Genomic DNA, 57,671 nt, shown 5'->3' with positions numbered 1-57,671 from the left:
GATGTGGGGCATCAAGATTAAGCCCTGTTCGTACATGGGCTTTTCTGGGATAAAGTGAGCGACTTCAAACAAAGTCATTGCTCCGGCCCAGAAAACGATCAAACCAGAGTGAGCGACGTGTGCGCCCAGCAGTTTGCCAGAGAGATTGATTAAACGAGCGTTGCCAGACCACCAAGCGAACCCGGAGGATTCTTGGTCGCGACCGCTTGCGTAGGAATTAGAGAGCGTTACCACGCGGTAGAACCTCCAACGATTTTAGATTTTGGATTTTGGGTTTTTTTGTTTCCCTAGTAGGGCACGGGAGTACCGCACCTGCCCCAGGGAATAGGGATGTGGATTTCATATTAGTTTAAAAAACTTAAATTAATCTGAAATCCAAATCCTGATTTTTTTAAAGTGCGTTACCGCGAGGCAGAACTTCTTCAGGGAAGATGTAGTTTTCATGAGGTTGGTCCGTAGGAGCCATCCAAGCACGAATGCCTTCGTTAAGCAGAATGTTCTTAGTGTAGAACGTTTCAAACTCAGGATCTTCAGCAGCGCGCAATTCTTGTGATACGAAGTCATAGGCGCGCAGGTTTAATGCCAAACCGACGATGCCAATGGAGCTCATCCACAAGCCTGTGACAGGTACGAACAACATGAAGAAGTGCAACCAGCGCTTGTTGGAGAAGGCAATTCCGAAGATTTGCGACCAAAAGCGGTTAGCTGTAACCATCGAGTACGTTTCTTCTGACTGAGTTGGGTTGAAGGCGCGGAAGGTGTTTGCGCCTTCGCCGTCTTCAAACAAGGTGTTTTCTACGGTTGCACCGTGGATAGCGCACAACAGCGCGCCGCCCAAGATGCCTGCAACGCCCATCATGTGGAACGGGTTGAGCGTCCAGTTGTGGAAGCCTTGCAGGAATAACAAAAAGCGGAAAATTGCTGCGACGCCGAAACTGGGGGCGAAGAACCAGCCTGATTGACCCAAGGGGTAAAGCAGGAACACCGAAACAAACACGGCGATGGGGCCGGTGAATGCTAGGGCGTTGTAGGGACGGATGCCTACCAAACGGGCGATTTCAATCTGACGCAGGCAAAAGCCTATAAGTGCGAAAGCGCCGTGGAGGGCTACGAATGTCCACAGCCCGCCGAGTTGGAACCAGCGGGTAAAGTCCCACTGTGCTTCCGGGCCCCACAGGAACAGCAGGGAGTGTCCGAGGCTGTTGGCTGGGGTGGAGACTGCTACGGTGAGGAAGTTGGCTCCTTCGAGGTAGGAACTTGCCAAACCGTGGGTGTACCAGGATGTGACGAAGGTGGTGCCTGTTAACCAGCCACCGATGGCTAGGTAGGCGCAGGGGAATAGCAGGATGCCAGACCAGCCTACGAAGACGAAGCGATCGCGTTTGAGCCAGTCGTCGAGTACATCAAAGATGCCTCTTTCGGTCTGGGCGCGTCCGACTGCGATTGTCATAAAAAAAACTGGGTAAGTGGGAAACGAGCGTGTCTTCCGACCTGAGAGGAAAACAACGCGGCGATTTCAATCGCCTTGAATCTTTCCCCTTTCGGGGTTGGAGGGGTATGGTTGCCCCTCCGATGAGGTATGGTTGCCTCAGTCTCCCTTGCGGGGTAATGTTCGCCTCGACCTGGTTATAAAGGCTTGTTAGACCTGCGACACTGTTTCAGTGACTTTAAAACTGTTTAATCGCAGGTGACAGAGCCCAAAACTGGCGTCGCATTCGCCGGTGTCGTGACCTAAATAACGTCTCCTCTTGCGAGGGGTCTGGTCAGAACAGCTTGCAATTTCTTACAAGCTCAGTGGCCTTAGCCCTTAGTTCCTGACTGCGGTAAAATCCTTTTGCTTGTTAAAAAACTAAGGTTTCTAATTAAACTTAACATAAGTATATATTAGAAGTTCAGAATTTTTCAACATAATTAGCAGGTGTTGATACACAATCCCGATCGGTCGCTGACGCGATCGCGTCAGCGAAGTGTGACGCTCGGTGGGCTAATTGAATTAAGATTTGGCTTTAAGGCTGTTTAATTTTATGACTGCAAAAACAACGACCTCGATCGATTCTGTCCTGCGCTACCCGGTTTTGGGCTCCCGCCGCTTCAGCAATTACTGGTGGGCGACGGTGGTCAGCATTGGAGGGACTGGTTTCCTGCTGTCGGGCATTTCCAGCTACTTGCACGTTAACCTCCTGCCTTTTGCTGACCCGACTCACCTTGTTTTCATCCCCCAAGGCATTGCGATGGGTTTCTACGGTGTCTGTGGCGTGCTGTTGGCGCTCTACCTGTGGCTGACTATTCTCTGGGATGTCGGTGGCGGTTACAGCGAGTTCGATCGACAAACTGGCAACATTCGGATCTTTCGCTGGGGTTTTCCGGGCAAAAACCGCAAGCTTGATTTTACTTGCAAGATATCGGACGTGCAATCTGTGCGGGTAGACATTAAAGAAGGTCTCAGTCCCCGCCGCAGTATTTATCTTAAGCTCAAAGACCGCCGTCAGTTTCCCCTGACTAGAGTCGGACAGCCGATTGCTTTGTCGGAAGTGGAAAATCAAGCAGCCGAATTGGCTCGATTTTTGCAAGTTCCCCTAGAAGGACTTTAGGGATTTTCGATTTGCGATTTTAGATTTTAGATTGGTAATGTCTCGTAGGGTGCGCCGGGCCGCGCACCTTACCTACCTGGTAAGTGAAAAAGATCGATCTGCGAGTAAGCCCGTTACCAATTTTTGAATCTATCAATTAACAATACTTCGGATAGTTTTTGATTGCCAACCGTAGAATAAGGGTTTCAAGGCTCCAATGCCTGTTCGCTACCAAAGCAAAATCGCGGGTTTCAGACTAGGAACTAAAAACAGTTCGGACTATTGAATTAAAATCTTTAGTTGCAAAGTCCGTAATTGACTCAAAGTGAAAATACAAATGCAAATGCAAATCAAAATTCAGCGGTGGTTGTTCTCACTTTTAATAATTGGCGCGTTGTTTGTCGGAGGATGCGGTAGTTCCCCTGTGGCAGACTCGACTGCGACATCGAATCCGGCGTCGGGTGAAAATATTTCTTTGTCTCCGTCTCCTTCTCCTGCTGCTGTAGCGGCGAGTTCACAATTTAGCAATTTGCCACGATTGGAAGGAAAAGCAACGGTGGTGATGACGGTTAAAGGTGCTCCAATTACGATCGAACTCGACGGCACAAATGCGCCAATTACTGCGGGCAATTTTGTCGATTTGGTTCAGAAAGGAGTCTACGACGGGCTGGTATTTCACCGAGTCGTGCGGGAACCTCAGCCTTTTGTAGTTCAGGGCGGCGACCCTCAGGGTAAAGACCCTAAATTCCCTACAGCGCGACTGGGAACTGGGGGTTTTATTGACCCAAAAACTACTACCGAACGCAGGATTCCTCTGGAAATTAAAGCTAAAGGTGCTGCCAATCCGACTTACAGCCAAACGTTAGAAGAAGCTGGGGTTAAGGAGAAACCCGTGTTGGTGCACAGTCGCGGCGCTGTTGCTATGGCTCGATCGCAGAGTCCGGATTCGGCTTCTTCTCAGTTTTACTTTACTTTGACCGATGTACCGTTTTTGGACGGCAGCTATGCGGTTTTTGGGTACGTGAAACAAGGCATGGATGTGATTGATAAGATTGAAGCGGGCGATCGCATTGAGAAGGCTACTGTTACTCAAGGTTTGGAAAATTTTAAGCCTGTTCAGTAGTCAGTAGTCAGTCGTCACTCGTCATATCAATTCCGGTTGCACGATCGAGATGATTGTTGACTGTTGACGGTTGACTCGATTTTATTATTCCGATGCAACCGGAAACGATATCAGTCGTTGGTCGTTGGCTAGTAGTTAATAATTAGTTCCAATCATAAATAACTAATGACTAATGACTAATGACTAATGACTAAAAATTTGGGAATCTGAGGGCAGATGTGGATGTTGTTGTTACGGGAATTGGCCTGGTTTCTGCTTTAGGCACTCTGGATGGTAGCTGGAAAAGATTGTTGTCTGGGGAATCAGGAATTCGACAACATCAACCTTTTATAGAACTTGAACGGCGACCTTTGGCTTTAATTGGCACAAAACCTGTCGATTTAATAACTTTAATTCGGCAGGTTTTAACAGATGCTGTGCAAGATGCTAATTTGACTTTGCCTTTGCCCGATTGCGGGATTGTGATCGGTTCTAGCCGAGGCTTCCAGGCAAATTTGGAACTGTTGGCAAGCGAAGGAAGAGGGAAGAAGGAAGAGGGAAGAGGGAAGAGGGAAGAAGGAAGAGGGAAGAGGGAAGAGGGAAGAGGGAAGAAGGAAGAGGATAGAGAATTCTCAATTACCGATTCGCCATGCCCAATGCCCAATGCCCAATGCCCAATGCCCAATTCTCAATTTGTGAATTTTTTGCCTCACATGGGGGCGATCGCAGCGGCGAGGGCAATTGGTTCGACGGGGCCGGTACTGGCGCCGATGGCTGCTTGTGCGACGGGTATTTGGTCGATCGCCCGCGCTGTTGATTTAATCCGCACCGGTGAGTGTCAGCGGGCGATCGCAGGTGCTGTCGAAGCCCCTATAACACCGCTGACTCTGGCTGGATTTAGCCGGATGGGTGCTATGGCAAACAATGGATGCTATCCCTTTGATGAAAATCGGGAAGGCTTTGTGCTCGGTGAAGGCGGGGCTTTATTTGTATTAGAATCTGCCGAGTTGGCAAGGCGTCGTGGTGCTAAAATTTACGGTCAAATTTCCGGTTTTGGCTTGACAAATGATGCTTGCCATGCTAATGCGCCGGAGCTGGGGGGGAAAAGTGCGATCGCGGCGGTAAATCAATGTTTGAAACGCAGCAATTTAGCGGCGATTGATATAGATTTTATTCATGCTCACGGTACTGCAACTGAGTTAAATGACCGACACGAAGCACTGTTAATTGAGAAGTTATTTCACCGAGGAGTTGCTGTTAGTTCGACTAAGGGGGCTACGGGTCATACTTTGGGAGCTTCCGGAGCTTTGGGCGCGGCTTTTTGTTTGATGAGCATTAAAAATCAGATGTTGCCGCCTTGCGTTGGAATGAAAAAACCGGGGTTTGAATTAGATTTTGTTCGCTGTGCGCGATCGGCTATTGTCAGAAATGCGGTTTGTTTAAGTTTTGGCTTTGGCGGGCAGAATGCTGCGATCGTTTTATCGGGCGAGCGTTAATTTTTGTAAACTCGGTCGATCGACATTTAAATTACACGATCTCTCTACAGTTAAAATCTTCTGAGGTGGCCGGAGAACCCCCCGCACATCCAATTTAAATCTCAAAAATAGTACAATACTTATGTATTTTAGTCAATTAACTGAAAATTTTGGTGAGATTGCTGCTGCTATGCTAGTCTGGCTCTGCATGCCGACGCTGATGCTTGTGTCAAAGCCTAGGAGGCTCGAAAAGAGAGGCAGATTAAAGCAGTATTGTATTTTATTAACGCACCGATGGCGATCGGCGAAAATAGAAAAAAGAAACTGTTTAAATTAAGCCTTAGGTATTTTCACATGGATCTGGCCTCTCATCGATTTATGTCTTATTTTGAACCCGAGCAAGCTGCTCACCTTTACCAAATAGCTGTTTTGGAGAGTTTTGCTCAGGAAACGCTGGTTTTTGAAGAAGGAGAAACAGCGGATTTTTTATATCTAGTTTTAGAAGGTAAAGTCGAGTTTAGCAAGCGTCTTGAAAATCATAAATATCAAACTGTTGCTGTGGCTAAGCCAGACGATTATTTTGGCGAGCTCGGAGTTTTAGACGGAGAACCTCGCAGTGCTAGAGCTGTGGCAGTTGCAGGCTCGACTTTGGCCAAAATAGCCCGTGAAGAACTAATAGCAACTCTCCAGTTTGCTAAAGGCAGTTCGGTACTGCAAATGTTTAGTTTCATTACTAAAAATTTACGAGAAACCACGGATCACTATGTTAGCCAGTTGGTACACAAACAAAAAATGGTATTGGTAGGAGAAATGGTGAGTACAATTATTCACGATTTCAAAAGTCCTTTTACCGGAATTAAACTCTCCATTGAAATGCTCAAAGAAATGCACGAAGATGAGGAAACTCAGGAGTGGTGCGAACTTATTCAATTGCAGGTTCAGCGAATGTTGGGGATGGCTGAAGAAGTGTTAGAATTTTCGCGCGGTAATTCTGTATTAAATAAAAAACCAGTTAATCTAATTCAGACGTTGCAGCATTTTGAAAAGTTGAACAGAGTTTATTGTGAAGCAGCAAACGTAGATTTGATAGTACGGGTGACAGAAGTCATAGTGGAAGCTGACGAAAATAAGATTTTGCGTGTTTTACAAAATTTAGTTGGGAATGCTGTTGAGGCTTTTGGTGGAAGAGGGGGTCGGGTGGAGATTGCGGTCAAACAAAGTGAGGAGTGGGCCGAAATTAGCATTTACGATAACGGGCCAGGCATTCCACCGACAATTAAGGAAAAGTTATTTGAACCGTTTGTGACTTATGGCAAGCGGACTGGTACTGGGTTGGGAACGGCAATTGTTAAGTCGATCGTTGAGGCTCACAAAGGGAAAATTACTTATGAGTCAGAGGACGGAAAAGGCACAACTTTTTATATCCGCTTGCCGAAAAGCATGGCTTTAGCCGATTAAAATTAAGTAGGGAGGAAGATATATACTTAGGACTTTCTCACTAATCCTCAGAGACTTGGTTGATGAGTAGATATCTTGTTATTAAACAATATTTTTATGAGAAACCGAGTTTAAGAACCTAATTCCTAATACTGTGTAGCGATTTGCAGAATCAAGTAGAATTGAATTAACGAACCGCTAAAAATCTGATGCCAGTTACTATTCAAACCTTACCCACAGAAGTTATCAATTTAATTGCCGCAGGCGAAGTGATTGACTCGATCGCCGCAGCGGTACGAGAATTAGTTGAAAATTCTCTGGATGCTGGCGCAACTCGCATCGTTGTTTCTGTGTGGCCGGAACAGTGGCGGGTGCAAGTTGCAGATAATGGTACGGGAATGGATCTGGAAAATTTGCGGCAGGCGGCTTCGCCTCACAGTACGAGCAAAATTACCACTGAAGCAGACCTTTACAAAATTGATACTTTGGGATTTCGTGGGGAAGCTTTGCACAGTTTAGCTCAGTTGGGGTGTTTGGAGGTTTTGAGCCGATCGAATGATTTGGGATTGGGGGATTTTTCGGAAAATCGAGAGTCGGCGCAAACCCCCGCCAAATCTTCCTTTAACAAGGGGGGAGTTGAAAATGCTCGATCGGGCTGGCGGGTGGTTTACAATAACGCGGGCGTTGCTGTGGAGGTGGAAACAGCGGCGATCGCTCCGGGTACGGTGGTGACTGTTGATAATTTGTTTGGCAATTGGCCAGTGCGCCGCAGTTTTTTGTCGCCGGCACAGCAAATGCGATCGATCCAATTAACCCTTCAGCAAATTGCTATTTGTCACCCGCACGTTAATTGGCAGTTGCGTCAAGGAAATACGCCTTGTTTGCACGTAACTCCTGGTAGCACAGCGGAACAACTTTTACCTCAATTCGTGCGCGGTGTGCGAGCGAGCGATTTGCAGTATTTAAAGTTAGATTTGCCGGCAAGCCCTCAAAATCAGAAAGCAGCAAATTTATTGATAGAAACTCAACTTGTTGGAGCTACAGTTAAGCCTAATTACCAATTACCAGTTGCCAGTTCCCATTTCCAAATGCCCAATTCCCAGCGTTTGGAGTTAGTAATTGGTTTGCCCGATCGGTGTCACCGCAGGCGGCCGGATTGGGTGAAAGTTGGGGTAAATCGGCGAGTTGTGCGATCGCCCGAATTAGAGCAAACTATTCTCAGCGCCTTTGCCCGCACTTGTCCGCGCGATCGCTATCCCGTGTGTTTTGTCCACCTGCAAATCTCCCCTTCGGAAATCGACTGGAACCGCCACCCGGCTAAGGTGGAAATTTATCTGCACGATCCGAGTTTTTGGCAAGCGCAAGTTAGCGCAGCAATTGCTCGTGCTTTGCATTTGAACGATGAAGTTTTGCCGCCTGCCCCAATTCCCGATCGAGTGGGAAAATTGCTGAAGGCATCGGAACAAAAAAGTGCTTACAGTGTCGGGATTTCGGCTAGGCAGAATGATGCAGGTGGCGAACAGGAAAAAGCTAATAAAATAGGATTGATGGAATTGAGGGCGATCGCTCAAGTTCACAATACTTACATTGTTGCCGAACATTCCAGCGGAATGTGGTTGGTGGAACAACACATCGCTCACGAGCGCGTTTTATACGAGCAATTGTGCGCGGATTGGCAGTTAAAATGTCTAGAAAAACCAGTGATTCTCAGTCAATTATCTGCGCTGCAAATTGAGAATTTATCCCGCTTGGGTTTGGAAGTAGAAAGTTTTGGCGAACAGCTATGGGCTGCCCGCGAAGTTCCTGAATTGTTAGCCGATCGAGATGACTGTGCGGATGCGCTTTTTGAACTCAGTAAAGTCGCAGATTTACAAGCGGCTCAAGTTGCGACTGCTTGCCGTAGCGCTATGCGAAACGGTACTCCTTTGAGTCTTTCCCAAATGCAAAATTTGTTGGATGAATGGCAGCAAACTCGCAATCCGCGCACTTGTCCTCACGGCCGCCCTATCTATTTTGCTTTGGAAGAATCGACTTTGGCTCGGATTTTTCGCCGCAGTTGGGTGATTGGTAAAAGTCACGGGATTTGAAAGTTGATTTGACATCCAAGGGCGTTCACCTCAATCTGGCTCGATTTAAAAAAAATCGTGAAGCTTTATTAAAAATAGTGGCGGATTTAGATGAAAAAACTTAGAATATATTAAAATTTAAATAATGCACTGTTTTTAATATGTTTTGGGCAACAAACCAGATGGCTGCTTCACAATAAGAAGTACCTGTTTTACAATAACCAAGGTTAATTCTACTACAAAAAATGCCTGTTTCCCAGAATAATCTTTGTTGTGGAACAGGCATCTTGCCTGTTCATGATGTGAGTACAAAAAGTAAATTAAAAATAAATCAATAATAAATATGGATTTTCCGATCGCCCGACAACTCTTTTATCGAGAAATAAACCAGCCTGATGGCTCGATCGACTTGGCGAAAGCTGCTCTTTATATGGCTTTGGAAGAATACCCAAATTTAGAGCCAGAGGAGTATCTCAACGCTCTCGACACGATCGCAGATGAAGTGCGCTCACGCCTGCCGGCACAGAATTATCCGCTGCGGATTATCCAAACTATTAACGGCTATTTATACGGGGAATTGCAGTTTGCGGGCAATGATGTTGATTATTACGACCCCCGCAATAGCTTTTTGAATGAAGTGATAGATCGGCGTACTGGCATTCCGATATCTTTATCTTTGGTTTATTTGGAGGTTGCTCAGCGCATTGATTTTCCGATGGTGGGAATTGGGATGCCGGGACATTTTTTAATTAGACCGGATTTTGAAGATGCTGGTATTTTTGTTGATGCGTTTAACGGCGGCGAGATATTATTTCCTGAAGATTGTCAAGCCAGACTTTCTCAAATTTACGGTCAACCTATGGAGTTGCAGCCGACTTTTCTCGCTCCGGTAAGTCGCCGACATTTTTTGGGGCGAATGCTGGGAAATCTGAAGGCGATTTACTTGCAACAGGGAGATGCTGTGAGGCTACTCTTGGCGATAGAACGGATTTTGCTGCTGTTTCCCGATGCGCTGGGGGAACGGCGCGATCGCGGGATTCTCTATTATCAACTGGGACGCTTGGTCGAAGCGCGCCACGATTTGGAACTATACCTGAGAAATGCTCCGAATGCTCCTGATGCTGCTAGAATTCGCCAATTGGTCGATCGGCTCGATCGGGATATGTGAACTTAAATTTGGTATCGATCACAGACTATAAGACATATTCAAGTGACACTCAATACACTGCTGCCCGACCACCAAATTTCGCTTTTATCATTTTTGCAAAGGTATGTAAAATTATTAAAAAAATAATTATAACATATTAATTGTCAATTAACACCTATCTTTTGATAGGTTGAATTTGCTTGACTTGACTGTAAAATTATAGGTCATTTACGGAAATCCCGAGTCTACTTTCCCGACTGGTACCCGCACAGATACCTGTACTCATACCCGCACAGACGAGCGATCGAAAAAGTATTTTGAAGTAAAGAGGCACAAACTCATGAACTTTCAGTTTCAACAAGGTTATCTCAACGGAATGCAACCGCTCTCAGCCCATTTAACCAAAAGAATGTTAAAGTCTTTATCATTAGGTTTGGCTCTTTTACTGGGAACAAGTGCAATATTCCTAAGCAGCGACAAAGCCTTTGCATTAGACAATCTTACCGTAAAATACGGTGCTGTTGACGTAACATTACCCATGAGCGACTTGCAAAGCTTTGCACAAACTGGCAAAGCATCATCTCAACTGCAAAGCGTTCTGAGTCTTGCGAAACAAACTCCCGAGTCGGTGCGCGAAATATTAACGCGAGAAGTGCCTTTAGATTCCCAATTAGTAGCGCGGCTGGCAACTACTTATTTTGGGGAAATTGTTTTCAAACAATTGGGCGAGGTTGCTTATGCGCCGACTGCTCGGCTTCAAAGCGTGCCCGCACTGCGCGATGCTTTAGTCGCAGCTTCCAAAGATGGCAAAATATCGCTGATTGAAGTGATGCAAAATTACAGCCCTGCGGCTTTAGAAGTTGACGGCAATCAAGCTATTGCTATCTACGAGCGAGTGATTAAAGACGTGCAAGATTTGCAAGCTTTGTATCAGAATTCCCCGGCTTTGCAAAATACCGCCGGCCAAGCGGTGAATTCTGCCAGACAAATGATTTGTCAGCCCAGTCCATCAGGAAGTGTGAAGTAAATAACTGAAATTCCAGGGAATTGGAAATTGGGAATTGGGAATTGGGAATTGGAAATTGGTGCTTTTTTTCCTATTAGCTCTTAGTTTTCAGCTATTACCAATTACCAATACTTCGGCTACGCGAGCGAACAAGTTCCCAATTACCCCTTCTCCATTACCCTTTACCCATTTTTTGAGATAGTTGCTCCGCTACCCGCTTGAGTCGGCGGAGTTGGTCTTTCATATCTTTCTGCGTCCAAGGGGCTGCAAAGCGATTGAAACCAAATCTAATTAAACGATTGGGAATTTGAAATTCAAAGCGGTTAATCAAGAGAGTTCCTTGGATTTGGGGCTGGCATTCCCAGCGATCGCATCCTTTGAAAAATCCGTCAAACCCCCACACAATTAAACCGGGTTGTCGCTCCAACACAACACTCTCTAAAGTGGGTTGCAAAACGGGAATTTTTATGATAAATAAGCTGCGACTTCCTACAGCCGTATCCCATTCGCCCTCGGGTTCGCAGCGTAGCAGGGGATTAAGCCACTTGTGCATCAAAGTTCGATCGACTATACAGCGCTCCACCAGAGTAGCAGCAGCCTGAATTTCAATGGATTGCTCGAAAACTTGACGAATTGACATGAGAACCTGCAACAACGAGGGTATTACAAAACTTTGCTTACTTTATAGTCCTTTATTTACTTGTACCGTCAATTTTTCCAGAAATTAAAAGATTGACACACTCATAAATACAGTGTATCATCTTGAATTAAAGTATATATACCGATTATGCAGTTAGTCGAAAGGCACGTCATTAAACCCAATCATAGGTTTTATCGAGAAGCCGATCGACTGTCTTGGCTGTCCAAAAATCTTTACAATAGCGCTAACTACATCTACCGTCAAAACTTTTTCGCCAGCCAACAAACAAACGCTCTGGCTGTTTATCACACGCTCAAAACAAGTCCTGATTACAAAGCACTGCCGGCAAAGGTAGCACAAAGCACGCTCGGCTTAGTGCTCAAAGCATGGACTAGCTATTATCTGGCGGTGCGGAACTATCAGGAAGACCCAACTAAATTTAAAGCCGCCCCGAAAATCCCTCATTATAAAGGTTCAAGAGAGCGAAAAAGAGAGGACGGGCGCTATGTAGTTGTATTTAATTGTCAAGCTGTCAGCAAAAGAGCCTTAAAAAAAGGATATGCTCGTCCCTCTGGGACAAATATTTGGTTGCCCTCAAAAGTCACCTCGATTCTGGAAATCCGGATTGTTCCCAAGGTAGGTTGTTATGTTGTCGAGGTGCTCTATGAAAAGTTAGAACAGCCTTTACAAGTTAATCAGAGAGTAGCTGCCATAGATTTAGGATTAAACAATCTGGCAACATTAACCTACAATGTTCCTGGGTTAGTACCGACAATCTTCGACGGACGGGCTGTTAAGTCAACCAACCAATACTGCAATCAAGTTTCATCGGCCTTGAAATCCTTGCTGCCCGCAGCCCAAAAAACCAGTAAAAAACTCGCCAAATTGTGGCACAAGCGTAACTGTAAAGTGGATTACTACTTCCACACGACGAGCTCCGCAATTATTAAAGAACTCGTCAATCATCAAATTGGCTTGCTGGTTATAGGCTGGAACCAGGATTTCAAAGATGGGATTAAGACTGGCAAGGTTAATAATCAAAATTTTGCCTGTATTCCCCATCGCCGATTCGTGCAAATGTTGCAGTACAAAGGACAGATTGCGGGAATTAAAGTTGTGTTAGTAGAGGAGAATTACACATCCAAATGTTCAGCCTTGGATTGGGAACCAATTCAAAAACATTCCGACTACATTGGCAGTAGGGTAAAAAGAGGATTGTTCAGAACCCAAACTGGACGCTTCATAAATGCCGATGTAAACGGTTCTTTGAATATTGGCCGAAAAGCAGTCGGAGATGGGTTTATCCCTAATTCGATAGAGGGTTTTGTAGTTAACCCAGTACGATTAAAAGCGTACAAACATTAAATTTAGGCAATGTCTAGATTTTGTGGAACTATTATTAAAGTTTCGTCTTCTCCCTGTCAAATATGACGTTAACCTGAGAAAAAAATGAATGAAACTTGGCAAGAAATAACTCAACCGATCTCGGGCCCAATAGCGGCTTTGTCCGATCGCATTTTGGCACAGGCCCAATCCGGGAATCCCCTGACAGATGCGGAACGCGGAATTAACAATTTCATTCAGGGCTCAAACATTGAAAATCTCCTCTGGGCCGTCGGTATCCTGCTAATTGGCTTGATAGTATCAGCCCTCGTCTCATCTGTAGTCGGGGGATTGCTCAAGAAGACTACGCTCGACAATCGGCTGGCTGCTTGGATTACCGGCCGGCCGGAAGGAGCTGGAGCCCCCCAAGTGGAAAAATGGATTTCCACAGCGGTGTTCTGGATCATTTTTATCTTTTTCCTAATTGCCTTTTTCAACCGCCTGAATCTAACGGCTGTCTCCCAACCCCTCAATACTTTTCTCAATCAAATTACCGGTTTCTTGCCGAAGTTAGCCGGCGCGCTAATTTGGTTGGGGATTGCTTGGGTGTTGGCAACTGTAGCCAAAATGGCCGTATCGCGGGCGATGCGGACTTTTAGCGTGGACGAGCGCTTGAATCAGGAGGTGGGCACTGCGTCCACTGAGCGCCCTTTGCTGCTGAGCGATACTGTGGCGAATGCGCTGTACTGGTTCATTTTTCTGCTGTTTTTGCCGCTGATTCTTGACTCACTGGAAATGCAGCAGGCTCTGCTGCCAGTTAATAATTTACTCAACCAAATTCTGGCGGCAATTCCGAAAATTCTGGAAGCTGTGCTGATTGGGTTTGTGGGCTGGCTGCTGGCTATGGTGGTGCGGCGGATTGTCACGAATCTGTTGGCTGCTGCTGGGGCGGACAGTTTGGGCGCTCGGTTTGGAATTTCGCGGACTTCGGGCGGACAATCCCTGTCGTGGATTGTCGGGACGATAGTCTATGTTTTGATTTTGATTCCAACGGCGATCGCAGCTCTGAACGCTTTGGACATTCAGGCGATTTCGCAGCCGGCAATCGCGATGCTCAACGACATTTTGGGCGCGCTTCCCAACATTTTTACAGCAGCCCTAATTCTGGCGGTTGCTTACATTTTGGGCCGCTGGATCAGCGATTTGGTGACTAATATCCTGACGGGAATTGGCTTCAACAATGTCTTTTCTTGGTTGGGAGTGCAGCCACCGAAACAGTCGCTGAGGCTACCGCCAAGTTCGATCGATCCCGACGCAACGATTCTTCAGGAACCGGAACTTCCGGCTCGCACGCCTTCGGAATTTGTCGGCATTGTGGTACAGGTGGGCATCATCCTGTTTGCTGTGGTGGCGGCTACCGACGTGCTCGGGATTCCAGCGCTGACGGCGATTGTTAGCGGTATTGTCCTGGTTGCAGGTCGGGTGCTGGCCGGTTTGGTGGTATTTGCGATCGGCTTGTATTTGGCGAATCTGGCGTTTAGTTTGATTGCCAGTTCTGGAACTCGCCAAGCGCGGCTTTTGGGCCAAACGGCTCGGATCGCGATTATTGCCTTTGTTTCGGCCTTGGCGCTGCAACAGATGGGCATTGGCAGCGATATTGTGAATTTGGCTTTCGGGCTGCTGCTCGGGGCGATCGCAGTTGGTATTGCTCTAGCTTTTGGTTTGGGCGGGCGCGAGATTGCGGCCGACCAAATTCGCGAATGGTTAGCGTCGTTTAAACAAGATAAGACGCCGCGTTTGTAATTCTATAAAAAGGCGTTTGTCAAGTACAAACGCCTTTTTTTTATAATTATCGATCTTCAAAATTGATGGTGGGTCGATCCCGACGGGCTTCATCCATAGACAGCAACTGGGTTTGGATCATTTTAGGCTTATACTCGCATCACAGTGACACAAGAGCCCTAAGCCAAAACCTCAACACGCCCGCCATGCCCAAAATCTCGGAATGCAATGGCTGCACTTTGTACCCAAACAACCCTTCCATCAATGCACCGGCAAACTAACTGAGTATTTTGCGTTTCTCCATGTCAAGGTTGTGTTGAGCGATTGGTACGAGATGAAAGCCAAAGTGCGAGCGTGATTTTGAGTTGGATGCGATCGGCGATCGAGATGGAAGATGGGCTGAGTCAAAATCCAGATGTCAACCGATTAGATAGATGCGTCGGGAGGGGGCGTAGCCATCGCTCCCAAGTACAGCTATTGACTCTTACACAGTTTAGAGAAGCGCTTTGGGCTCTTACTACTTGTTGAACTAACGACACATAGCTTGTTGGGCGATCGCGTTTTTAAGAGTGGGATTATGCGAGATCCCTCATGAGCGCGATCGATGGCTATAGGAAAGCAGCGATAGCCGACAAATCACGTCCTTAGGGTGCTACACATCACCCGCACCCTGCTTTTGGTACGGTTGGCAACACCGACCATACTTCCCCCGACGATCGCGCCGTTCAGGGTTCACTCGGCAAGGTCATCATGGCGTTGCCACAGCATTTCGGTTTCTAGGAATAGCTTTGTACGGTTTTCTTCAATGCGAATTACTCTGATTGTTTCGCACTAATTCTGGCAACTACGACTAACAAAGTGGGGTTTTCCTGACTGTTGCTCCCACTTATAAAGCGGCATCATAATAACTGTAAGCAATGAGCTTCAACCCAAACTTTCCTTATAAAGCTTTACCAATCTTTGAGGTGACAGATTATGTTGATGCGCTATTGGCAACCCTTCACGGAAATTGAAACGATCCGCGAGCAACTCGATAAAGTTTTTGACCAACGGGCAGCAACGAGAGATAACTCAGAAGCCGCTTGGATGCCAGCTCTGGAATTGGTTGATGCTGGGGACAACTTCGTATTAAAAGCGCAACTGCCTGGAATTGACCCCAAAGACGTTGACGTTCAAGTCACTCCGGAAGCAATTTCTATCTCTGGCGAGCGCCGCTACGAAAACACAGAAGAAAAACCCCGCTACGTCCGCTCAGAATTCCGCTACGGCAAATTCCACCGGGTGCTTCCCTTGCCCGCACACATTCAAAACGACTCTGTGCAAGCTGAATGCAAAGATGGCATTCTAACGCTAACCCTGCCCAAAGTGACTGAAGCCCGCAATAAAGTCGTCAAGATTAATTTGGCCGAAATTGCTGGAACTCCAGCGACTCCCGCTTTGGAACAGGCTAACCAATAACGATCGGCTGTGCTTAATTGAGTGAGGCAAATTTTCCTTTCATTGAGCCTGATTGGATTTACTTAACAACAACGGAACTGGAAAAGCTGATACCGGGAGCGACCATTGCTCCCGGTATTCTTTATTTGGGGAAGCTGAGCGAAAAGCTACCTACAACTGTCCTGAGCCCGCAGTGAATTTAGTAACGCTTACAAGGCCCGCTTCCAGTAAATTCAGGAGAGCTGGACGAGCAGAATACCCAATCGTGATCCCAGGGGCATTGAAATCCCTTGCTCATGCGTTCCACCTCCTTCATTCTTCCCAAACTTCCCGAAGGCGAGCGCTGTACCTTTTACGCAAACAACCCTTCCATCATTGCATCGGCAAACTAACTGAGTATGGAGCATGGATCAACGTCAAGGCTCTGCTGCAAGATGTGTATGAGTTGACATCCACCCCGCACTCTCTGTGACGGGGATTCCTAAGCCTCACGACTTAGGTTTCTGCTTCATAACACCAGCCTTCGGAGAGTAAATCTCGGAAGGTCTTACAGTCGCTTCACAGACATTAACCGCAAGCCCTGCGGCAAGAATATTTTTAGCGGCATTTACATTTCTGTTGTGACGTGTAGTAGCGCACTTAGGGCAATCCCACTCTCTGATATTTAGAGGCAACTTATCAACGATATAGCCACAATCTCCACACCTTTTAGAGCTAGGAAACCATTGGTAAATTTTGACGAATGTAGAACCATACCAGTTACACTTATATTCAAGTTGCCTGACTATTTCACCCCAACTAGCATCACTAATCGAGAGAGCAAGCTTAGGATTTTTGACCCGATTTTTCACAAACAAAGCCTCGACTGCAATCACTGGGTTTTCACGAACCAGTCTAGTTGTCAACTTGTGAATAAAATCCTTGTGAGCATCGCTAATTTCGGCATGAACTTTAGCGAATTTCAGCTTTGCTTTATGGCGATTGTTAGATCCTCCTTTATTCTTGTGGCTAAGCGCTTTCTGAGCTTTAGGCAATTTACGGCGTTTTGCCTTGAATGTTTTAGGATTGACAATCTTTTCGCCATTATTCAAATCCATTAGGCTAGTAATACCTAGATCCAAACCAATTTGACTCTTGAGATTCAGGTAATGTTGCAATTTCAACATCTACCAGCAAGGACACTGTCCGCCGTCCAGATGGCGAGAGTTTCACCGTAATTGTTGATGGAGCAGCACCTTCTGGAAGTTGACGATTCCAACGGACATCTAAGGGTTGAGAACATTTCGCTAAAAATACTTGCCCATCTTTCCATCTGAAAGCAGCTTTAGTAAATTCCGCGCTACCACCATGATGCTTTTTATTGAAGTTAGGGTATTTTGCGATTCCTGCAAAGAAGTTAGTAAACGCGGATTGCAAATGCCTCAAGCCTTGCTGTAATGGCACACTGCTAACTTCATTGAGAAACTGCAAGTCTTCTTGCTTTTTCCAATTGGTCAGCACTGTTGAAGTTTCAGAGTATCCGACTCGCTCTTTTCGTTCATACCATGCCTCTGTCCTTGCGGCAAGCGCACGGTTATAGACTAATCGAGCGCAACCCCTCGTTTTCCTAAGCAATGTTTCTTGGTCAAGAGTTGAATAAAATCGGTACTTGAATGCTTTTTGTGTCATGCTTTATATCAGATATCCTGTAAGATGTTTAAAGTAATTAAATTCGTCCTAGAAGGACGGGGTTTTAAACCCATTTTTTCGAGAAAGCTTTCAGAGTTAACAGGAGTTCATGTAGGAATGCAAATTCAACCATACGACCCTCGCTACCTTAATGCAGTTATTCGTCTTTCGCTCGGCGCATGGACTCCGGTCTTTGATTGGATTCAGAAGGCGATGAACGCTGAAGTTTACGAGGCCTTCTATCCTAATCATTGGCGTGTGAGCCAGCAAAAAGCTGTGGAGGATGTCTGTGCTGCGGAAGACACGAATGTATGGGTTGCGATCGATGCAGGTTCTACTGTGGGCTTTGTAGCTGTGAAACTACACTCAGAGGACCGTATGGGTGAAATTTACATGGTTGCCGTCGATCCAGATTTTCAGGATCGCGGCATTGGCAGCTCTCTGATAGAATTTGCTCTAGCTTGGATGAAAGATGCTGGGATGTCTATTGCTATGGTTGAGACTGGGGGCGATCCCGGTCATGAAAGAGCCCGTCACACCTATGAAAAGTCTGGTTTCGAGCTATTCCCAGTTGCCAGATACTTTAAAAAGCTCTAAGTGGAGTTGTTAAATATCAAAGTTTACTTTGTTCTATAACTTTGGATATTCAGATTGCTTTGTCAGTTATAAATAGTTAGTATAGGCTAGCATTTAACATCATAATCATGTATGCGATTCAACGAATTGGAGAGAGAACGTCAACGGAATCAATGTCTCACTCAGGAAAAGTTTTCTGAACACTTATTCACACTAAAGGAATGTATGGATGCCCAGTACCACTATACTAAGTTGTTCTATGGTCTTTTAGGACAACGCCATCTCACTCAACATACTCATGCAGAAACGCCAATCGTATCAGCAGTAATTAAAAATGAAATTGCGCTTTACTCAACACTGGTTTTAACAATAGATGGTTTACCCGGTTCGGGTCGGGTATTATTACGTTCAGTTTATGAAGCATTAATGATCGCAAAATTTGCATCTATACGGCAGAGTGACAGTCTCATATCGAAATGGATAGCAGGAGAGACGATTTATTTCTCCAATGCAATCCTCAAGAAGATAATGACACCAGAACTTACTGAACTTAAGAATCTTTGGGCAGTTTTATGTCAAGTATCTCATGCAACTATTTATTCATATCAGGTAACAACAAAATTTGAGGAAATTGAGAATGAAATATCAGCAAATCTTGCTATTTTAGCCATGTTACTAGGTTGCAATTTTCATCTCATAAATAAACACTATGTAACAAAATCAATGGTTTATTTGGCAAAGGCTTACCATAGCGAAGAGGGGGAGTTTCAGCGCCGTCGAGATACAGCGAAGATTGCTACTCAAGCTGCAACTAAATTTCTTTCTAAACAAGGTCGCCAGGTCATTAAAGAGTACTCTAAAGTGTGGCAACTAGCTCCTCAAGTTAGTTCGTAGAATTTGCTCTAAACAGCAGACTAACATTCGGGTGCAGCAGATTGACCGAAACCGCTTAGGAGAGATGCTAAGGTATTAGCCCGCTGACCCGATCTGTTAGATCGCTATGTATGTGACATAAGCTACAGGTTGTAAACAAATAAAGGCTAATCATTGGAGGTTATAATTAGAACTTCTAGAGATTGCAGGTACTACCAATGCTTATAAGTAGGTAGGCGCTGTAAAACACAATTATGTAAAGGATTGTAAAGTATTCAAATGCCCTAAGCGTGGCTAAGTTAGCCCTGTTTACATACTGTTACATAGCTGTGTTTAATCCCGCTTACCTACTTAGAGTGAAGTGTAACTGCTAGATTCACAGTGTGAAATCTAAGTTCGCGATCGCATTCTATACTTCAACTTAATGCGATCGCCCGCTCTATTAGAAGAAACAGGTTTTAGGAGAGCTAAAGAGAGGCAAACAAGCTCCCAGCTATAAGTCTGCTCAAAAAGCTTTAAGACGATTAATCGAATTGGCTACAACAACAACGACAGCAACAACCCCTTCCGAGTAATACATAGATAACTTCCCTTTCCCGTATATTACTTGGATAAGGACTTTTTGTGAGTGAAGTCAATGATTGTTGCATTCCCGGAAACGGCTCATATCAATTCCGGTTGCACCGGAATGATATAGCTTTGGTTTTTGGCCACCAATGGAAACAAGTAATCCCTTTAATCAAAGAAGATTGTTTCAGCAGAACTTGGCAGCGCTGAAATAATACTTCTTCTAATTCATCAAGATTTTGAAATGACCGATTGGCAATTGGTTCATTTACTAAAGGCCACAGACGTTCTGAGACAGTTGTAATTCGGGAGAATGAGAGGGCATAAATTCCAAGTGTAGACCAAGAAGGAACTATAACTTGTGGGCGAGTATGCCAACCATCGTAGGTCTTTAGTTAAGATGATGTGTTTATTTTTACCAACTCCAAATTCTCTAGCAAAATCTTCTAAAACTAAGTTGAAAAGCTCAATGTTAACTTTTGGAAGAATCCAAAAGTAGGTTTCTCCCGTTGACGGGTGTACAAAACCATACAACCATAGCCATTGATATCGCCAATTGACGTTGGCTATGGGCTGCTCCCCATATCCTACCCACACTCGCCTAACTATAGGTTTTAGTCCGAGACGATGCTCATCCATTGCCCACACTTCTACTGCTGCTGATGGATACTGCTGTTGAATTCGTTTGGCTTGCGATCGCAGTTTTTTTTCCAAGCTTCTTGGACTTCCAGGTCAGTCAAGTCGTGTTCCGGTCGAGGTATCCGCAACCGAAACTCCAACGAACGTAGGTAGTCCCAACCCCTTTGTACGCGCTCCGGGACGGTCAAGTAAATTACTGATCCACTCAGCAACTTTACGACTGTTCCACAATCCTCCATCAGCAGTCGGAGTTCGTAAAGTTTCCAAAAGTTGTGCTTGTTCTATAACAGAGAGTAAAGGTGGAGTGCCCGGATGTTGATGACGTTTGTCTTTCAACCCATTAGCACCTAATTGATTGTAGCGACGAACTAAGCGATATATAGAGTTACGGCAGTAACCAGTGACATCCGCGACATCTTCTGTCACTCGTCCAGTTGCCAAAAGCCAAATTATTTGGTAGCACGTCCGTTCAATGGGGTCTGACGCTTGACGATAAAGTTTAGACAACGGGCGAGGAAGTTTGATGAGGCTCTAACTTGAGGCGTTTAGGCATGACTTGTCCTCGTTGCACTCTTGACGCTCTTTCAGTATATCATTCCGGTGCAACCGGAATTGATATGAAGCCCGACACTCCTCACTGCTTCTCCACCTCAACCCTGGGCGATCGCCCAATCGAGTCATGTTTGGTTTCACGTTACCTATTGATTTACAAGCAATGACGTGACAGGCTCAACCCAACCTACAGCGAGGGGCGATCGCACTCGTTCCTACTCTGCGAAGGCTCGGCCTCAAGCAAGCGGTAAAGCTGCATCGGAGCGGTAGATTGCGACATTAGGTTAATGCTGGATAAGACCGATAGAGAGGATATTATCAGCAAAAGTGACAAATAACACCCCTGATTTCCAGGATTAACTATCAGAAGCGATGGATAACACCCAAGAACCCGGACTTAACCTGCAAAGTTTCTGTTTAATTCCTTAAAACTAGGATGTTGTCCAACAGATATGATGGATAATCCTGGAAGGTAAAGGTATTATCCAGCATATCTGCGGTTGAATACATAGCTATATTTTTTTGGCATCAAATGTGCCAAGAGCAACAATTGGAGAAAACAGATGTGGGATGAAAGATACAGTGCCAAAGAGTACGCATATGGCACAAATCCGAACAACTTTTTGGAAGCAAACGTCAGCAGTATTCCAAAAGGTAAAGTTCTGAGCTTGGCCGAAGGAGAAGGGCGGAATGCCGTTTTCCTTGCGAAACAGGGTTATTCTGTAACCGCTGTAGATGCTTCTCTAGTGGGTTTGAATAAGGCTAGAAAATTGGCCGAAGAGAATGGGGTGGTTGTTGAGTTTATTCATACTGATTTAGCAGAGTATGATTTAGGCGAAAATAAATGGGACGGAATTGTATCTATATTTTGTCCATTGCCCTCTTTAATCAGAAAACAACTTCATAAAAAAGTTGAAGTCGCGTTAAACCAAAACGGTGTTTTTCTGCTTGAGGCTTATACACCTGAGCAGTTGAAGCATGGTACTGGCGGCGGAAATTCAGTAGATTCGATGCAATCTAAAGAATCTTTAAGCCTTGAGTTGGCTGGCTTAAAGTTTAAGCATCTAATTGAGCTTGAGCGTGATGTAGTAGAAGGTATTTATCACACTGGCATTGGCGCAGTAGTTCAGGCGATCGCATCAAAAGAAATATAACTTTCTGGTGCAGCGGATTGCCTGAAGCTGCTTAGGTGAGATGCAGAGATCCCAACAACCGCTGACCAGAACCGTTAGCTATCTTTGCACAAAGGTGTTGTACTCTCTCCGTACAGCCAAGAGTCTGCTTCTGGTGCCATCCCAAATGCAACTATTGGCAGCGTTAAACCATTCGCGATCGCCTAGCTGTTTTGCTAGCCATTGGTAATACTTAGCGATCTGTTCTTTCGGGTTCCCTTCCACCTCAACCAGCAGTGCGATCGCCCAATCGAGTCATGTTCGGTTTCACATTACCTACTGATTCACGAGCAAGGGCTTGACAGACTTAACCCAACTTACAGCGAGGGGCGATCGTACTCGTGCCAGTGTTCCGCCTTGGCATACTCCGCGAAGGCTCTGCCTCCAGCAAGTGGCAAAGCGTTTCTAAACGTTGGCTACAACTATATGTCAATCAGAAGTTCTACGAGACTCCAAAGGGGGGCGATTGGTTCGTAAAACCTTGTCGTTCTCGAAGAAATTGAGTAACCCTATTGGTGCAATTTGGTACTTTGTGCATCATTACAATGCCTCTCTTGGCTCTTGACCATTACTATTCACCACTACCATTTTTTTTACTATCCTGATGTAGCGGTGAGTGGCGATGAACGGGACAGAAATACTGCTGAAGATTTCATTCGCTACCCGCGCTTAATTGTAGAAGTTTTATCGCCGACAACAGCGGCTTTTGACAGAAGCGATAAATTTGCGGATTACCGCACTTCTGAAAGTTTGCAATAGTATGTATTAATCAATCAAGAAAAAGTTAGTGTAGAGTGTTTTAGCCGGAATTCAGAGGATTTGTGGGTGCTTTATTTTTACAGTCAAGGACAAGAATTTCAGTTTGCTAGCGTTAATTTTAGCTGTGCGATCGAGACATTGTATGAAGATGCGAGCGAGATTTGTTGATTTTAATTACTCCTGAATCACTGATATTGAGATGATTGAACCGCGAAGACGCAAAGAACACGAAGGAAGAGAAAAGAAGAAGAAGCTGGTAATTGCTATTTTTTCTTGGTGGCTTTCCAAGTGCCGCCGTAGAAGTAAAAAGGATTGTTTTTACTTACCGATTCCCAACATTTAAGACACAAAAAAAACCACTGCCCCGACTCGTCATACCGGGCGCGGTAGAGAGTCGGGGCAGATTGGGAACAACGATCGCAATATTTGATTCTGAGTGCCCTGGCCATTGTTACTCAGTTTCAAACAATAACGGACTCTTGAGGGCGGGCGAATATCATGCGGCCGGCGCTAGTTTGCAGGGCGCTGGTGACTACAACTCGGGCTTCGCCGCCGACATAGCTGCTTCCTGCTTCTACGACAACCATGGTGCCGTCATCCAAGTAACCGATTCCCTGAGAAGGTTCTTTGCCTTCTTTGCGGATTTTTAGTTCGATCGTATCTCCCGGCAAATAAGTGGGACGCACCGCATGAGTCAAATCGTTGATATTCAAAACCGGCAGTTTTTGGACGGTAGCTACTTTCGATAAGTTGTAATCGTTTGTGAGCAAAATACCGTCGATCTCCAAAGCGAAGCGGACTAATTTCGCATCGACTGTGGCAATATCTTCGTAGTCAGCCGAGTGAATTTGAATGCGTTCTGGGTATGTTTCTTTGATGCGGTTGAGAATATCTAAGCCGCGGCGCCCGCGCACTCGCTTTTGATCGTTCGCGGAATCAGCTATTAGTTGCAGTTCTTGGAGCACGAATTGCGGCACGATAATTTGACCTTCGAGGAAACCTGTTTCTAGCAAGTTTTCAATTCGGCCGTCAATAATGCAGCTAGTATCGACAACTTTGGCAGTTGCTGGTTTGAAAGTACCTTCGGCTACCAACACGGTGTCAAAGCTTTTGGGGTTGATCAGCCGCAAGAAAGCGCGGCCGTGGGTGTCGGTCAAACTGACGCCTGTGAAGCCGAACATGACGCTACCCAAGACTGCGACTAGAGGTTTGATGAAGCCGAACTCGCGGGGAATGGGCAGCAGGAACAGCGGAGCCAGCATTAAGTTTGCTACTAGCAGTCCGATGATTAAGCCGATCGCCCGCGTCAGCAGCATCTCCACTGGCATATCGCGGACTTGTTTTTCCAGGCGCCGGTAGGTTGTTTGAGCCACTAATCCCATCACGAAGCCGATTAATGCTCCAAACGAACCTAGTACAGAACTTAAACCTTGTATATTTGTAACTTGCTCCAGCAGCTCGGTCGGCAGGAGTTCGACTCCGTAATAGCCGATGCCTCCGCCTGCGATTATGAATGAGATTATTATGATTGCGTCTAGCATTAGTTCTAGGTTAATGAATTTATTCACATTATATCTTTGCAGTGCTGATACTTGTTTTCATGCTTTGGTCGGATATCGCTATATTTACTCAGGGATTTTCATAAACTTATATTTCGCGGTTGTACCCTTTGGGGGATGTGCCAGGGAGTCGCTCGGAATTTACCACGCCTTGCCGAAAGCAGGCACGAGGTTCCAATAGACCGCCCTGCGGGCTATGCGGGAATTGTAGCCGCTCGAAACTGATACGAGGTTACATTAAAACAGCCGATCGTTCGCAGCGCTTTTTTGGTAAGAAAATGTCATAATATACATAATTATTCATGATTGTTTAATTAAAACTTTAGATTTGAAGTTGCGCTTTCGGCTTGAGATGTAATGAACCCTCCTACAGATTATTTAACATTTGAATTAAAAAAAAGTGTGCAAGCGACAAATTCGGGGATTCCCAGTTCGGCTTACCTGCACATACCTTTTTGTCGCCGTCGCTGTTACTACTGCGATTTTCCGGTTTTTGTGGTGGGCGATCGCAAAAATGGCGAGAATTCCGGCACAATTGTGCAATACGTTGCTGTACTCTGTCAAGAAATTCAAGAAACAAAAAATTTAGGCGCATCTCTGAAAACAGTTTTTTTTGGTGGCGGCACGCCTTCGCTGCTTTCTGTGAGTCAGTTGAGTAATATTTTAGAGACTCTCGACGGCAAATTTGGGATTGCTGCTGAGGCGGAAATTTCTATAGAAATAGACCCGGGTACGTTTACTTTAGAACAGTTGCGGGGATATGCAGCGGCGGGAGTAAATCGAGTTAGTTTGGGAGTGCAAGCTTTTCAGGATGAATTGCTGCAAGCTTGCGGACGATCGCACTCGGTAGCCGAAATTTTTGACGCAGTGGAAATAGTGCGATCGGCTGGTATTGTCAATTTTAGTTTAGACCTGATTTCGGGACTGCCGCACCAAACTTTAGAACAATGGGAAGCTTCCCTGAAAGCGGCGGTGGAAATTAGCCCGACTCACCTGTCGAGTTACGACTTAATTGTTGAGCAGGGAACTGCTTTCGGGCGCTACTTTGAAGCAGGAGCCCAGCCACTGCCAGCAGATGACACCGCTGCTCTAATGTACCGTTTAGCAAGGGAAATTCTGACAGGGGCTGGCTACGAACATTACGAAATTTCTAATTACGCTCGATCTGGCTATCAGTGCCGCCACAACCGCGTTTATTGGGAAAATCGCCCTTATTACGGCTTGGGAATGGGGGCGGCGAGTTACGTGGAAGGCCGGAGGTTGACCAGGCCTCGCAAAACTCAAGAATATTATCAGTGGGTGCGATCGATCTCTGGCCTCAATTCCCCTGCTACTCCACAAATTGGGGGGGAAACCCAGCAGGAAATTTACCCAGCAGTTGAGCAAAATTTTCAAGTTTCAGAAAATGACGTTTTGTTAGAAACGCTGATGCTAGGTTTGCGTTTAGCAGAAGGAGTTAGCCTGTCGTCGCTGACTGAGAAGTTTACTCAACAAACGGTTGACAAAATTTGGCGTTGTTTGCAGCCCTACTGGCGACAAGGATGGGTGGAAATTATAACTGCGGATGGGGCGATTCCCTACGGGATAGCTCCGCTTCACGCAACTTTAGGCGAGGGGGCGAAACTGCCACTTTCGGGCAATTTGAGGTTGAGCGATCCCGAAGGTTTTTTATTTTCTAATACAATTTTAGCCGATTTGTTCAGCAAGTTAGGCGAGGATAATTAGCTCTGCCTGAGGAAGTATATCTCCAGCAAGCGCGATCGGCCCTAAAGCCGGGGCCGCCAATGCGACCGAAAGAAAATTCAATTGCTCCCTAGCTCGATCATCTCAAAAATCATCTATTTTCTATCGATCCCTAAACAAAACTTAAAGGCGAACTAAGCCTTGAGATAGACGCCAGGACTGCAATCCAGCCGTCATACTTAAGACTGAACATTTAAAAAGTAATTTAATGAACACTTTAACTATCGACCGCAACCAAACCCAAAACCAGCCCTGCCTTGTAATTACCGAGCGCGGGTGCAATCCGACTTCCAAGTGTAATTTTTGCGGTCACTACCAACAGGCAAGAGGTTCAGTTGGTCACTGTCAATTGTTGAACGCACCTGTTAGGGGAGGATGGAAATCTTGCGCTTTAGCAATGCCGGCTTTTGCACCTTCTTGGGAATACCTGGAAGGCGCTGATGTTTCTCCGGCGAAAATTATTAATTAACTCAAACAATGTAAAAAAAATGTATAAAAAAGTGTGTTTTAACTGGTAATATGCTATATTAAGTTTAGGTCCGTAGCCGATAGCTCGCACAATTGCAGAAACAAGTTAAAAAGATGAATTTGACACTAAATCAGGTAATTTCCGAAGGTCATACGCGCATTTTGTGTTGGTATCTTAATAATACTAGCAAAGTGCAAATCGCTCGCATTACAAATATTCCTAATTGGTATTTTGAGCGGACAGTGTTTCCGGGGGAACGTTTTTTGTTTGAAGCGCTGCCGGACGCTCAGTTAGAAGTTTGCAGGAGTGCGGATACGGGTGTTATAGTGTGCGAGCGAATTTTGTGCGATCGGCTGCGAGTTGAAGAATTAAGCACGGCTGATTGAAGATAATTATTTAGACTTACCAGCGAGAGGTAGAAACCCGGTTTTTTTTCAGAAACTGGGTTTCTCTGTATGATTATAAAAATTCCGTGATTCTCGCCAACCCATGCGTCAGCCCTGAAACTGTCGGAAATGTTGATCTAAGCTAAATTATAAAAAATCAACCACTGTTTAATACTAAAACCCGATGTCCCTCACTGAACAAATCCTCTCCCAAGTGCCAGGAGACGCCCTCGGAGGCCTGAGAAAAGTCGATCGACTCTGGGAAAACCTCAAACAAAACACCGCACCAGCACCCCAAGCAGTCAAACACAGCCAACAACCCCTGGAAACCCTCGACTTCGACATACTTATCGGCGGCGGAACCCTAGGAATATTGATCGGTACAGCCTTAGTCCTGCGGGGTTGGCGAGTAGCCCTGCTCGAACGCGGCACCCTGCGAGGTCGCGATCAAGAATGGAACATTTCTCGCAAAGAATTAGACGCATTCTTAGAACTAAATCTGCTATCTGTTGAAGAGATAGAAAAGGCCGTAGCCACCGAATACAACCCAGCCCGCATCAGCTTTGCCAACACCCCAGACATTTGGGTGCGCGACGTACTCAACATCGGAATCGACCCAGTTTACCTCCTAGAAACCCTCAAGCCGCGATTCCTCCAAGCTGGAGGAAAGCTATTTGAAAATACACCATTTAAAACAGCAACCATTCACCCGGATGGAGTCTTGGTAGAATCTGCAAATACCGATACACAACCTGATAGAAATTTATTTAAAACCAGATTATTATTAGACGCAATGGGACATTTTTCACCCATTGTGTGCCAAGCAAGACAAGGCAAAAAACCCGACGCCGTATGTTTAGTAGTCGGCAGTTGCGCTCAAGGATACCCCAAAAACGACACTGGCGATATATTTGCATCCTTCACCCCAATGCAAAATCAGTGCCAATATTTTTGGGAAGCATTTCCAGCCAGAGACGGCCGCACCACCTACTTATTTACCTACATAGACGCCGACACAGAAAGATTCAGTTTAGAAACATTATTTGAAGAGTATTTGCGCTTGCTTCCCCAATATCAAAACGTCGAACTCGAACAGTTAAAATTCCAAAGAGCACTCTACGGATTCTTCCCCTGCTATCGCCAAAGTCCTCTAAAAACGCCTTGGGATCGCCTACTCCCAGTCGGAGACAGCAGCGGTAGCCAATCTCCCCTCAGCTTCGGCGGTTTCGGCGCAATGGTGCGCCACCTCAAACGCTTAACTCTCGGAATTGACGAAGCTTTGACAAGCGAGAGTCTCGACAAAAATTCCCTCGCACTTTTGCAACCCTACCAGCCGAATCTATCAGTTACCTGGTTGTTTCAGCGTTCAATGAGTGCTGCGATGGATCAAAAAATAGATCCCAATCAAATCAATCAACTTTTGGTTGCCGTATTTCAGGTAATGGAAGAGTTGGGAGAACCGGTACTCAAACCGTTTCTTCAAGATATCGTGCTGTTTCCGGCTTTGTCACAAACTCTGTTTAAAACAGCAATTAGCCATCCCGGATTAGTTATGAAAATTATCCCGCAGGTAGGAATAGCTAACTTGCTAGATTGGATGGTACATTATTTAAATTTAGGGATTTATACGGGATTGCAGCCTTTGGGGAAAGCCGTAGAACCGCAGGTAAAAAAATTAGCGCCGCAGCAGAAATACTATTTTCACCGATTAGTTGAAGCATGGCAATATGGCGCGGGAGGCGATTATTAATTAATTGTGGCACGGGCATCTTGCCCGTGGCTAACAGATGAACAGGCAAGATGCCTGTTCCACAACACAATATAATTTATTAAGTGATTAATTGTGGCACGGGCATCTTGCCCGGGGCTAACAGATGAACAGGCAAGATGCCTGTTCCACAACACAATATAATTTATTAAGTGATTAATTGTGGCAGGGGCATCTTGCCCGTGGCTAACAGATGAACAGGCAAGATGCCTGTTCCACAACATAATTATATTAGTTGTGAGTTATGAAGGAGCTATAACTGCTAAAGCTTCGGGAATCACTCGGAATTGTGCAGGCGTGTGAGTTGTAATTTCACCGTCGGTATTAATCGAACGGCGTTTGCTAGTATTAACCTCAAATTCTTGAGCGTACAAGACGCGAACTTTAGGCGACTTGGTATAATTTCCTTGCCTCATAGCCGGGAGCAAAGCAATGATTTCCCACCAATTTATTGTTTCCAAACTGTACAAATCCAGTCGCCTGTCGTCGATGGTGGCATCCTCGGCAACTGTCATGCCACCTCCGTAATAGCGGCCGTTGCCAATGGCAATTTGAATAGTTTTAACCTTAAAAGATTGGTTGTTTATCTTAATTTCTGCTCGGAACGGTCGCGCTGAAAAAATTGTCTGCAAAGCAGTAAAAGCATAAGCTAAAACTCCCCAGCGCTGCTTCACCTTTTTCGTCAGCCGCTGGGTAATTTCCACGCTTAGTCCCAAACTTGCAACATTAAAAAAATGTTGGCCGTTAACCCAACCCAAGTCTATTAGCCGAATTTTACCGCTGGCAATTACTTGACAAGCTGCTGATAAATCTGTAGGAATTGCCAGAGTGCGGGCTAGGTCGTTAGCAGTTCCCATCGGCAAAATACCCAAGGGTAACTTGGTATCTATCAAACCTTCTATGGCAGCGTTGAGAGTGCCGTCGCCGCCGCCGATTATTACTAATTCGACTCGATTTTGGTAGCGGCGAATAATGTCGGAAAGTTCGTGGGCGTGGTCAGTAGATTCTATAATTAACTCAAAACCGAGTGCTTCTAATTCTACAGTGGCTTGAGATAATAGCTTTTGCCCTTTTCGGGAGTGCTGGTTTACTAAAAGTAGAGCTTTCTTCATTTGTTAATTTTTCATTAGGAATATTGCGTATTTTAAATTACAAAAAGTATAGCTTGATGCTTTAACTGGATGAAATTAATGCTTTACTTCTATTTTACCAGTTATGATGGATTGACAAAAATGTCAAAAAATGGATAATTGTAGCAAAAGATTCCTAAAAAGTACCTCCCGCTCTGACCTAGCAGCAAAAAACCTCGCTTCTCGATCGAACTTAATTTAAAATCATGGGTAATATTTTACAAAAAGCGCAAGTCGCTGCCGATCGCCAAAACTGGTCTGGGCTAGTCGAATGCTTGCAGGAAGTGACAGCCAAGGGCAGTAAGCCGCAGGAACAGCACATTTTAGAACAAGCTGTCAGTTTAGCAATACAAGCCTTGGAATGGGGCGATTTTCAAGACCGTTGGGAAATTGCTAAAGTATTGCCCAATCTAGGGAATTGCGCGATCGCACCTTTAATTGCCGTGCTCGAAGACGAAGACGCAGACACGGAACCCCGGTGGTTCGCCGCCCGCATCCTCGGAAAGTTCGATCGTCCAGAAGTGATTCAAGCTTTAGTAGAATTGGTCAAAAATTCCGACGAAGAATTGAGCCAAATCGCCGCCGAAACCCTAGGGAATTTGGGCCAAACAGCCATAGAATCCCTAGCAACTCTCTTGCAGCAAAAAGACTCGCGACAGTTTGCAACAGCAGCACTCGCCCAAATTCGGCGCACCGAAACCATCGCACCGCTGTTGAGCGTAGTCGCAGACTCTCAAGTTGCGGTGCGGGCAGCCGCAATCGAGGCCCTGAGCAGCTTTCACGACTCCCGCATCCCGTCGGTACTGGTAGCAGCGCTCAAAGATCCGGCGACAGCAGTCAGAAAAGAAGCCGTGCGAGCTCTTGGCGCGCGCGCCTATTTAGACGCAGAATTAGATTTAGTTAACTTGCTCAAACCTTTACTTTCCGACATCCGATTAGAAGTTTGTCAGCAAGCGGCGATCGCGATCGGGCGAGTGAAAACTGATGCTGCAGCGGCTGCTTTATTTGAATTGCTGCGATCGCCCACAACTCCGGTTGAATTGCAAATCGAAACTGTGCGCGCCCTAAGCTGGATGGAAACTGCAACCGCTTTAGCATATTTGCATCAGGCATTAATGGCGCAATTTACTAACATAAATTATGCTGTTTATGAAGAGATAGTCACTGTTTTAGGGCGAATAGAAAAGCCGGAATTAAAAGCTGTTGCTGCTGAATTTCTGATTGATTTGTTTTCAACAAATCATCCGGCCGTGCAGGAGGCAGTTAGCAAAAAATCTTTAGCTTTAGGTTTAGGAAAATTAGGAGATATGAGAGGGCTAGATCCTCTGATTTCAATGTTGGGCGACGCAGATAGCAGCGTCAGGCTGCACTGCATGGCAGCGCTCAAACAGCTAGGTGCTGCCGAGGCCAGGCAGAAATTAGAAAACTTAGTGAAACAAGAGAGTCTCGAACCCAGATTGAAACAAGGAATTGCGATCGCCCTGCAAGAATGGCAATAAAATCAAGAGCGAGCGGATTTGCGGAGAACCCTTAAATATAGGGTGCGCCCTCAACACCTTACGTAGAAATTAAATATTGAATTTTGAACTCGATAACTGAAAAATCAAAACTTTAGGTCTGCTCAATTGGCAGCCGCACTCCGAAAGTCGAGCCGAGTCCTTCCCCGGGACTTTGGGCCCAGACACTGCCGCCGTGGAGTTCCACGAGATGGCGGACGATCGCCAATCCCAGTCCCAGCCCGCCGTAATTGCGCGTAGAAGTGCTGTCAGCTTGGCGGAAGCGATCGAACACAAAGGGCAAAAACTCCTTGCTGATGCCAATTCCCGTATCGCTGACAACGATCGAAACAGAGTGAACCGGAGACGGCCCAGACAACATCGCGCCACCCCCTGCTCCCGGTTCCCCATCCTCTGAGAGCGTGATTTCCACGCGACCCGACGGCGGCGTAAACTTAATAGCATTCGAGAGCAAATTAGACACCACCTGCTGCAAACGAGTAGCATCGCCCCTCACCAAGCTCACCCCTTCTGCACAAAAACTCACCAATTCAATTCCCCTAGCTTCAGCATCAGGGGTCAGCGTCTTCACTGCCGTTTCTACAATCCGCACCAAATCCACCGGGAACAGCTTCAAACACACTTTGCCGCTCACAATCCGGGAAACGTCCAGCAAATCCTCAATCATCTGAGTCTGCAACCGCGCGTTTCGCTCAATAGTCTCCAAACCCACAGCCGTTTTTTCGGCACTCATCTGGCGCTGCCGCAGCATCTGGGCCCAGCCCAAAATCGCGTTCAGAGGCGTCCGCAACTCGTGAGAAAGCGTTCCCAAAAACTGGTCTTTAATCCGGTTGGCCTCCGCTGCTTCCCGGTAAAGCCGCGCATTGTCGATCGCCACCGCCGCATCCCGCGCCAAATCCTCCAGCAAAACCAAATCCTCCTGCCCGCAGCGGCGGCCCGACTCCCCGCACAGCAGCGAAATCGCTCCCAGCGTCCGCCCGCGAGCGATTAGCGGCACGCAGATGGCCGAGAGCACCTGGGATTGGGATCGCAGCACCAACTGCAGTTCCTTGTCCGGCACAACCGCCTCGATCACCCATTCCGGTATTTCTGGGTAGAGCTTCGACTCACCAGTCCGCAGCACCTTTGCTACTCCGTGCCGTCCTTGGGGGTCTAGTGGCATACGCCGATCGATTTGCCAAAGCAGAGCGACTTTGCTCGGATCTGAGTGAGCAACTGCTTGCAAGCGGATTGAGCCGTCTGCATCAAGCAAATGCACACAGCACCAGTCTCCCAGCCCCGGTACTGTTAAATCTGCCAAACCTTGCAGCGCCTTTTCGTAATCCAGGGAAGCCGACGACAGCAAAGCCAAAGCTTGAGCGCTAAAATAGGCTGTTTGGGCCAATCGCTGGCGATCGTCAATATCGGTACAAGTTCCGAACCATTTGAGAATTTTCCCGTCAGCGTCCCGCACGGGCAACGCCCGGCCCAGATGCCAGCGATAAGCTCCGTCAGATGCCCGTTTAAAACGGTATTCCACCTCGTAAGTCTTCCCTGTCTCCACCGAGGTCTTCCAGCTTTCTACGGAATTTTCCACGTCATCTGGATGCAGGGCTAGCTGCCACCCCCAGCCTTGAGTTTCCTCCAGCGTCAAGCCTGTATATTCAAACCAGCGCTGGTTGTAGTAGTCGAACCAGCCGTCGGCTCTGGCAGTCCAAACTATTTGCGGGATGGCTTCAGCGAGGACGCGGTAAAGCTGTTCGCTGGCTTCGGCTTGGCGACGGGCGGCCTGTTCCCGCGCCAATGCCGAATTCCGCTGTTCTTCGGCTTCTTTGCGAGCGGTGATGTCGCTAATCACGCCGATCCATTTGCAAGGTTTGCCTTGTTTGTCAAGCACTGCTTTGCCTCGATCGATCCAGTGGAGCAAGCGGCCCCGGTGGCACTGAACGCGGTATTCCTGAAAAAATGGGGCGGCAGAACTATCTGGCGCACTCAAATACCGCTCGACCGCGGCCAAAACTCGATCGCGGTCGAGCGGGTGCAAGATACTGTTCCAAGCTGCTTTTGTCCTCGGAAATCCGCCTTTTTCGTACTCCAAATGTTCGTCTACGTGACCGAACCACAGCACGATGTCGGTCTCGATATCCCATTCATAAATTAAATCACTGGCACTTTCTGCAGCAATCCGAAACCGCTCTTCAGACTGTCGCAGCACTTCCAGAAATTTAAAGCGTTCCGTCACGTCCAAAACCAGAGACAGCACCGATACCAACTGTCCCGACTCGCTGTAAAAAGCCGAATTGTACCACTCGCAATGCACCAACGAACCACCCTTATTATAATTGTTGTTGCGAACTACATTGCAGCGACTACCTGGTTTGTTTAAACTATAAATTGCCGATTCTACCTCTTCAAACTCACCCCGCTCGATAAATTTCCATTCGCTAAAATGCTTGCCTAAAACTTCTGTTTCCTCCCAGCCAAAAATCTTCTGGGCGGCCGGCGACCACCCGCTAACCCGGAAATTTTCATCCCACTCAATCACCGCTAGGGGAGTATTTTCAAAATGAGAAGTGAGTTTTTGCAGCGCCTCGCGCAGGGATGCTTCTACTTGCTTGCGCCCAGTAATATCGCCAAAAGAAATAGCAATGCCGTCGCCCAATTTAACGGTCATAATCCGAAACCAGCCGACAATTCCTTCCCTGTTGTAATAAATCTCGGTATCGAGGGGAATTCCTGTTTGTACAACTTGCACGTAATGGTCGAACAAACCGCTATCTTTATGACCGGGCAGGACTTGCAGCAATCGCTTGCCGATTAATTCTTCAGGTGTACGTTGTTGAATTTTTGCCGCTGCGGGATTGACGTATTCCCATTCAAAATCCACAATTGTGGATTCGTCACGAATGCTGCGGAACACGTTAAATCCGTCTAGAGATAATTCCTGAAAAACGCGGAAGCGTTCTTCGCTTTCTTGCAGCTTGCCTAAAGCGTCAAGCAGGAGTTCCTCGACTCGCTCGCGCTGCGTTATTTCTGCGAGCAATTGCTCGTTAATTTGCTGGAGTTCGGTTGTGGGGAATGGGACGGAATCTTTAATGGCAGAGTCGGCTTGCAGTCGATCGACCTTTTCAGTTCCCAGTACCGTATTTCCTGGAAAAGAGGCCGCCCCAGCCAAAGCCAACATTTGAGGAACCCAGGGTATCAGGGACGCTACAGCCCACAAAGAGATGATAGCGGTAATGGCGACGATCGAACTTGACAGCCAGTAACTGGGATGCACCAGCATCCAAACTTGCACCAAGTGAGTTGTCCCGCCGCAGAAAAACCAGGCTCCCAATAGGAGAAACCCCTTGCTCAAAGGCACCTCCCGCTGCTTCCCGGCATAGTATGTCAGAATTGCTGGAATTGAATAATAAGCCAAGGCAATTAACAAATCGCTGACGGCTTGCAGTCCCATCAACTGGGACTGCCACTGGCAACATCCACCCTGCGGAATAAAATTGTGGTTAAATGACATAATCTTAAGAAATTGCAGCATTTCGGCTTTCCTGTGCGATCGATCCTAGTTGCACTTGTGTTGCTGACCCGCTAATTCCTAGTTTATACACAAAAAAACATAAAACAAGAGTGACTTTAGTCCGGGGAGGAAAGTTTACAGCAGGCTTTAACCTGCCTGAAATATTCTTACATTTATTGAGAGGTTTAGGAATAGTGAGGTAATATAATTCCCAAGGAGGTACGAAATTCAATGCTATCTTTTGAAGTTACAACTTACGGAAAAACAGAGCTATTGAGCGCACTTGATGAAGGGATTACTAGAGTGCAGTTCATTGAAACGGTTTAGCTAGAAGCTTGCAATATTCGATAAATTCATCTTGATTGAATCTATTTTTTGATAAATTTGCAGATTCAGAAATCCCTTCAAAATAGGAGAATCGACCTCTACTTGGGCGCTCGTAAATCCTACCCGAGCAAATTGATTCATAGAGCCAAGCATCCCCGCGTCTCGCCCCGGAATCAAAACTAATCTCTACCTGTATCAAAGTCTACTAAATTCTTCTACTAAATCGGTTAATGTCACAGATTATCTTCCAGTAAAATTTCTGAAACCATCTCGAATTAAACATCCATGCGCTTAGAGCAGCTTCAAGCATTTCTTTCAGTTGCTGAAACTGGTAGCTTTCAGCAAGCGGCCCGGAAGTGTGGCGTTACCCAATCGACTATTAGCCGCCAAGTGCAGGGATTAGAAGCGGAAGTGGGTTTGTCGCTGTTTCACCGCACGGCCCACGCGAAATTGACTGTGGGAGGGGAATGCCTGCTGCCTCACGCTCGCAAAATCTGTCAGACTTGGCGAAATGCTGCTGAAGAATTGGGAGACTTACGGGCGGGAAAGCAGCCGGAACTGTGCGTGGCTGCGATTCATTCGGTTTGCGCTGCTTATTTGCCGCCTGTGCTGCAAAAGTTTTGCCGCGACTATCCAGACGTGCAGTTGCGGGTGACTTCCCTCGGAAGCGATCGAGCCCTGAAAGTCCTCAAAGACGGTTTGGTGGATATAGCGGTGGTGATGAACAACCGCCATTTTACTCAAGCCCCGGAAATGTTGGTTGAGGTGCTCTACAATGAGCCGATCGAGGTGTTGATGGCGGCGGGTCATCCCCTGGCCCAGTACGATCGAGTACCTTGGCCGGAATTGGTTTGTTACCCGCAAGTGGTGTTTAAGGACGGGTACGGAATGCAGCGGATGGTGCAAGAACAATTTGGACGCATCGGTGCTAAACTTCATGCTGTTTTGGAACTCAACACTCTTGATGCTTTTCGGGGTGTGGTGCGACAGGGAGAATTGATTGCTTTGCTGCCGCATTCAGCTTTGCTGGAGGCGAAAACCGATCGCACTTTAGCCGTTCGGTCGATCGCCCAAGAGCGGTCAACTTCCAAGGTTTCGACAATCGGTCAATTGGCGACCGATCCGACTTGGACTCGCGAAGTGGTGTTGGTGACAACTCACGATCGAATGCAAATTCCGCCGATCGCCCATTTCTGGAATCTGGTACGCGAATTTGTGCCGCCATTTGATGTAATCAAGCTAGAAAAATCAGGGAGTTAATTCGATAATTTTGAATTGAGAGTTCGGAATTTTAAATTTAAAACGATTCAAATCTTACCAATTACTAACTACCAATTACTAACTACCAACTACCAATTACCAATTACCAACTTCAAAAGTTATGAGTGACGCATTTAGAGAATTGCTGCGAAAAATTGGCAGCGGAGCACACACAGGAGAAAACTTAACTCGCTCCGAAGCAGCAGCAGCCACGCGGATGATGCTGCTCCAAGAAGCAACACCGGCTCAAATTGGAGCTTTTATGATTTCCCACCGCATTAAACGGCCCACCGGCGAAGAATTAGCCGGAATGCTCGATGCTTATGAAGAATTGGGGCCTATGCTTGCCCCCCCAAACCGAGAAAAAGGGTTTTCCGTCTCTACCGTCGCCGTGTTTGGCGTTGCTTACGACGGGCGATCGCGCACGGCTCCAATTAGCCCAATAACCGCCCTAATTTTAGCAGCCTCTGGCGTCCCAACCCTCATGCACGGGGGGGATACCATGCCAACCAAGGAAGGTATTCCCCTGATTGAAATTTGGCGCGGTTTGGGAGTTGACTGGAGAAAACTGACTTTAGAAAAAGCCCAGCAAGTTTTTGACAGTACCGGTTTAGGTTTTGTTTACCTTCCCAAGCATTTTCCTCAAGCCACCGCTTTAGTACCCTACCGCCGCGAAATCGGCAAACGGCCACCTTTTTCGACAATGGAGTTGATGTGGTGTCCCTGTGCCGGCGACGTTAACGTCATCTCCGGCTACGTCCACCCGCCCACAGAAGGTATGTTTCAAAAAGCCTTTGAGCTGCGGGGAATCAAAAATTATACCACAGTCAAAGGATTGGAGGGAAGCTGCGATTTGCCGCGCGATCGTACTGCGATTATCGGCATTGCTAAGCCGGACACTGAGTTCGAGCGAGTGCTTTTGGCGCACGGAGATTACGGTTTTAGCAGCACCAATCCTGCCTTTGAATCAGCCTCTGAGTTATTAAAACAAATGCAGGAAGTTTTGTTGGGAAAACCCTCGGAATTGATGCAGTCCGCTATCTGGAACGGCGGATTTTATCTGTGGCGCAGCGGAGTTTGTTTGGATATGAACTCGGGTTTGATTCAGGCAGAAACTTTATTGAGTAGCGGTCAAGTCGTGCAAAAACTTGAGGAAGTTAGCCAAGCCGTTAGTGTTTTTGGTTAAGAATAATTAATGAGGATTTGTGCGGTGGACACACTACATTGAGCAGGTTTTGTACACAGCACCCTAAATGGAGAAATTTTTCTTCCTTCTTGCCTCTTCCTTCTTCCTTCTTCCCTCTTGCCTCTTCCTTCTTCCTGACATCCGTTACATCCGTTACATCCGTTACATAATCCGTTGCCGAACTTCCCTCTTCCTTCTTCCCAATGACTAATCATAAAATTGCTGTAATTGTGCTTGCAGGCGGTCAAAGTTCGCGGATGGGTAGGGATAAAGCTCTGCTGGAAATTGAGGGCAAATCCCTATTGCAGCGGGCGTTGGAAGTTGCCGCAGTTGTAGGGCCAGAAGTTTATGTTCTGACTGCTTGGCCCGATCGCTATCGATCGACCTTAACCGAAACGTCCCAATTTCTGGTAGAGTACAATCCCGGTTCCGGGCCCTTGGTGGCATTGACTCAGGGATTGAAAGAAATAGCCGCCGAGTGGATTTTACTGTTAGCTTGCGATTTGCCTTTGTTGGATGCCCAGATTATCCAGAAGTGGGCGAGTCAGTTAACAGAGTTTCCCCCATCTACTTTAGCAGTTGTGCCTTATCAAAATTCGCGCTGGGAGCCTTTGTGCGGCTTCTACCGCCAACAATCTCTGCCCAGCTTGCAAAGTTTTATTGACAAAGGGGGACGTTCCTTTCAAGTTTGGTTAAATCAAATCCCCGCAATCCCTTTACCTGTAGGGGAACGAGAAGCAGTAATGTTATCGAATTGCAATACATTAGAAGAGTTTGAGAAATTAAAAGGTAAAATGGTTAACGGTTGACAGTTGACTGTTGACTGTTGACAGTTAACTGACTAATGACTAATGACTAATGACTAATGACTAATTACTAATTACTAATGATTAACGCATATTGGTTGCTCGATCGCAATATAACTTTCCTCAATCACGGCTCTTTTGGGGCTTGTCCGATTCCCGTACTAGAAGCGCAAACCATTTTTCGAGAACAACTGGAAAGAGAACCATTGCGCTTTTTACTGCGGGAATTTGAACCATTGTTGGATAATGCAAGAAATCAGTTAGCAGCATTTATTGGTGCGGCTGACGAGGACTTGGCGTTTGTGCCGAATGCGACGACGGGAGTAAATGCAGTTTTGCGATCGCTCTGTTTTGCTCCGGGCGACGAATTGCTAACTACAAATCAGGAATACAACGCTTGCCGCAACACACTTAATTTTGTAGCTGAACGTACAGGAGCTAAAGTAATAGTAGCAGAAGTCCCCTTTCCAATTGAGTCGCCAGAACAAATTATTGAAGCAATAGTTAAGTGCGTTTCACCGCAAACAAAGTTAGCCTTATTAGACCACGTTGTCAGCCAAACAGGTTTAATCTTTCCAATCAAACAGTTAGTCGGCGAGTTAGCTAACCGTGGCGTGGATGTATTAGTAGACGGAGCTCACGCGCCGGGAATGGTAGCGCTGAATTTAGATGAAATTGGCGCGGCGTACTATACGGGAAATTGCCACAAATGGCTGTGCGCGCCCAAAGGTGCGGGCTTTTTATACGTGCGGCGCGACAAGCAAGATGCCATTCGGCCAACTACAATCAGTCACGGTGCTAACTCGCCGCGCGCTGATAAATCGCGCTTTCAATTAGAGTTTGACTGGATGGGAACAGTCGATCCTAGCCCCTATTTGTGCGTGCCTGTAGCTATTGATTTTATGGGTTCTTTGTTGAGTGGCGGCTGGCCGGAATTGAGGGCAAAAAATCATGCTTTAGCGTTGGGGGGGAGAAAAATATTGGCTGACAAATTAGATTTGCGGCTGCCTTGTCCTGATGAAATGGTGGGTTCTATGGCTGTTGTGCCATTGGCAGACTCCCAGTCTGATGTGGTTGCAAAGGGAGGAATTCCACCTTTGCAAGAGGCGCTGTGGGAGATTTTTAAAATTGAAGTTCCGGTGATTCCTTGGCCGAATGCTAGTAAGCAGTTGGTGAGGATTTCGGCTCAGTTATACAATACTTTGCCACAGTATCAATATTTAGCTAAGGCGCTGGTTGAGCTGACGAGAAGTTGAGGGGGAGCTTCAAAAAAAACATAACACCCAGCTACAAACAGTTATAGGTTTGTAGTTAGGGTCTCGGTTATCATAGTTTGGGAGAATACAGACTATAGCCTTTCTCAGAAAGATGAGGTACTCTCCGGCATAGGGCATAGGGCATAGGGCATAGGGCATACCTCACTTTTTTGAGAACCGCTATAGCAATCCTAAATGATTTGTGTAATTCTTGTAGGGGCAAACCCCCCGTGGTTGCCCCATGAAGCCGGGGTAGGCACGGGGGCACTACCCCTACATCTTTTTACGATTCATTTAGGATTGCTATATATTCGTTTTTACTATAAAGGTAGTAAAGCTTATACAAATAGGCTCAGAAAGAGTAAAAATTCTTCAAGGAATCACCTTTATTCCTCTTTAATTTTGCTACTAATTACCTCAAATAAAAAATTACCAAAAAAACAGCTCTCAAACCCCACATCCCTAAACTTGGCTCATCCGCCCAAACCGAATAAAATTTGTAAATAACCCGCGAAAATTCCTAAGTTAAAACAGGGTTGTCAAAGCGGATAGCGCACAACTTCCGCGCAACAGAATATAATGTATCCACACTTGCATTTTTGCATACAAAACAAAGGAAATGAAAAGAGGCGAATACCATGTCCAATGCCATGATGGTAATTTACCCCTATCGCGAACAGTACACCTGGGTTTTTGACGACGAGCGAGTCGGACTTGTCCGAGAACCATTTGTTCAGGGCGTCCCCGAAATGATTAACGCGCTTGTCGCAGACATTCCCAATGCCGCCCAAGGTTTCCGACTTTTATTTTCAGCCAATCCATTTCCCGGATATCAAGCAGAAATGCTGTGGTTGAAAGCAGAATACGGGGGTAACTGGTATCGCTGGGAATCGAAAAATCTCGAAGGCTGGCTGTGTCCGGCTTTGCTCAAATACTTTCCAGAAGCACCGCCCAAGTTTTACTGCAAAGCTGAAAAACTGCAATAACCAACAGCAAGTCAATGAAAAACTTGTCAATTTTTAAAAGAAACTTTGTTGAACGAGTCGATCGAACATCTCGAAAAAAACCTAAGTTCTTCGTATATGTAGTGGGGGTATTTTTCCTAGTCTTCACCGCCGCCATCTCGGCCACACTGGGGGCAATTACTGCCCTCTTAGCTCCCGTGGAACCCCCAATTATCAATAGAGTATTAGAGGCGACTGGCTTTGACTATCTATCCTCCAACCGCTCTGGATACCGCCTGTCGCGGTCAGTTAATATCTTGATATTGGGAATTGACGGCGTGCCGGAACCTGCCGTCGGCCCTAAGATATTTAACGGTCGCAGCGATACAATACTCTTATTCCACCTCGATCCTAGAGATAAATCTATTAGTTTGCTTTCAGTTCCACGAGATACTAAAGTCGTAGTTCCGGGAATGAGCTTCAGCAAAATTAGCGAAGCCAATGCTACGGGAGGAGCAGCTTTGGCGACGCAATTAGTTAGCAGTATGCTGAACAATACGAAAATTGAACGATACGTGCGAGTCAGCAGCAGTGCGTTTCGGGAATTAGTCGATTTGTTGGGCGGAGTTGAGGTATTTGTACCTCGCGCGATGTCCTATACAGATACCGCCCAAAAGTTAAAAATAAACTTAGCTAAGGGATGGCAAACTCTCAACGGAGAACAAGCAGAACAATTTGTTAGATTTCGCAACGACGGTTTAGGAGATATCGGCCGCATTCAGCGGCAGCAATCTTTAATTCAAGCTATTCGGGACCGCCTCGCAAGTCCATCAGTATTGGTGCGCTTGCCACAAATTGTTCGATTGATGCAAAAATATGTGGATACAAACCTAAATTATGAGGAAATATTGACGCTGGCAAATTTTGGTTTGCAATTGGAGCGAGAGAATTTTAAAATGGTAATGTTGCCTGGAAGTTCTAGTCCAGAACAAGGGGATTTGAGGAGTTATTGGATTGTAGATGTGGTCGGGCTCGATCGCATTATGACACAATATTTAAACCCGGGCGTGCCGGATTTTGCACAAGGACGATTTCGCAACCCAACCGAGTCTGCTTTGCCCAAAAACCTCAAAATAGCTGTCCAAAACGCTTCTAGCAAACCGACAACCGCAAAAAACGTTGCTGAATTTCTCACAAAAAACGGCTTTTTTAATGTATCTGTAGTGCAGGATTCGCCCGAGAAGCAGCGTCACAGTCAAATTATTGTTCAGCAAGGCGATTTAGAGGCAGCCAATCTACTGCAAAAAGAGTTAGGCGGCGGTAAAATTGAAGCATCTTCTACCGGTGAAATCAATTCTGACTTGACACTTCGCGTTGGTGAAGATTGGGTAAAACGATTTTAATTAGTTATTAGTTATTAGTCAGTTGTTAGTTGTTAGTTGTCAACAGTCAACAGTCAACAGTCAACAATGCCCAATGCCCCATTCCCAATGCCCCATTCCCAATGCCCCATTCCCCATTCCCATCATCATGAAAAGTGTCTTCCAAATTTTCCTGAGCCTGTTTGTAAGTTTAGTGTTGGCTTTGGGGTGGGTGCTGCTGAGTGCTACTCCTGCATTTGCCTTGCCGAAAACAAATATTAATTACACAAATATTAATTTGTCCGATCGCGATTTTTCCAACTCGGATTTAGCGGGGGGAACATTTGTGGCTGCGGAAATGCGGGGAACAAATTTTCAAGGTGCGGATTTAACTAATGCGATTTTGACTAAGGGAGTTTTGCTGAATGCCAACTTGTCAGGTGCCAACCTCTCCGGTGCTTTGGTAGATAGAGTTACATTCGACGGCGCTAATTTGACAAATGCTAATTTTTCCGAGGCAATCATGACTCGAACTCGGTTTTTTGATGCTGCAATTTCCGGCGCTGATTTTACTGACGCGATTATCGACGCTTATCAAGTGAGTATCCTGTGCGAGAAAGCAGATGGTGTCAATCCCGTGACGGGAGTTTCTACCCGAGAAAGTTTGGGATGTCCGTAGAAATTCACACTTAAAGAAAATCCCTGGCTAATTATTTGATTAGATGCACCTGTAGCGAGGTAAAATACACAGATTAAAGCCCCTCTCCTGCAAGGCGAGGGGTTTGAGGAAATTTCCAAGTATCGGCTCTATCGAGCGCTACAAATGCCTGTGCTGGCACTACCAACTACCAAATCGGAATTCAAAAGCAAATCTAAATCGGTGTCGGGATTAACAGCATACAAATCGACTTTATCTCTACCCAAAAACACCCCGATCAAAGTCCCGATTCCCGCACCGCCGAGCACCTCTTCAGTCGCGATCGCCCGATCGCCCGTAACGCCTGCGATGGCCGCCGCTGCTGCTGCACCCAACGCCGTATTCTTAACCAGATTACCAACATTAACGCCCTTGGTAACAGTTTCTTTCCTAGTAACCACTTGCGAAGTGGCATTGAGAGGCACTCTACTGCCGTTGATTATACTTAATTCTTGAGCCACAAATTGAACGCCCGAAGCAGTCGATCGCAATTCGCCACTAATTTTCGAGCCTTCAGGTATCAGCACTTGGCCATTATCCCCTGTGATATCCGCAGCTACAGTCAGCGTAATCGGAGACTTGTCATTGGGGCCGAGCAAAATCTTGCCTTTTGTGTACTCAATGGGGATAGTCACCCCCCTGGGAATTTGCACAGCAACAGATTGGCTAACATCAATCTTAGCAATGTAAGGAGAATTAATTGCTCTTGCTTGATTGGTACTCACTAATGTTTGATAGATAAAAGCAGCTACTTCAGCTCGCGTTGCTGACTTGTTCGGTTTGAGAGATTTAGGACTGGGATAGCTGACAACCAACTGTTTTTCAGTAGCAGCAGCAACGCTTTTAACAGCATAACTTTGAATCTCACCCGCATCATTATAGTAGCTGAGAACATCTTGAAAATCGCACTTAGGCTCATAGCCCATGCCGTTATTTAAAGCGACTACAACTTGAACGCGAGGAATCTGCTGTGTCGGCCTGAAAACATTGCCGGGATAGCCAGACATCCATCCCATTTCGTAAGCTTCTGCGATCGCCCCGCTTGCCCAAAAATTAGACGGAACATCGGCAAACCTTACAGCAGCGCGGGTTTTTGCCTTTTTCACAGAACGCACCATTGCCGCAAATTCAGCCCGCGTTACCGGTGCATCCGGGCGAAAACTGCCATCGGGAAATCCTTTGATAATTCCTCTTTCTGACAAATCTTGAATAAAATCTTTTGCCCAGTAGTTATTATTAACATCCGAAAAAGCTGTCTGAGCAAAAGAAGGCGCGGGAGCTAGCATCGGCGCTGCGGTTCCGGCAACTGTTCCCAGTGTTAATAAAACAGATGTACCGGATTTAATGCGATGTAATACAGACATTTTTTAATTCTCCAATTTACAGTTAGCAAGTGAGTGAACTATTTGTTCTCCGTTATTTAATCATTATTCAACACTACGATTTGTGTTGTAAGGAAGATACGGCATTTAAAAAAAATATTTATTCTAATTAATCGATGTTAAAATACTTAAAACAGTTAAATTCCTTATCTTCCTTATCTCCCTTAAATAAGCCAAGATAAAAAAACAGAACACCCAGATCCCCGACTTCTTTAAGAAGTCGGGTAGGTAACAGCGATCGCGTTTTACCTTGTGGTCTACTTTTTCTGCTGGAGGCAAAGGCGGTGATTGTAAGGGACGCGACGGCGCTGGTAATATGGAAACAAAACTTAAAAAAATCTTAAGGTGTGGCGACTGCCTCTTTCCCTGTCTTTGATTGGGAATGCTGATTTAATAATATACTTATTAAGCTTCAATTCTAAGTTTGTTAAATATGGAAGATTACCAAGCAGCTTTTATAGAACGCCACTTTGATACCAAAACACTAGATCAATCGGGAAGGAAAGTGGCGGCTATGCACTTCGGTGGTGTAACCATCGAGTGTCAACTAAAAGCAATTATTTGTAACACTATACCCGGTGGTGCAAGTCAGACCTTGAGGACACATAGTTGCAAAGAACTTCTGAAAAAACACCCTAAACTAAACTCTAGAGCTACACCTAAAGTGCGAGAATGGCTGTGTGAAGTTGAAAATCCAAATAGCCAACTTTTCATAAATATGCGCTATTGTGGTATTGAGCCTAATGATGCAAGTTACAAACGCTGGTTATACGCATATAAGTGTCTCACAGGGTGGTTACAGACGGAAGCTACTAAACTTTAAGGAGGTTGGAAATGCAGGAAAACTGGCAATTTTTGCTAAAGCAGCATATTACAAACCAATATGTGAAGAATCCGCCAGAGTGGGTTGACGTTAATATTTCTACATCTGGCTTGTTGAATCTGACAATTATCAGCGATTGCTTTGTCGGTTTATCCATGCCCCAGCGCAAGGAGCAAATCTCAATTTTACTTAAATCTCAGGTGCCTCATTTATCTCCTGGCTTTCTCTCCCTATATACACTTCAAGAAGCCGAATCACTTAATCTTTCACAGCCACAGGTTTTTAATGCAGCCTCAGTAAACACTTGGCAAGATTTAGCTATACAAGCAGCCAACCCGCAAAATCCACCTCAACTACCCCAGCGCGAACTCCGTGTACCCAGAACAATAACATTTTATTCTTTTAAAGGAGGAGTAGGTCGAACTACTGCATTAACCCATGTTGCCTCAATTTTAGCAATGCGGGGTCTTAAAGTTGTAGCTGTTGATTTAGATTTAGAAGCACCTGGCTTAAGTACAGCATTTAACCTCAAACCACAACCAAAGTATGGAATTGTGGACTATTTTTATGAGCGTTCCTACTTACCAGAGGGAGTAGAACCAAGTATTTCAATTGCAGAAATATTGGGTGAAGTGAGAGTCCCTAATGCCACTGGAAGATTATTTGTTGTTCCTGCTGGTTGTCTCACCCTTGATTATATATCTAAAGTTGACGATCTCCATGCTACAACTGTTATTGATGGAAATCAAAGTCTTTGGTCTGTTTTTAAAACAGAAATTAACGAACAATTAAAGCCCGATATTCTCTTAGTTGATTCAAGAACTGGAATTAACCAATGGGGAGCTTTATCATTAATTCAAGCTGCTGATGAAGCAATTATTTTTCTTTTTCCTAATGAACAGAATAAGCAGGGAATAGAAGTTCTTTTACAATCACTTCAAAGTCTCACTGATCTCTCAATTAATTTTGTTTTTTCTCCGGTTCCTGATATTACGGAATTTGGCTTGTCAAAAGTAAATGAGATTTGGGAATCCTTGCGAAAAAAAATAAAAATAGCAACAAATGAAAATTATGAAGCAGATGAAGATGAGTCAGATTTAGACAACGCTCAAACTCTAATAGAAGAATTTTTAGTAGTTCCTTACATTGTACCTATTGCTTTAGCGGACAGCTATCCTGTGCAAGGATCACAAGATTACTACACAAAAATTGCTAACTTGATTGATGAAAAAACTGATGAACTGAAACGTAGCACTCTTTTAAATACCATAGAGCAGCGACGATGGAAGATTATTGAAAGTCTGAAATTTCCTGAAGTAAATGCTGCCAATCAGAGCCAAGATTTGAGCTTATTATTTCAGAAGACTACTGATTTTGAAAGATTTTTAGATGATACAACCTGCCTAATTAGAGGAAGAAAAGGAACAGGTAAAACTGCGCTCTATTGGCTTTTTCTAAAGCACAAAAATGTTGCTCAAAAATTAGCACGTGGGCGATTGGATAATACTGTATTTTTGTCAGCACATGGTACATTTCAGGAAAGTCGCCCATCCCGTGATGAATTTCAAATCATCCATCAAACTTTGCAGAAAAAGAGTGGCACATGGGAAGCTTTTTGGAGAGCTTATTTACTGCTTAGATGCTATCAGGAAAATTTAGTGAAATTTCCTAGACTTGCCAAATATAGAGAATTGAAAAAAACCCTTAATTTCTTACCTCAAGAAATATGGCAGTCTGAGAATACTCACGCTTTGTTAGAATTATCTACTAACCCTCAACTAAGGCTCATAGTCAAAGATGCCGTCAACATTCTTCTTAATGAACAATACAGAGAGAATTCTAAAAAAATATGGTTTCTTTACGATGATTTAGATGAAGATTTTCCGGACGCAGGAGAAGTAAGACAGCAAGCACTAACTGGATTATTTCAATTAGTTCAGTCTTGTGATGCTAACAGATTAACAGAAATTAGATTTAAAATTTTCTTGAGAGAAGATATCTGGAATCGTTTGATTTTTGATAACAAAAGTCATTTAACTGGACGGGATATTCTTTTGCAATGGAATAGAATTGACTTTTTACGGTTAGCACTTCGTCAAGCAATACAATCTAAAGATTTCAAGAATTTGGTTGATAAATTTTCTCCTGTGGCTGTTGAAAGTATCGATCAAGCTAGCGAAAATGCGATTGATAAAGCCTTAGAAATACTTTGGGGAAGTCGTCGCAGGAGAGGGGAAAAAGCTAAATATGTATCCAGATGGGTCTATGAAAGATTAACAGACTCAAGTAGTACTACTTTTCCTCGAAGTTTAAGCATATTACTAGAAGGAGCAAAAGAGCATGAATTAAGCTATGAAGAGAAATTATCAATTCAATCACCCACTGACCGTTTATTGCGAAGTAAATCTTTAGAAATCGGCTTGAAGAAAGCATCAGAAAAACGGTGTGAAGAAATTAAAGAAGAATATCCTGATTTGACTAAGTTTTTGGATAACCTTAAGGGAAAGTCAGCCTTTTTATCAAAAGAACAATTGCAAGAAATATGGCAGGAGTCAGGCTCTAATATTTTAGCAAATTTGGATTTTGAACAATTTGTCTCGTTTTTGGGCAAAATAGGCATTATTGAGTGGCGAGAAAAAGAACAACGCTATAAATTCGCTGATATATATGTGCATGGTTTTGAGATGGATCGCAGAGGCACATTATAGAAATGTATCAAATAATGCAGGAGTCAAAAATATAGAAATTATACTTGAACTTTATTAAGTCATGATTAAGTGCAACTTCATAGAGAACAATAGTCCGGACAGTTTTTAGTTCGTAGTCTGGAACCCTAGATTTTCCGTTGGTAGCTCGATTGCCTTGGAGCTTTGAAACCCTTATTCTACGGTTGGCTATCAAAAACTGTCCGAAGTATGGAGAGAAATGGTATGACTAATGACTGCTCACCAATGACTACTGACTACTGACTAATGACTAATACTTGCGATCGGCTCCCAACTGGTCACATCTTCAAATAAAGATTGATAGCCCGCTGCATTGGGATGAAGCCCGTCTGCAATCAGGCGCGATCGCCACCAATCACTGCCCCGATTTATCCATTTATCAAAAATATCTAAATAGGGAATTCCCCGCAACTCACAAGCTAATTTTGTTGCTTCCTTATACCGATATTGGTCAGCATGACTGTAATACAAACAATCTTGAAAAGGCATTTTACTTTCATCCACCGGCACCATCCCGACAAATATCACCGGACAAAGTTGTTGGGACAGGTTTAACAAATTATCCAAAACAGTTTTAAAATGTTCAAAATCAGTGTAGCTGCGCCCGGTAGGCGACTGCACTCTCGCCGAATCGTTGAGACCTACGGAAAGAATAATCGCATCCGGGACGCGGTTTCTGAGTTCGCCCCGCTGGCGAAACTCGTTTTCGAGTCGCTGGGCGACTTGATAGGTGCGATCGCCCCGAACACCCAAATTGTATAAAACGTGGCCTGCACTCTCCGGTAACATCCACTGGCGCCGCAATCTTTCCACCCAACCCCCGCCTACACCGTCGCCGAAACCGTAGATTAAGCTGTCGCCGAAAGCAACCAATTTGAGGGGATGAGAATTTCCCCGATGCAAGTGACCAAAGGAATAGGCTGTTGCTACCTGCATAAGCAATGATACTCAGTTAATAAATTATGAATCTTGACATACTAGACTAGAATGTAACATTACATAAAGTAGGGAGTCTCATGGTTAAGCGTCCAACTTTCGATTCAACTCAGCTAACCCGTCGGGCGGAAGAGTTGATTAACGGTGCATCCAACCGCTATCGGATTACGGTGCAGGTGGCGAACCGCGCAAAACGCCGTCGCTATGAAGATTTTGACAATATGGACGACCATCAAATGAAACCTGTAATGCGGGCGATATTTGAGATGTCGGACGAACTGAGTCAGCCGGAAATTATCGGACTCCCCTAGACTTCGGGAGTTTTGGGTTTTGAGTGGTGAATTGCGAGCAATTTTTTTAAACTCCACACTCAAAACTTTCTCAAACTAGACTGGCGGGCCAGGGCGAGAAACCCGGTTTCTTCTTAGCTGTCTCGTTGACAAACTTCTGATTTGCCTAAACCGGGTTTCTTTTCCTAAGTCCTCAAATTAGAAACTAGGACATCTGCTTGGGGGTAAGTTTATGAAATTATTCTATTTTTGAAATTATTGTCAAAACCGTGAATAGATTAAAGCAGGGCTTAAGTTTTCTGTTCGTTACTTTGAGTGTAGCGATTTTCACGCTTTTGAGTTGGGTATTGGAATCCGGGGAACTGAGTATGTCGGCTTTGGAACCTTCGCTGCTGCGGAGTTCTGAGTCTGCCTCAGTGCAGCGGGTGGCTCAAGAATCTGCGCCGTCGCAAGTCAGGGTGCAAGATGCGTGGAAATTGGTGTACGAAAAATTGCCGGATTTCCCGATCGAAAATAACTACATTTCTCAAGAAACTGGAAAAGTCGATCCTACCAATACTTTAGTCGGGCGGTTGATTCGATATCACGTATTTGTCAAAGGAAGGCCGCCCAATTACCGCTTTGATTGGAAGTTGAGTTTAGCTGACTATTTGGGGGCGACTCCCGATTATTTGGTAGAAAGCGTATATCCGGGAAAGGACGTTTTGCGCTCAAATCCAATGGAACAGGATCGTGCGGCTATTCAAAGGTTAAATAGAGCACAGCGCGATGCTTTGGTTCAAGCTTTGGTTGATGTTTTTACGGAGAATTCCGGGGGTGGGCGCACACAGGCGGGGGAAAAACCACAAGGGCGATCGAATTCGCCGGAGATACCGCAGCCGCAGCCGGGAGATGCGAAGTTACTGGCACCTTAATACTCATGGATACAGAAACCGAGTTTTTTACGGAAATATTGCTGTTGAGCCTTTAACACAGGTAAAAAACCCGTTTTCTTTCGTATTGATGGGTAAGCCCTACTAATGTAAAATCCAAAATCTAAAATCTAAAATCCCTTAATGGTGGAACGTGTAATTAAAACCGGTGTTGGGTGGCGTTTGGGATGGAACCCGGAGGCGGAGGAGTTTAAGGGTTTGGTGGCTGGCGACGGTTGGGCGATCGAACTCACAGACGCTGAGTTAAACGATTTTTGCCGATTGTTGGGGGAATTAGCAGGCACCATGAGTCAAATAGCCTCTGAGTTAATGGACGAGGAAAAAATCGCCATTGAAGCCGAAAGCGACTTGCTGTGGGTGCAGGTCGAAGGCTATCCCGAAGCTTACAGCGTGCAATTGATCTTGAATGCTGGCAGGAGGTGCGAGGGTTTTTGGCCCACGGCGGCGGTTCCGACTTTGGTGCAGGCCGCAAAAGTTTTAAAAGTTTTTTGACTTTTTCGGGAATTCTATGCTAAGCTATTAAAGCTGTCGGGGCGTAGCGCAGCTTGGTAGCGCACTACTTTGGGGTAGTAGGGGTCGTGGGTTCAAATCCCGCCGCTCCGATAGATGGAATCCTTATACACTAAGGATTCCATTATTTTTGGTAAATAAATCGTTCCTTACCCATTCTCAATAAGGGGTGACAGAATATGTCATACTCTGACAAAAAGTGGGATAAAATTGGGATATGCCAAAATGCTCTGTGAAGGTCAAGATTTTTAAGGATCGGCTTCGTTTAGTTTAGTCATGGCAAGGAAAACGATTTTGGTTGTACATCGGTCTGCCGGATACGATCGCCAACCGTAAAGCTGCTTCGATGCAAGCCAGCCAAATTGAACTCGACAGGGCTACATCTGAGACATTTCATAAGCGAAAAATTAAGGCAGATTGAATAAGTAAATTATAACAAATATTCCTGACTATGCAGGACTACCTACACAATGGAAGACTGTAATGGATATAAGGAAATCCGATTTAAAGGAAACAAAGTAAAATTTGCCGAAAACATTATACCTACCCTTGATGCTTCGTTCTTTGAGGTTTTCCCCCCGATCTTTGACTTTATTCAAGCACATTGTTAAGCATCTGTCGCTTCTGACGCAGACATATAAGTAAATTGGGCGTTACTGAGCGGGGGCGTGATTCTGCAAAATTCCCAATGAGTTTTCATAGCTTTCAGCTATCGGGTTCCTATCTTGAGTCAGCAACGCTATAGATATTTACTTTGAGCCATATTCACAAAATTAAACTATGCGATCGCCTGCTGTCGCAAAACTACTAAGATTGTCACGTAAACGTTGATGAATGCGATCGCTCCAAAACGGCACAACAGGCAAACCTTGATTAATCGTTTCCAACGCCAAACCACTCTCAAAACTTACCAAACATCGTCACTTTAAATCCAATAACAGCATAAACCGTTTCATCTGCCCTTCTAACACAGACGGCTGAAACAGCCACAACTCAGTAGCTTTAAGATTTTCCAGTATTTCCTGACATACTTTAAAACTCAAACCCATAGACAGCATAATATTCCATCACAGTCAGCGCCAACAAGTCCGTTGGCGAATAATAGACATTTCGACCTCACACCGAATCATCCACCCACCCGCAACGGACGCAATCCCAATGCACCGGGTGTTTCGTACTTGGAATAAGTCATTTCACATTGAGGACATCGATCGGTAAACAGTGGATGGGTATCCAGCAGCTTCAATTGTTCTTCTCGCGTCCACCGCTGCCTCGGTTGCAGGATGAGTTCGCCGTTGTAGTAGCTCGCACCTTCTGGTTCCCACAGTTCATCCGATGCGGCGTCGGGGTCTTCTCGAAAGTCGGAGCAAGTATCGGCGTTGGGGCCTGCGGGATGGACTGCACAGACGAGGTGTGGATTGTGCGCGTAGAGGAGACAGCACTCGCATTCGGGGAGTTTGGGCAATGGGCGCGTTGAGGTTATGGTTTGGGTTTTTGGTTCGGTTTTAGTTGCCCTCAGAAACGACAAGGGCGACGATCGAGAAGCGCAGAACGATCGAGCGATCGCGGAATAATAATTGCGGTCTTCGAGATCTCACAGCACCTCTCCTCTGATTGTTTGCAGCCTAGGTTCCCAGCATCCCGTACCTGCAACGCGAAAAAATACAAATGCTTCAAATTAACGAACGATTTGAGCGTGTTGTAGTAGGCAGTTCTAAAACTTCCCTCTATCTACAGGAGTAAGTTGAAGGAGAGTATGCGATCGCTTGCATCAGATTTCAAACTGTGAATCTCGCAGTCACACTTCAGTCTCCAAGCATTGGTCGTACCTGCAATTCTCGTGAAGTTCCAATTAGAACCTCCAACGATTAGCCTTTATTTGATTGCAACCTGTAGCTTATGTCGCATACATAGCGGTCTAAAGGTCGGGTTCAGCGGCGGCAGAGAACTTGAAACGAAGCAGAAAGCGTTTCGGTCTATCCGCTGCATTTGAACCCACATTCTGCCCTTTGAACTGGCACAGTCGAGAATTTTTGATTTTTGCTTCTACCTTCGACGACAAGACTCAATACTAAAGTCTTCTTCTAGCAAATCTGACCTTGCTTAGCAGCAGTAGAGTGACCAATAGGGTTACTGCCAACCCACCTTTCATCCACTGGTTCCGATGCCAATTGATAACGGCTGTCCGAGGAGAGTCGAATAGAAGGAGAATGGTTATCTAAACTGGCATGAATGGTAAACATACCAAAAATCAGAACATCTCCAGCCTCGAATTCGGAACTCAACCAACGTCCTCCGTATTTACAGCGCAAAGAAACCGGGTTTTTGGATAAGGCTCCATCCCACGATTTTTGATTGGAGGCATACAAAGAAGCCGTTTTTCTGTTGGCACAATAGCGATCGACATCTTTACATCCATAGCTATTTTTAATAGTCTCTAGATGATGAGAATTTTCCAAAATCATTAACCCGCCTGATTCCCAAGGAATATCGCCTAAGGGAGTCCAAGCCGTGTAAAGCTTGTCAGTTCCCCGTCCCATATACACAATGTCACAATGAGCGTAAGTTCCTTTTCCTGGGGCGACGGCTCTAAGCCAGGTGTAATCGTAATGCCGGACTTGACCGCCTAAAAACATTCCAAAAAATTCCATCATCCGTCCCGAATAAAGCAGTGTTTTCAGTGTTGAACTCCTGCTTGCTAAATCTGGACGGAAATTCATGCTTAATCCCGGTTTAGCGATGCAATCTAGAACAGGGCTTGAGAGTTCCAAGCTTCCCTCAGCAGCTAAACAAGCTGCAATTTCCTGACGAGCTTGCCAAACCTCTTGAGAGTTAAGAAAGGCTTTTAAGTATAAGTAACCGTCTTGTTGCATCCTCCGTCGCAATTGCTCTGGCTGTGCGAGTACATCGGAGGAATTCCTTAGATAACCAAAAGCCTCCTCACTGCAATCTAGTTCATAACCTAGGGAACTTAGCGCTGTTTTTGCTTGTCTAATTAGCATCGTGGCTACCCGTTTAAGCCGGGACAGTAGAAACTTCAGTATTCAACAGATGTGCAGGATAATACCTTTACCTTCGGTGGATTATCCGTCGTATCTGCTGGATAACACCCTAATTTTAAGGGATTAAACAGAAACTTTGCAGGTTAAGTCCGGGTTATTGGGTGTTATCTGTCACTTTTGCTGAATATTATCTCCTATATCGATCTTATCCAGCATTAACCTAATGTCACATCTCGTAAGAAAGACTCTCTCATTTTCAAAAAAGTTAGAAAACCATATTGGTGCTATTTGGTATTTTGTCCATCATTACAACTCGACTTTGAGGCAATAAATATTCAATCACTACATATTTACTACTACCCCGATACCATTGGCACATCTTACAACGTGACTAATATCCGGTTCATGTTTCTAAACAGCTTTGGCATCAGGGCCTAAACCTGAGAGCGGTGTTTCAAGACAAGTTGAAACGCCGCTCTCATTTTTGTCTCTAGCTTCTACCGGCATTTAGGATTGCCGCAGTTTAACGTAGCCTCGAACTCCGATCGCGGATAATCGGTTGAAGTTACGCCTAGAAACTCCTGGCAGAGGTTTTCGCTAAGACTGTGCGAAGGTCATAGCGATCGAGGTTCATCACCTTGTCCCACGCCGCCACAAAGTCATTGACAAACTTCTGCTGCGAGTCCACACATCCGTAGACTTCTGCCAAGGCTCGGAGCTGAGAGTTTGAGCCGAAGATGAGGTCAACACGGGTAGCAGTCCACTTAAGTTCGCCGGTTTTGCGATCGCTCCCCTCGAACTCATACTCATCTTCAGAGGTCGCCTTCCACGTCGTACCCAGGTCGAGCAGGTTCACGAAGAAGTCATTGGTCAACGTCTCTGGTTGATGGGTGAAGACGCCGTGTTTAGACCCTCCAAAGTTTGTACCCAGGACGCGCAACCCGCCCAGGAGAACCGTCATCTGAGGAGCTGACAGGGACAGCAACTGCGCCCGATCGACCAGTAGCTCTTCGAGGGATTCGCTGTGTTTGCCGCCTTTGTAGTTGCGGAACCCGTCCGCAGTCGGCTCAAGCACGGCGAAGGACTCGACATCCGTTTTCTCTTGCAGTGCATCCGTGCGTCCCGGCTTGAAGGGAACCGTCACGTCATGATCGGCATTTTTCGCCGCTTGCTCAATGCCCGCGCATCCGCCCAGAACGATCAAATCAGCGATCGAAACCCGCTTTCCGCCCGACTGCGAGTTGTTAAACTCCTGTTGAATTCCCTCCAGGGTTTGCAGCACTGTTGCCAACTGCTCTGGCTGGTTGACTTCCCAATCTTTCTGCGGCGCGAGACGAATGCGCCCCCCGTTCGCTCCACCGCGCATATCGGAGCAGCGGAACGTTGACGCCGACGCCCACGCAGTCGAAACGAGTTGGGAGACAGACAGTCCCGAAGCAAGAATCTTGCCCTTGAGGGCAGCGATGTCCTGCTCATCAATCAATTCATGATCGACTGCGGGAATGGGATCTTGCCACAAGAACTCTTCCTGGGGAACCTCTGGGCCGAGATAGCGCGATCGCGGTCCCATATCGCGGTGCGTCAGCTTGAACCACGCCTTGGCGAACTGAAGAGCGAACTCATCCGGGTTATCGTGGTAACGCTTCGCAATCGGGTTGTAGATGGGGTCCATCTTCATCGCCATGTCCGCCGTGGTCATCATGGGGGCGTGCCGTTTCGACGGATCGTGCGCGTCGGGTACCGTACCCGCACCAGCGTCGCCCTTGGGCTTCCATTGCCACGCGCCAGCGGGGCTTTTCGTCAACTCCCAGTCATATTTGAACAGGGTTTCGAGATAGCTGTTGTCCCACTGCGTCGGAGTGGGAGTCCATGCGCCTTCGATACCGCTGGTGATCGCATCGACCCCGACACCCGTGTTGAAGGCGTTCTTCCAGCCGAGGCCCTGATCGATGATGGTGGCCCCCCCAGGATCGGCACCTACGTGCGTCGCCTCGCCCGCACCGTGACATTTGCCGAACGTGTGCCCACCGGCGGTGAGCGCGACTGTCTCCTCGTCGTTCATCGCCATCCGACCAAAGGTTTCGCGAATATCGCGCCCTGAGCCGACCGGATCGGGCTCGCCGTCTGGCCCTTCTGGGTTCACGTAGATCAGTCCCATCTGAACGGCAGCGAGAGGATTCAGGAGCACCCGATCTTCTTCGTAACGCTCATTGCCGAGCCAGGCTTTCTCAGAACCCCAGTAGATGTCTTCCTCTGGCTGCCAGACATCCACGCGCCCACCCGCAAAACCCAACGTCTTGAAACCCATCGACTCAAGCGCGCAGTTGCCGGCGAAGATCATGAGGTCGGCCCACGAGATTTTCTTGCCGTATTTCTGCTTGATTGGCCAAAGCAACATACGCGCCTTGTCGAGGTTGGCATTGTCTGGCCAACTGTTGAGCGGCTCAAACCGCTGGCTACCCGAACCCGCGCCGCCGCGACCGTCGCCAATACGATATGTGCCGGCGCTGTGCCAAGCCATCCGGATGAAGAGCGGCCCATAATGGCCGTAGTCGGCTGGCCACCAGTCCTGGGAGGTGGTCATCAGCTCGTAGATATCTGCCCTCAAGGCAGCTAAGTCAAGACTCTTGAACTCCTCAGCATAGTTGAACGCCTCACCCATAGGATTGGCCTGGGGGGTGTGCTGGTGGAGGATGCTCAGATTCAAATAATGCGGCCACCAGTCTCGGTGCGATGGCCTATGACGAGGCTGAGATTTCTGACCGCCTCCCGTAAAGGGGCATCCATTTCCGTTGCTCATAGTATTTTCCTATCGAGGTGTGTGGGTAGGTTTTTTGATGTACTGCGGGTATTGCCAACAAATAGCATTATGGTAATTACTGGGATAATCGATGAGCAAATAATCTAAGAGAAATATAATTAACGTTATGATTTGAAACAATAGATTTGTAATTTGAAACAAACGGTTATTATTAATAACCCAAGGGTGAGCCTGTACGCGCTCTGGTTGAGCGCGGTCACTTTCCACAAAGCTCACATGATGCTGAGACACCCGCGACGGTGTAACGAGTAGGGTTAATTTATCCAAAATTTTTTTGTGGTTAGTAGTTGAGAGTGATGTACGCAGAGAATCTGACCTGCGTCGTTTGGAAAAGAACCTGAAAAAGGCTCGCACAGAAAAGGAAACGAATCGTCAAGCGGTTGGAAAACATTACCCGGTGCTTCGATCGCACCTTAAGCTCCTTCATGTTGGCGGTATGCACATCTGACGATCCAGTTCCTCCGGGTGGGCTTGGTGTTGGACGAGTTAAACGTCTGTTTCTTTCTTAACGAAGCCCGGTTTGTCCAGGTGACTCACGACAAGCATCCCTATTGGATGGAAGTAATTCCTCACGAAGCATTATCTCCAGTACCGCCATCACAGTTATCGGTAGATGATGGTGAAGACGATTTGGACATCCCATTCTAGTTGACTTGGACAAAACTTTGGCAGGTTCTCAGTAACTCTTTCCTCGTAATGGATTACACTCAACTTGAGCAACTACTCACCGCTTCGCGCGTGGCTTGAGGCAGATCGAGTAACTTATGTAATGGTGCGTCTAGCAACTGGGTGGAAGAAACCAAGACGTAATCCTATACAATTTCATCAATCCAGCTTTGAATCTTGCTAATCAGCTTTAGTGGGTCAGGTTGAATATCCTTGGTTGTTCAAGCGGATTTTGTTCGTGCAGCCGTGATTTTAATTGTCCGAGTCAAGGACAGCACGGAGCCTTGCCAGATGCTCAGCAATGACAACAGTATTATTATGCTCAGTACCTAACCGTTGTACACAAATCTCTAGAGCTTGCCCTAACAGGGATTCGGCTTCACTGTAGCGTCCTTGAGCCTGGTAGAGCAATACCAAATTATTCAGGCAAATTGCCGTATGAGGATGAGCGTTACCAAACAGGCGTTGCAACAGTTCTATGGCTTGACAATAAAGGGGTTCAGCTTCGCTATAGCGTTTCTGTTGACGGTAGATTTCTGCTAGATTATTCAAGCTTACTATGATATCTGGATGGTTATCTCCTAGTAAGCGTTTGCACAGGTTCAAGGCTTGGAGAGCTAAGGATTCAGCTTCACTGTAGCGTCCCTGACGTAGGTAGAAACTTGCAAGATTGTTCAAGCTCAGTGCCACCTGTGGATGGTCGTTACCAAACAGGCTTTGCCGAAGTTCTAGTGCCTGCACAAAGAGGGATTCGGCATCGCTATAGCGTTCCTGATGAAGATAGCAGCCTGCCAAATTATTTAGGCTATCTGCTATAGCCTTTCTCAGAAAGATGAGGTATGATGTAACTGACTTGAACGAAGTGAAAAATATAGAACCCGAAAATG

At 45.9% G+C, this 57,671-nt stretch carries 48 protein-coding genes, 1 tRNA gene and 3 pseudogenes (1 of these 52 running past the window's edge); 35 read left to right on the top strand and 17 right to left on the bottom strand.

Features of this window, described 5'->3' with window-relative positions:
* Positions 1 to 234 carry the 5' end (the start) of a photosystem II reaction center protein CP43 gene (gene psbC / locus QUB14_RS13580; protein WP_190663611.1) on the bottom strand. Its footprint begins 1,146 nt before the window's first position, so only the first 234 of its 1,380 coding nucleotides appear in the window; it begins with the start codon at positions 232 to 234; the stop codon falls past the left edge of the window.
* Between the two features lie 157 nt (positions 235 to 391).
* Entirely contained in the window at positions 392 to 1,450 is a 1,059-nt protein-coding gene (gene psbD, locus QUB14_RS13575; RefSeq protein WP_006633757.1) for a photosystem II D2 protein (photosystem q(a) protein), read from the bottom strand.
* A gap of 574 nt (positions 1,451 to 2,024) precedes the next feature.
* Between psbD and QUB14_RS13570 the strand changes: the two genes are divergently transcribed.
* From QUB14_RS13570 to QUB14_RS13540, 7 genes are all read left to right on the top strand, one after another.
* Entirely contained in the window at positions 2,025 to 2,591 is a 567-nt protein-coding gene (locus QUB14_RS13570) for a photosystem I assembly protein Ycf4 (RefSeq protein WP_190661038.1), read from the top strand.
* 316 nt (positions 2,592 to 2,907) lie between these two features.
* A complete protein-coding gene (locus QUB14_RS13565) occupies positions 2,908 to 3,693 on the top strand; it encodes a peptidylprolyl isomerase (RefSeq protein ID WP_445251840.1) in 786 nt (261 codons plus the stop codon).
* A 218-nt stretch (positions 3,694 to 3,911) separates the two neighbouring features.
* Positions 3,912 to 5,168 carry a beta-ketoacyl-ACP synthase gene (locus tag QUB14_RS13560; protein ID WP_333217563.1) on the top strand — a complete coding sequence of 419 codons (1,257 nt, stop codon included), beginning with the start codon at positions 3,912 to 3,914 and terminating at the stop codon, positions 5,166 to 5,168.
* A 333-nt stretch (positions 5,169 to 5,501) separates the two neighbouring features.
* The gene (locus QUB14_RS13555) at positions 5,502 to 6,605 is read left to right on the top strand and encodes an ATP-binding protein (RefSeq protein ID WP_333217562.1); all 1,104 of its coding nucleotides are present in this window, start codon (positions 5,502 to 5,504) and stop codon (positions 6,603 to 6,605) included.
* Between the two features lie 188 nt (positions 6,606 to 6,793).
* Complete coding sequence (gene mutL, locus QUB14_RS13550) at positions 6,794 to 8,671, top strand: DNA mismatch repair endonuclease MutL (protein WP_333217561.1); 1,878 nt, start codon at positions 6,794 to 6,796, stop codon at positions 8,669 to 8,671.
* 322 nt (positions 8,672 to 8,993) lie between these two features.
* Positions 8,994 to 9,818: a SirB1 family protein gene (locus tag QUB14_RS13545; RefSeq protein WP_190736049.1), complete on the top strand. Its 825-nt coding sequence runs from the start codon at positions 8,994 to 8,996 to the stop codon at positions 9,816 to 9,818.
* 319 nt (positions 9,819 to 10,137) lie between these two features.
* Positions 10,138 to 10,824: an alpha/beta hydrolase gene (locus tag QUB14_RS13540; protein WP_333217560.1), complete on the top strand. Its 687-nt coding sequence runs from the start codon at positions 10,138 to 10,140 to the stop codon at positions 10,822 to 10,824.
* A 154-nt stretch (positions 10,825 to 10,978) separates the two neighbouring features.
* On the opposite strand, the gene QUB14_RS13535 is transcribed toward QUB14_RS13540, so the two are convergent.
* Positions 10,979 to 11,443 (bottom strand): SRPBCC family protein, encoded by a 465-nt coding sequence (locus tag QUB14_RS13535; protein ID WP_190661051.1) that lies wholly within the window; start codon positions 11,441 to 11,443, stop codon positions 10,979 to 10,981.
* Positions 11,444 to 11,590: 147 nt separating this feature from the next.
* Here QUB14_RS13535 and QUB14_RS13530 point away from each other — a divergent pair, with 147 nt between their 5' ends.
* The 3 genes from QUB14_RS13530 (at position 11,591) to QUB14_RS13520 (ending at position 16,006) form a co-directional block, all read left to right on the top strand.
* Positions 11,591 to 12,808 (top strand): transposase, encoded by a 1,218-nt coding sequence (locus QUB14_RS13530; RefSeq protein WP_333217559.1) that lies wholly within the window; start codon positions 11,591 to 11,593, stop codon positions 12,806 to 12,808.
* Positions 12,809 to 12,892: 84 nt separating this feature from the next.
* Positions 12,893 to 14,569 (top strand): mechanosensitive ion channel, encoded by a 1,677-nt coding sequence (locus tag QUB14_RS13525; protein ID WP_333217558.1) that lies wholly within the window; start codon positions 12,893 to 12,895, stop codon positions 14,567 to 14,569.
* A 954-nt stretch (positions 14,570 to 15,523) separates the two neighbouring features.
* Positions 15,524 to 16,006 (top strand): Hsp20/alpha crystallin family protein, encoded by a 483-nt coding sequence (locus tag QUB14_RS13520; RefSeq protein WP_333217557.1) that lies wholly within the window; start codon positions 15,524 to 15,526, stop codon positions 16,004 to 16,006.
* Between the two features lie 467 nt (positions 16,007 to 16,473).
* Here QUB14_RS13520 and QUB14_RS13515 read toward each other — a convergent pair whose 3' ends face one another.
* Positions 16,474 to 17,082 carry an RNA-guided endonuclease TnpB family protein gene (locus QUB14_RS13515; RefSeq protein ID WP_333217556.1) on the bottom strand — a complete coding sequence of 203 codons (609 nt, stop codon included), beginning with the start codon at positions 17,080 to 17,082 and terminating at the stop codon, positions 16,474 to 16,476.
* A 4-nt stretch (positions 17,083 to 17,086) separates the two neighbouring features.
* Positions 17,087 to 17,653: a transposase gene (locus QUB14_RS13510; protein ID WP_333217555.1), complete on the bottom strand. Its 567-nt coding sequence runs from the start codon at positions 17,651 to 17,653 to the stop codon at positions 17,087 to 17,089.
* A gap of 24 nt (positions 17,654 to 17,677) precedes the next feature.
* On the opposite strand from QUB14_RS13510, the gene QUB14_RS13505 reads away from it, so the two are divergent.
* Together QUB14_RS13505 and QUB14_RS13500 are read left to right on the top strand one after the other, a co-directional pair.
* A complete protein-coding gene (locus QUB14_RS13505) occupies positions 17,678 to 18,250 on the top strand; it encodes a GNAT family N-acetyltransferase (RefSeq protein ID WP_333217554.1) in 573 nt (190 codons plus the stop codon).
* Positions 18,251 to 18,454: 204 nt separating this feature from the next.
* A complete protein-coding gene (locus QUB14_RS13500) occupies positions 18,455 to 19,123 on the top strand; it encodes a hypothetical protein (protein WP_333217553.1) in 669 nt (222 codons plus the stop codon).
* Between the two features lie 647 nt (positions 19,124 to 19,770).
* On the opposite strand, the pseudogene QUB14_RS13495 reads toward QUB14_RS13500, so the two are convergent.
* Positions 19,771 to 20,861: pseudogene (locus QUB14_RS13495) on the bottom strand (IS630 family transposase).
* Positions 20,862 to 21,423: 562 nt separating this feature from the next.
* Between QUB14_RS13495 and QUB14_RS13490 the strand changes: the two are divergent.
* From QUB14_RS13490 to QUB14_RS13480, 3 genes and pseudogenes are all read left to right on the top strand, one after another.
* Complete coding sequence (locus QUB14_RS13490) at positions 21,424 to 22,014, top strand: class I SAM-dependent methyltransferase (RefSeq protein ID WP_333217552.1); 591 nt, start codon at positions 21,424 to 21,426, stop codon at positions 22,012 to 22,014.
* A gap of 481 nt (positions 22,015 to 22,495) precedes the next feature.
* Positions 22,496 to 22,597, top strand: a pseudogene (locus QUB14_RS13485) (IS1 family transposase); the annotation flags it as partial.
* Entirely contained in the window at positions 22,594 to 22,791 is a 198-nt protein-coding gene (locus QUB14_RS13480; RefSeq protein ID WP_333217551.1) for a Uma2 family endonuclease, read from the top strand. The pseudogene QUB14_RS13485 and the gene QUB14_RS13480, both read left to right, overlap by 4 nt.
* A 461-nt stretch (positions 22,792 to 23,252) precedes the next feature.
* On the opposite strand, the gene QUB14_RS13475 is transcribed toward QUB14_RS13480, so the two are convergent.
* On the bottom strand, positions 23,253 to 24,332 hold the full coding sequence (locus QUB14_RS13475) for a PIN/TRAM domain-containing protein (protein WP_190661066.1): 1,080 nt from the start codon (positions 24,330 to 24,332) through the stop codon (positions 23,253 to 23,255).
* Positions 24,333 to 24,707: 375 nt separating this feature from the next.
* Here QUB14_RS13475 and hemW point away from each other — a divergent pair, with 375 nt between their 5' ends.
* From hemW to QUB14_RS13455, 4 genes are all read left to right on the top strand, one after another.
* A complete protein-coding gene (gene hemW, locus QUB14_RS13470) occupies positions 24,708 to 26,075 on the top strand; it encodes a radical SAM family heme chaperone HemW (protein ID WP_333217550.1) in 1,368 nt (455 codons plus the stop codon).
* Between the two features lie 226 nt (positions 26,076 to 26,301).
* Positions 26,302 to 26,562, top strand: a complete 261-nt coding sequence (locus QUB14_RS13465; RefSeq protein ID WP_333217549.1) for a hypothetical protein — start codon at positions 26,302 to 26,304, stop codon at positions 26,560 to 26,562.
* A 113-nt stretch (positions 26,563 to 26,675) separates the two neighbouring features.
* Positions 26,676 to 26,948: a DUF1830 domain-containing protein gene (locus QUB14_RS13460; RefSeq protein WP_333217548.1), complete on the top strand. Its 273-nt coding sequence runs from the start codon at positions 26,676 to 26,678 to the stop codon at positions 26,946 to 26,948.
* Positions 26,949 to 27,132: 184 nt separating this feature from the next.
* Entirely contained in the window at positions 27,133 to 28,698 is a 1,566-nt protein-coding gene (locus QUB14_RS13455; RefSeq protein WP_333217547.1) for an FAD-dependent oxidoreductase, read from the top strand.
* A 260-nt stretch (positions 28,699 to 28,958) separates the two neighbouring features.
* Here QUB14_RS13455 and QUB14_RS13450 read toward each other — a convergent pair whose 3' ends face one another.
* Entirely contained in the window at positions 28,959 to 29,828 is an 870-nt protein-coding gene (locus QUB14_RS13450; protein ID WP_333217546.1) for a lipid kinase, read from the bottom strand.
* Between the two features lie 224 nt (positions 29,829 to 30,052).
* Between QUB14_RS13450 and QUB14_RS13445 the strand changes: the two genes are divergently transcribed.
* Entirely contained in the window at positions 30,053 to 31,345 is a 1,293-nt protein-coding gene (locus tag QUB14_RS13445) for a HEAT repeat domain-containing protein (protein ID WP_333217545.1), read from the top strand.
* 112 nt (positions 31,346 to 31,457) lie between these two features.
* Here QUB14_RS13445 and QUB14_RS13440 read toward each other — a convergent pair whose 3' ends face one another.
* Positions 31,458 to 34,880: a PAS domain S-box protein gene (locus tag QUB14_RS13440; RefSeq protein ID WP_333217544.1), complete on the bottom strand. Its 3,423-nt coding sequence runs from the start codon at positions 34,878 to 34,880 to the stop codon at positions 31,458 to 31,460.
* 591 nt (positions 34,881 to 35,471) lie between these two features.
* On the opposite strand from QUB14_RS13440, the gene QUB14_RS13435 reads away from it, so the two are divergent.
* From QUB14_RS13435 to QUB14_RS13405, 7 genes are all read left to right on the top strand, one after another.
* Complete coding sequence (locus QUB14_RS13435; protein ID WP_333217543.1) at positions 35,472 to 36,446, top strand: LysR family transcriptional regulator; 975 nt, start codon at positions 35,472 to 35,474, stop codon at positions 36,444 to 36,446.
* A 121-nt stretch (positions 36,447 to 36,567) separates the two neighbouring features.
* On the top strand, positions 36,568 to 37,632 hold the full coding sequence (locus QUB14_RS13430; RefSeq protein ID WP_333217542.1) for an anthranilate phosphoribosyltransferase family protein: 1,065 nt from the start codon (positions 36,568 to 36,570) through the stop codon (positions 37,630 to 37,632).
* Positions 37,633 to 37,835: 203 nt separating this feature from the next.
* Complete coding sequence (locus QUB14_RS13425) at positions 37,836 to 38,441, top strand: molybdenum cofactor guanylyltransferase (RefSeq protein ID WP_333217541.1); 606 nt, start codon at positions 37,836 to 37,838, stop codon at positions 38,439 to 38,441.
* Positions 38,442 to 38,518: 77 nt separating this feature from the next.
* Positions 38,519 to 39,694: an aminotransferase class V-fold PLP-dependent enzyme gene (locus QUB14_RS13420; RefSeq protein ID WP_333217540.1), complete on the top strand. Its 1,176-nt coding sequence runs from the start codon at positions 38,519 to 38,521 to the stop codon at positions 39,692 to 39,694.
* A gap of 638 nt (positions 39,695 to 40,332) precedes the next feature.
* Entirely contained in the window at positions 40,333 to 40,680 is a 348-nt protein-coding gene (locus QUB14_RS13415; protein WP_190661090.1) for a DUF6717 family protein, read from the top strand.
* 14 nt (positions 40,681 to 40,694) lie between these two features.
* Positions 40,695 to 42,041, top strand: coding sequence for an LCP family protein (locus QUB14_RS13410; protein WP_333217539.1), 1,347 nt, complete (start codon positions 40,695 to 40,697; stop codon positions 42,039 to 42,041).
* 127 nt (positions 42,042 to 42,168) lie between these two features.
* The gene (locus tag QUB14_RS13405; protein WP_333217569.1) at positions 42,169 to 42,678 is read left to right on the top strand and encodes a pentapeptide repeat-containing protein; all 510 of its coding nucleotides are present in this window, start codon (positions 42,169 to 42,171) and stop codon (positions 42,676 to 42,678) included.
* A 128-nt stretch (positions 42,679 to 42,806) separates the two neighbouring features.
* Here QUB14_RS13405 and QUB14_RS13400 read toward each other — a convergent pair whose 3' ends face one another.
* Positions 42,807 to 44,060, bottom strand: a complete 1,254-nt coding sequence (locus QUB14_RS13400; RefSeq protein ID WP_333217538.1) for an S-layer homology domain-containing protein — start codon at positions 44,058 to 44,060, stop codon at positions 42,807 to 42,809.
* A 451-nt stretch (positions 44,061 to 44,511) separates the two neighbouring features.
* On the opposite strand from QUB14_RS13400, the gene QUB14_RS13395 reads away from it, so the two are divergent.
* Together QUB14_RS13395 and QUB14_RS13390 are read left to right on the top strand one after the other, a co-directional pair.
* Positions 44,512 to 44,901 (top strand): hypothetical protein, encoded by a 390-nt coding sequence (locus QUB14_RS13395; RefSeq protein WP_333217537.1) that lies wholly within the window; start codon positions 44,512 to 44,514, stop codon positions 44,899 to 44,901.
* An 11-nt stretch (positions 44,902 to 44,912) separates the two neighbouring features.
* Positions 44,913 to 47,609 (top strand): P-loop ATPase, Sll1717 family, encoded by a 2,697-nt coding sequence (locus QUB14_RS13390; protein ID WP_333217536.1) that lies wholly within the window; start codon positions 44,913 to 44,915, stop codon positions 47,607 to 47,609.
* A 261-nt stretch (positions 47,610 to 47,870) separates the two neighbouring features.
* On the opposite strand, the gene QUB14_RS13385 is transcribed toward QUB14_RS13390, so the two are convergent.
* Positions 47,871 to 48,563 carry a GDSL-type esterase/lipase family protein gene (locus tag QUB14_RS13385; RefSeq protein WP_333217535.1) on the bottom strand — a complete coding sequence of 231 codons (693 nt, stop codon included), beginning with the start codon at positions 48,561 to 48,563 and terminating at the stop codon, positions 47,871 to 47,873.
* 80 nt (positions 48,564 to 48,643) lie between these two features.
* Here QUB14_RS13385 and QUB14_RS13380 point away from each other — a divergent pair, with 80 nt between their 5' ends.
* The 4 genes from QUB14_RS13380 to QUB14_RS13365 all read left to right on the top strand — a co-directional run bounded on the left by QUB14_RS13380 (position 48,644) and on the right by QUB14_RS13365 (position 50,388).
* Positions 48,644 to 48,874, top strand: coding sequence for a DNA-directed RNA polymerase subunit omega (locus QUB14_RS13380; protein WP_190661101.1), 231 nt, complete (start codon positions 48,644 to 48,646; stop codon positions 48,872 to 48,874).
* A 248-nt stretch (positions 48,875 to 49,122) separates the two neighbouring features.
* Positions 49,123 to 49,767 (top strand): hypothetical protein, encoded by a 645-nt coding sequence (locus QUB14_RS13375; protein WP_333217534.1) that lies wholly within the window; start codon positions 49,123 to 49,125, stop codon positions 49,765 to 49,767.
* A 141-nt stretch (positions 49,768 to 49,908) separates the two neighbouring features.
* Complete coding sequence (locus QUB14_RS13370) at positions 49,909 to 50,277, top strand: DUF1818 family protein (protein WP_333217533.1); 369 nt, start codon at positions 49,909 to 49,911, stop codon at positions 50,275 to 50,277.
* A 37-nt stretch (positions 50,278 to 50,314) separates the two neighbouring features.
* A tRNA-Pro gene (locus tag QUB14_RS13365) sits at positions 50,315 to 50,388 on the top strand.
* Positions 50,389 to 51,068: 680 nt separating this feature from the next.
* On the opposite strand, the gene QUB14_RS13360 is transcribed toward QUB14_RS13365, so the two are convergent.
* From QUB14_RS13360 to QUB14_RS13345, 4 genes are all read right to left on the bottom strand, one after another.
* Positions 51,069 to 51,209, bottom strand: coding sequence for a hypothetical protein (locus QUB14_RS13360; RefSeq protein ID WP_190738173.1), 141 nt, complete (start codon positions 51,207 to 51,209; stop codon positions 51,069 to 51,071).
* A gap of 6 nt (positions 51,210 to 51,215) precedes the next feature.
* Positions 51,216 to 51,353, bottom strand: a complete 138-nt coding sequence (locus QUB14_RS13355; RefSeq protein ID WP_190738174.1) for a hypothetical protein — start codon at positions 51,351 to 51,353, stop codon at positions 51,216 to 51,218.
* Positions 51,354 to 51,421: 68 nt separating this feature from the next.
* On the bottom strand, positions 51,422 to 51,760 hold the full coding sequence (locus QUB14_RS13350; protein ID WP_333217532.1) for a hypothetical protein: 339 nt from the start codon (positions 51,758 to 51,760) through the stop codon (positions 51,422 to 51,424).
* 619 nt (positions 51,761 to 52,379) lie between these two features.
* Positions 52,380 to 53,297: a phytanoyl-CoA dioxygenase family protein gene (locus QUB14_RS13345; protein WP_333217531.1), complete on the bottom strand. Its 918-nt coding sequence runs from the start codon at positions 53,295 to 53,297 to the stop codon at positions 52,380 to 52,382.
* Between the two features lie 223 nt (positions 53,298 to 53,520).
* Here QUB14_RS13345 and QUB14_RS13340 point away from each other — a divergent pair.
* Positions 53,521 to 53,628, top strand: a pseudogene (locus tag QUB14_RS13340) (IS1 family transposase); the annotation flags it as partial.
* Positions 53,629 to 53,868: 240 nt separating this feature from the next.
* Here the strand turns inward: QUB14_RS13340 and katG are convergent.
* On the bottom strand, positions 53,869 to 56,097 hold the full coding sequence (katG, locus tag QUB14_RS13335) for a catalase/peroxidase HPI (RefSeq protein WP_333217530.1): 2,229 nt from the start codon (positions 56,095 to 56,097) through the stop codon (positions 53,869 to 53,871).
* A gap of 495 nt (positions 56,098 to 56,592) precedes the next feature.
* Here katG and QUB14_RS13330 point away from each other — a divergent pair, with 495 nt between their 5' ends.
* Entirely contained in the window at positions 56,593 to 56,766 is a 174-nt protein-coding gene (locus QUB14_RS13330) for a hypothetical protein (protein ID WP_333217529.1), read from the top strand.
* Between the two features lie 270 nt (positions 56,767 to 57,036).
* Here QUB14_RS13330 and QUB14_RS13325 read toward each other — a convergent pair.
* Positions 57,037 to 57,671 (bottom strand): tetratricopeptide repeat protein (locus QUB14_RS13325; RefSeq protein ID WP_333217528.1); only part of this gene is annotated, 635 nt, incomplete at its 5' end.

It is taken from the genome of Microcoleus sp. B3-D2 (assembly GCF_036705345.1).
Lineage (GTDB): Bacteria > Cyanobacteriota > Cyanobacteriia > Cyanobacteriales > Microcoleaceae > Microcoleus.
Note: the sequence above shows the minus strand (reverse complement) of the source record. Positions and strands in the feature narration are given on the sequence as shown.

What these genes read in the sequence shown, in the direction of transcription:
- psbD (WP_006633757.1), bottom strand. Translation starts at nt 1,450, where the DNA reads ATGACAATCGCAGTCGGACGCGCCCAGACCGAAAGAGGCATCTTTGAT.
- QUB14_RS13570 (WP_190661038.1), top strand. Translation starts at nt 2,025, where the DNA reads ATGACTGCAAAAACAACGACCTCGATCGATTCTGTCCTGCGCTACCCG.
- QUB14_RS13565 (WP_445251840.1), top strand. Translation starts at nt 2,908, where the DNA reads ATGCAAATGCAAATCAAAATTCAGCGGTGGTTGTTCTCACTTTTAATA.
- QUB14_RS13555 (WP_333217562.1), top strand. Translation starts at nt 5,502, where the DNA reads ATGGATCTGGCCTCTCATCGATTTATGTCTTATTTTGAACCCGAGCAA.
- mutL (WP_333217561.1), top strand. Translation starts at nt 6,794, where the DNA reads ATGCCAGTTACTATTCAAACCTTACCCACAGAAGTTATCAATTTAATT.
- QUB14_RS13545 (WP_190736049.1), top strand. Translation starts at nt 8,994, where the DNA reads ATGGATTTTCCGATCGCCCGACAACTCTTTTATCGAGAAATAAACCAG.
- QUB14_RS13540 (WP_333217560.1), top strand. Translation starts at nt 10,138, where the DNA reads ATGAACTTTCAGTTTCAACAAGGTTATCTCAACGGAATGCAACCGCTC.
- QUB14_RS13535 (WP_190661051.1), bottom strand. Translation starts at nt 11,443, where the DNA reads ATGTCAATTCGTCAAGTTTTCGAGCAATCCATTGAAATTCAGGCTGCT.
- QUB14_RS13530 (WP_333217559.1), top strand. Translation starts at nt 11,591, where the DNA reads ATGCAGTTAGTCGAAAGGCACGTCATTAAACCCAATCATAGGTTTTAT.
- QUB14_RS13525 (WP_333217558.1), top strand. Translation starts at nt 12,893, where the DNA reads ATGAATGAAACTTGGCAAGAAATAACTCAACCGATCTCGGGCCCAATA.
- QUB14_RS13520 (WP_333217557.1), top strand. Translation starts at nt 15,524, where the DNA reads ATGTTGATGCGCTATTGGCAACCCTTCACGGAAATTGAAACGATCCGC.
- QUB14_RS13515 (WP_333217556.1), bottom strand. Translation starts at nt 17,082, where the DNA reads ATGGATTTGAATAATGGCGAAAAGATTGTCAATCCTAAAACATTCAAG.
- QUB14_RS13510 (WP_333217555.1), bottom strand. Translation starts at nt 17,653, where the DNA reads ATGACACAAAAAGCATTCAAGTACCGATTTTATTCAACTCTTGACCAA.
- QUB14_RS13505 (WP_333217554.1), top strand. Translation starts at nt 17,678, where the DNA reads ATGTTTAAAGTAATTAAATTCGTCCTAGAAGGACGGGGTTTTAAACCC.
- QUB14_RS13500 (WP_333217553.1), top strand. Translation starts at nt 18,455, where the DNA reads ATGGATGCCCAGTACCACTATACTAAGTTGTTCTATGGTCTTTTAGGA.
- QUB14_RS13490 (WP_333217552.1), top strand. Translation starts at nt 21,424, where the DNA reads ATGTGGGATGAAAGATACAGTGCCAAAGAGTACGCATATGGCACAAAT.
- QUB14_RS13475 (WP_190661066.1), bottom strand. Translation starts at nt 24,332, where the DNA reads ATGCTAGACGCAATCATAATAATCTCATTCATAATCGCAGGCGGAGGC.
- hemW (WP_333217550.1), top strand. Translation starts at nt 24,708, where the DNA reads ATGAACCCTCCTACAGATTATTTAACATTTGAATTAAAAAAAAGTGTG.
- QUB14_RS13465 (WP_333217549.1), top strand. Translation starts at nt 26,302, where the DNA reads ATGAACACTTTAACTATCGACCGCAACCAAACCCAAAACCAGCCCTGC.
- QUB14_RS13460 (WP_333217548.1), top strand. Translation starts at nt 26,676, where the DNA reads ATGAATTTGACACTAAATCAGGTAATTTCCGAAGGTCATACGCGCATT.
- QUB14_RS13455 (WP_333217547.1), top strand. Translation starts at nt 27,133, where the DNA reads ATGTCCCTCACTGAACAAATCCTCTCCCAAGTGCCAGGAGACGCCCTC.
- QUB14_RS13450 (WP_333217546.1), bottom strand. Translation starts at nt 29,828, where the DNA reads ATGAAGAAAGCTCTACTTTTAGTAAACCAGCACTCCCGAAAAGGGCAA.
- QUB14_RS13445 (WP_333217545.1), top strand. Translation starts at nt 30,053, where the DNA reads ATGGGTAATATTTTACAAAAAGCGCAAGTCGCTGCCGATCGCCAAAAC.
- QUB14_RS13440 (WP_333217544.1), bottom strand. Translation starts at nt 34,880, where the DNA reads ATGCTGCAATTTCTTAAGATTATGTCATTTAACCACAATTTTATTCCG.
- QUB14_RS13435 (WP_333217543.1), top strand. Translation starts at nt 35,472, where the DNA reads ATGCGCTTAGAGCAGCTTCAAGCATTTCTTTCAGTTGCTGAAACTGGT.
- QUB14_RS13430 (WP_333217542.1), top strand. Translation starts at nt 36,568, where the DNA reads ATGAGTGACGCATTTAGAGAATTGCTGCGAAAAATTGGCAGCGGAGCA.
- QUB14_RS13425 (WP_333217541.1), top strand. Translation starts at nt 37,836, where the DNA reads ATGACTAATCATAAAATTGCTGTAATTGTGCTTGCAGGCGGTCAAAGT.
- QUB14_RS13420 (WP_333217540.1), top strand. Translation starts at nt 38,519, where the DNA reads ATGATTAACGCATATTGGTTGCTCGATCGCAATATAACTTTCCTCAAT.
- QUB14_RS13415 (WP_190661090.1), top strand. Translation starts at nt 40,333, where the DNA reads ATGTCCAATGCCATGATGGTAATTTACCCCTATCGCGAACAGTACACC.
- QUB14_RS13410 (WP_333217539.1), top strand. Translation starts at nt 40,695, where the DNA reads ATGAAAAACTTGTCAATTTTTAAAAGAAACTTTGTTGAACGAGTCGAT.
- QUB14_RS13405 (WP_333217569.1), top strand. Translation starts at nt 42,169, where the DNA reads ATGAAAAGTGTCTTCCAAATTTTCCTGAGCCTGTTTGTAAGTTTAGTG.
- QUB14_RS13400 (WP_333217538.1), bottom strand. Translation starts at nt 44,060, where the DNA reads ATGTCTGTATTACATCGCATTAAATCCGGTACATCTGTTTTATTAACA.
- QUB14_RS13395 (WP_333217537.1), top strand. Translation starts at nt 44,512, where the DNA reads ATGGAAGATTACCAAGCAGCTTTTATAGAACGCCACTTTGATACCAAA.
- QUB14_RS13390 (WP_333217536.1), top strand. Translation starts at nt 44,913, where the DNA reads ATGCAGGAAAACTGGCAATTTTTGCTAAAGCAGCATATTACAAACCAA.
- QUB14_RS13385 (WP_333217535.1), bottom strand. Translation starts at nt 48,563, where the DNA reads ATGCAGGTAGCAACAGCCTATTCCTTTGGTCACTTGCATCGGGGAAAT.
- QUB14_RS13380 (WP_190661101.1), top strand. Translation starts at nt 48,644, where the DNA reads ATGGTTAAGCGTCCAACTTTCGATTCAACTCAGCTAACCCGTCGGGCG.
- QUB14_RS13370 (WP_333217533.1), top strand. Translation starts at nt 49,909, where the DNA reads ATGGTGGAACGTGTAATTAAAACCGGTGTTGGGTGGCGTTTGGGATGG.
- QUB14_RS13355 (WP_190738174.1), bottom strand. Translation starts at nt 51,353, where the DNA reads ATGCTGTCTATGGGTTTGAGTTTTAAAGTATGTCAGGAAATACTGGAA.
- QUB14_RS13345 (WP_333217531.1), bottom strand. Translation starts at nt 53,297, where the DNA reads ATGCTAATTAGACAAGCAAAAACAGCGCTAAGTTCCCTAGGTTATGAA.
- katG (WP_333217530.1), bottom strand. Translation starts at nt 56,097, where the DNA reads ATGAGCAACGGAAATGGATGCCCCTTTACGGGAGGCGGTCAGAAATCT.